This window comes from Frigoribacterium sp. CFBP9029, assembly GCF_034045305.1.
In the GTDB taxonomy this organism is placed as follows: Bacteria; Actinomycetota; Actinomycetes; order Actinomycetales; family Microbacteriaceae; genus Frigoribacterium.
Map to the genome: position 1 here is coordinate 1 of NZ_JAXCWB010000014.1, position 40,377 is coordinate 40,377.

General features: G+C 70.9%; 38 protein-coding genes. 25 read left to right on the forward strand and 13 right to left on the reverse strand.

What is annotated here, in order from left to right; all coding sequences use genetic code 11:
* Positions 1–418: endonuclease/exonuclease/phosphatase family protein (locus SOM11_RS13830; protein ID WP_320478396.1), on the forward strand; the 418-nt coding region annotated here is incomplete at its 5' end.
* Between the two features lie 409 nt (positions 419–827).
* Here the strand turns inward: SOM11_RS13830 and SOM11_RS13835 are convergent.
* Entirely contained in the window at positions 828–1,754 is a 927-nt protein-coding gene (locus SOM11_RS13835; protein WP_320478397.1) for a hypothetical protein, read from the reverse strand.
* 112 nt (positions 1,755–1,866) lie between these two features.
* On the opposite strand from SOM11_RS13835, the gene SOM11_RS13840 reads away from it, so the two are divergent.
* Entirely contained in the window at positions 1,867–2,373 is a 507-nt protein-coding gene (locus SOM11_RS13840) for a hypothetical protein (RefSeq protein ID WP_320478398.1), read from the forward strand.
* Between the two features lie 127 nt (positions 2,374–2,500).
* Here the strand turns inward: SOM11_RS13840 and SOM11_RS13845 are convergent, their stop codons facing one another.
* The 5 genes from SOM11_RS13845 to SOM11_RS13865 all read right to left on the reverse strand — a co-directional run bounded on the left by SOM11_RS13845 (position 2,501) and on the right by SOM11_RS13865 (position 6,752).
* Complete coding sequence (locus SOM11_RS13845) at positions 2,501–3,715, reverse strand: multidrug effflux MFS transporter (RefSeq protein WP_320478399.1); 1,215 nt, start codon at positions 3,713–3,715, stop codon at positions 2,501–2,503.
* 24 nt (positions 3,716–3,739) lie between these two features.
* Positions 3,740–4,537 carry a hypothetical protein gene (locus tag SOM11_RS13850; protein WP_320478400.1) on the reverse strand — a complete coding sequence of 266 codons (798 nt, stop codon included), beginning with the start codon at positions 4,535–4,537 and terminating at the stop codon, positions 3,740–3,742.
* Positions 4,534–5,271: a hypothetical protein gene (locus tag SOM11_RS13855; RefSeq protein ID WP_192060898.1), complete on the reverse strand. Its 738-nt coding sequence runs from the start codon at positions 5,269–5,271 to the stop codon at positions 4,534–4,536. The genes SOM11_RS13850 and SOM11_RS13855 overlap by 4 nt, the downstream gene beginning before the upstream one ends.
* Positions 5,268–6,242 carry an ABC transporter ATP-binding protein gene (locus SOM11_RS13860; protein ID WP_320478401.1) on the reverse strand — a complete coding sequence of 325 codons (975 nt, stop codon included), beginning with the start codon at positions 6,240–6,242 and terminating at the stop codon, positions 5,268–5,270. The genes SOM11_RS13855 and SOM11_RS13860 overlap by 4 nt, the downstream gene beginning before the upstream one ends.
* 246 nt (positions 6,243–6,488) lie before the next feature.
* Complete coding sequence (locus SOM11_RS13865; RefSeq protein WP_192060901.1) at positions 6,489–6,752, reverse strand: GlsB/YeaQ/YmgE family stress response membrane protein; 264 nt, start codon at positions 6,750–6,752, stop codon at positions 6,489–6,491.
* A gap of 210 nt (positions 6,753–6,962) precedes the next feature.
* Between SOM11_RS13865 and SOM11_RS13870 the strand changes: the two genes are divergently transcribed.
* The 7 genes from SOM11_RS13870 to opgC all read left to right on the forward strand — a co-directional run bounded on the left by SOM11_RS13870 (position 6,963) and on the right by opgC (position 14,925).
* Complete coding sequence (locus tag SOM11_RS13870) at positions 6,963–7,313, forward strand: GntR family transcriptional regulator (protein ID WP_192060902.1); 351 nt, start codon at positions 6,963–6,965, stop codon at positions 7,311–7,313.
* Positions 7,310–8,362: a hypothetical protein gene (locus tag SOM11_RS13875; protein WP_320478402.1), complete on the forward strand. Its 1,053-nt coding sequence runs from the start codon at positions 7,310–7,312 to the stop codon at positions 8,360–8,362. Before SOM11_RS13870 ends, SOM11_RS13875 begins: the two co-directional genes overlap by 4 nt.
* Before the next feature lie 127 nt (positions 8,363–8,489).
* Positions 8,490–9,677 carry a SpoIIE family protein phosphatase gene (locus tag SOM11_RS13880; RefSeq protein ID WP_320478403.1) on the forward strand — a complete coding sequence of 396 codons (1,188 nt, stop codon included), beginning with the start codon at positions 8,490–8,492 and terminating at the stop codon, positions 9,675–9,677.
* 62 nt (positions 9,678–9,739) lie between these two features.
* Entirely contained in the window at positions 9,740–11,683 is a 1,944-nt protein-coding gene (locus tag SOM11_RS13885; protein ID WP_243215784.1) for a glycosyltransferase, read from the forward strand.
* The gene (locus tag SOM11_RS13890; RefSeq protein ID WP_197981978.1) at positions 11,683–12,012 is read left to right on the forward strand and encodes an STAS domain-containing protein; all 330 of its coding nucleotides are present in this window, start codon (positions 11,683–11,685) and stop codon (positions 12,010–12,012) included. Before SOM11_RS13885 ends, SOM11_RS13890 begins: the two co-directional genes overlap by 1 nt.
* Positions 12,005–12,433 carry an ATP-binding protein gene (locus SOM11_RS13895; RefSeq protein ID WP_192060906.1) on the forward strand — a complete coding sequence of 143 codons (429 nt, stop codon included), beginning with the start codon at positions 12,005–12,007 and terminating at the stop codon, positions 12,431–12,433. The genes SOM11_RS13890 and SOM11_RS13895 overlap by 8 nt, the downstream gene beginning before the upstream one ends.
* Positions 12,430–14,925 (forward strand): OpgC domain-containing protein, encoded by a 2,496-nt coding sequence (gene opgC / locus SOM11_RS13900; protein ID WP_320478404.1) that lies wholly within the window; start codon positions 12,430–12,432, stop codon positions 14,923–14,925. Before SOM11_RS13895 ends, opgC begins: the two co-directional genes overlap by 4 nt.
* Positions 14,926–15,054: 129 nt before the next feature.
* Here the strand turns inward: opgC and SOM11_RS13905 are convergent, their stop codons facing one another.
* The 4 genes from SOM11_RS13905 to SOM11_RS13920 form a co-directional block, all read right to left on the reverse strand.
* The gene (locus SOM11_RS13905) at positions 15,055–16,542 is read right to left on the reverse strand and encodes a PTS ascorbate transporter subunit IIC (protein WP_192060908.1); all 1,488 of its coding nucleotides are present in this window, start codon (positions 16,540–16,542) and stop codon (positions 15,055–15,057) included.
* A 47-nt stretch (positions 16,543–16,589) separates the two neighbouring features.
* A complete protein-coding gene (locus SOM11_RS13910; RefSeq protein WP_192060909.1) occupies positions 16,590–16,862 on the reverse strand; it encodes a PTS sugar transporter subunit IIB in 273 nt (90 codons plus the stop codon).
* A gap of 49 nt (positions 16,863–16,911) precedes the next feature.
* Positions 16,912–17,385, reverse strand: coding sequence for a PTS sugar transporter subunit IIA (locus SOM11_RS13915; RefSeq protein ID WP_192060910.1), 474 nt, complete (start codon positions 17,383–17,385; stop codon positions 16,912–16,914).
* A 157-nt stretch (positions 17,386–17,542) separates the two neighbouring features.
* Positions 17,543–18,709 (reverse strand): ROK family transcriptional regulator, encoded by a 1,167-nt coding sequence (locus tag SOM11_RS13920; RefSeq protein WP_320478405.1) that lies wholly within the window; start codon positions 18,707–18,709, stop codon positions 17,543–17,545.
* Positions 18,710–18,821: 112 nt separating this feature from the next.
* Here SOM11_RS13920 and SOM11_RS13925 point away from each other — a divergent pair, with 112 nt between their 5' ends.
* The 7 genes from SOM11_RS13925 to SOM11_RS13955 all read left to right on the forward strand — a co-directional run bounded on the left by SOM11_RS13925 (position 18,822) and on the right by SOM11_RS13955 (position 26,976).
* Entirely contained in the window at positions 18,822–20,984 is a 2,163-nt protein-coding gene (locus SOM11_RS13925) for a transketolase (RefSeq protein ID WP_320478406.1), read from the forward strand.
* Positions 20,985–21,032: 48 nt separating this feature from the next.
* Positions 21,033–23,243, forward strand: coding sequence for an NADP-dependent isocitrate dehydrogenase (locus SOM11_RS13930; protein WP_320478407.1), 2,211 nt, complete (start codon positions 21,033–21,035; stop codon positions 23,241–23,243).
* Positions 23,244–23,341: 98 nt separating this feature from the next.
* A complete protein-coding gene (locus SOM11_RS13935; protein ID WP_320478408.1) occupies positions 23,342–24,211 on the forward strand; it encodes an SDR family NAD(P)-dependent oxidoreductase in 870 nt (289 codons plus the stop codon).
* Positions 24,212–24,290: 79 nt separating this feature from the next.
* Positions 24,291–24,758, forward strand: a complete 468-nt coding sequence (locus SOM11_RS13940) for a hypothetical protein (RefSeq protein ID WP_243216394.1) — start codon at positions 24,291–24,293, stop codon at positions 24,756–24,758.
* A 63-nt stretch (positions 24,759–24,821) separates the two neighbouring features.
* The gene (locus SOM11_RS13945) at positions 24,822–25,166 is read left to right on the forward strand and encodes a hypothetical protein (RefSeq protein WP_320478409.1); all 345 of its coding nucleotides are present in this window, start codon (positions 24,822–24,824) and stop codon (positions 25,164–25,166) included.
* A gap of 295 nt (positions 25,167–25,461) precedes the next feature.
* The gene (locus SOM11_RS13950; RefSeq protein WP_320478410.1) at positions 25,462–25,929 is read left to right on the forward strand and encodes a hypothetical protein; all 468 of its coding nucleotides are present in this window, start codon (positions 25,462–25,464) and stop codon (positions 25,927–25,929) included.
* A 90-nt stretch (positions 25,930–26,019) separates the two neighbouring features.
* The gene (locus SOM11_RS13955) at positions 26,020–26,976 is read left to right on the forward strand and encodes a helix-turn-helix transcriptional regulator (protein ID WP_320478411.1); all 957 of its coding nucleotides are present in this window, start codon (positions 26,020–26,022) and stop codon (positions 26,974–26,976) included.
* A 348-nt stretch (positions 26,977–27,324) separates the two neighbouring features.
* Here the strand turns inward: SOM11_RS13955 and SOM11_RS13960 are convergent, their stop codons facing one another.
* The 3 genes from SOM11_RS13960 to SOM11_RS13970 form a co-directional block, all read right to left on the reverse strand.
* On the reverse strand, positions 27,325–27,633 hold the full coding sequence (locus SOM11_RS13960; RefSeq protein WP_320478412.1) for a hypothetical protein: 309 nt from the start codon (positions 27,631–27,633) through the stop codon (positions 27,325–27,327).
* A gap of 67 nt (positions 27,634–27,700) precedes the next feature.
* Positions 27,701–28,012 (reverse strand): hypothetical protein, encoded by a 312-nt coding sequence (locus SOM11_RS13965; RefSeq protein WP_192060920.1) that lies wholly within the window; start codon positions 28,010–28,012, stop codon positions 27,701–27,703.
* Between the two features lie 121 nt (positions 28,013–28,133).
* Positions 28,134–30,194 carry a beta-galactosidase gene (locus tag SOM11_RS13970; RefSeq protein WP_320478413.1) on the reverse strand — a complete coding sequence of 687 codons (2,061 nt, stop codon included), beginning with the start codon at positions 30,192–30,194 and terminating at the stop codon, positions 28,134–28,136.
* A gap of 210 nt (positions 30,195–30,404) precedes the next feature.
* Between SOM11_RS13970 and SOM11_RS13975 the strand changes: the two genes are divergently transcribed.
* The 9 genes from SOM11_RS13975 to araA all read left to right on the forward strand — a co-directional run bounded on the left by SOM11_RS13975 (position 30,405) and on the right by araA (position 40,210).
* Positions 30,405–31,706: an ABC transporter substrate-binding protein gene (locus SOM11_RS13975; protein ID WP_243215648.1), complete on the forward strand. Its 1,302-nt coding sequence runs from the start codon at positions 30,405–30,407 to the stop codon at positions 31,704–31,706.
* 85 nt (positions 31,707–31,791) lie between these two features.
* Complete coding sequence (locus SOM11_RS13980; protein ID WP_192060923.1) at positions 31,792–32,784, forward strand: carbohydrate ABC transporter permease; 993 nt, start codon at positions 31,792–31,794, stop codon at positions 32,782–32,784.
* Between the two features lie 2 nt (positions 32,785–32,786).
* Positions 32,787–33,752 carry a carbohydrate ABC transporter permease gene (locus SOM11_RS13985; RefSeq protein ID WP_243215647.1) on the forward strand — a complete coding sequence of 322 codons (966 nt, stop codon included), beginning with the start codon at positions 32,787–32,789 and terminating at the stop codon, positions 33,750–33,752.
* A gap of 37 nt (positions 33,753–33,789) precedes the next feature.
* Positions 33,790–34,803, forward strand: coding sequence for a LacI family DNA-binding transcriptional regulator (locus tag SOM11_RS13990; protein ID WP_320478414.1), 1,014 nt, complete (start codon positions 33,790–33,792; stop codon positions 34,801–34,803).
* A 109-nt stretch (positions 34,804–34,912) separates the two neighbouring features.
* Entirely contained in the window at positions 34,913–35,368 is a 456-nt protein-coding gene (locus SOM11_RS13995; RefSeq protein ID WP_192060926.1) for an SRPBCC family protein, read from the forward strand.
* On the forward strand, positions 35,365–35,586 hold the full coding sequence (locus tag SOM11_RS14000) for a hypothetical protein (RefSeq protein ID WP_192060927.1): 222 nt from the start codon (positions 35,365–35,367) through the stop codon (positions 35,584–35,586). The genes SOM11_RS13995 and SOM11_RS14000 overlap by 4 nt, the downstream gene beginning before the upstream one ends.
* Positions 35,587–36,180: 594 nt before the next feature.
* Positions 36,181–37,977, forward strand: coding sequence for a ribulokinase (araB, locus tag SOM11_RS14005; protein WP_320478415.1), 1,797 nt, complete (start codon positions 36,181–36,183; stop codon positions 37,975–37,977).
* The gene (locus SOM11_RS14010; RefSeq protein WP_320478416.1) at positions 37,974–38,687 is read left to right on the forward strand and encodes an L-ribulose-5-phosphate 4-epimerase; all 714 of its coding nucleotides are present in this window, start codon (positions 37,974–37,976) and stop codon (positions 38,685–38,687) included. Before araB ends, SOM11_RS14010 begins: the two co-directional genes overlap by 4 nt.
* Positions 38,684–40,210, forward strand: a complete 1,527-nt coding sequence (gene araA, locus SOM11_RS14015) for an L-arabinose isomerase (RefSeq protein ID WP_320478417.1) — start codon at positions 38,684–38,686, stop codon at positions 40,208–40,210. The genes SOM11_RS14010 and araA overlap by 4 nt, the downstream gene beginning before the upstream one ends.
* The last annotated feature ends 167 nt before the right edge of the window (positions 40,211–40,377 follow it).

The window sequence follows — 40,377 nt, forward strand, 5'->3', positions numbered from 1 at the left end:
ACCGGCATGGGCTGGGTTCGTCGCGACCTCAGACAATCCCCGCGCCCCCGCCTTGCTCGTGGCGCATCTGCAGCGTCCTTCATTGGTCGACTCAAGCATTTGGCAGAGCCACGTCGACTGGGCGCGGCAACAGTGCGCGGACCGACGGAACATCGTCGCCGTCGGCGACTTCAACGCCACCCTGGCAAATCTCGGCGGCGACCAGCTCGGCCCGTGTCAGGATGCGGCCTCTGCTCTGGGCCTTGAGTCGACAGGCACCTGGCCCTCGGCTCTGCCAGCGTCTCTGGGCGCCGCGATCGACCACACCTTTTTCGGCCCAGGTTGGGAGCCCGTCGCCTTTGCAGTGCTCTACTCTCAGGCCACCCGAGGTTCAGACCACCGCCCCATCGTCACCGTGCTCAATCCGAACAGCTCGTAACCTGTCTCAATAGGGGATGGGCCACCGAGACGCTCTGCTACTCCCCTCGCGACTCCCGCACGCGGTGCACTCGATAGCTGGCGCCGTAGATGAGCGCAGAAGCGTCGATCAAGACGGGTACCGCGGTTGCGCCGACTTAGCCCAACCACAAAACGTCCCCGTGTGTGAGCATGAACACAGCAAGCATGAGTGTGAACGTGGCCAACACTGCCCACAGAAGCGCCGCTCTGGCACACCGGCTCGCCGACCGGAGGTGCTCGCCTGGGCCGCCGCGGACCTCCGGACCGCCGACTCCGAGGCAGGCGTCGTCGGATCGGGCACCGTCGTGGCCGTCACCGTGCGCGCGTAGCTCATCGAGCCCGCGGTCGGGCCGGCCGGAGGTGCCACGGGCTGAGCCGCGACGGGTGCCTCAGGCGCGCGGCTCGGCGAGGCTGAACAGCGCGACCACCTCGTCGAGGTCGCGACCCAGGACGAGGTCGAGAGACGCGACGTCGCGTTCGTCCCTCAGCTGCGCGATGACCGCGCCCGACGAGCCTGCGACAGCCCGGGCCCTGCCCGCGACCATAAGCTGGACCGGCTCGGCCCCGGCGCGCACGGGCGCGTCGGGCAGCGGGTCGAGACCGTCGGCGACGCGCCGGTCGAGGGCGAGCGCCGCCAGCACCCAGCGTTCCGCGAGGCCGACCGGGCGCAGCGACGCCAGGGGAGACCGGCGCCCCCGGCCGAAGACGACGATCATGCTGTCGCTGCGCTCGACCTGCCAGGCGACACCGCCGACGTCGAACCGGCAGAGCACGTCAGAGTGGAGGTCGACGACCGCCCCGAGATGCTCCAGCGCCCGCACGCACGTCGGGCCGAGCAGGCGCGCGGTCGTCGCGGCCTCGCGCTCCCGGCGCTCACGCTCGAGCACCGCACGGGCGAGCGGAGCGTGCTCGGCGGCGAGTGCTTCCCGGTCGAGCGGCGCACCCTGGGCGAGGCGCGCGTGCAGCCACGCCGGGTCGAGCCGACCGAGGTAGAGGAAGCGCACCTGGACGACCCCGGCTGGGTCTGACACGGTGAGGGGCCTGTCGGGGGCGAGCAGGGCGACGCCGTGGTCGAGCGACCACACCGCGACGACCGTTCCGTCGACGACGGCCACCCATGACCAGCCCTGTACGCGAACGTCGGGGCTGCTGCGCTCGACCACATCGCCGACGAGCGACCCTGCCCGGACCCGCAGCTCGCGATGGTGCGACTGGGCGTCGTCGCCCATCGACACGCTCTCCCGGTTGACGACGACGACGAACTCCGCGGGCACGTCGCTCGACGCCGCGCCGACGAGCCGAGACCAGATCCCCATGACGGCGACGCTATCGGCCGATCAGCCCAGCGGCTCCGGAGACGCCTACGTACTGAAGAGATCGCCTAATCTGGGCACCCCTGTCGACCCGTTTTCACCGAGAGGAGACACGATGATCGAGCAAGAGCACTCATCACCACGGCGAGCACTCGAGGTGCCGCTGGGCGCTCCCGTGTTCGTCCAGGCGCTGCGGTACACGGCCATGTACGGAGCGAAGCCGTTCCCCGAGGCTCTGCTGATCTACCTGGACAACGGCGCGTACAAGATCCTCTCGCCCGGCGAGGAGCATTACGGGAGCTACGTCTCCGCGACCGACCCGGCCGCCCCACCCCGTCACGTGGCGTTCGTGTCCTGGCCCTCCGAAGACTGGGGGCGGAACGTCGCCTCGCACACGCTCACGTTCGACCAGGACACGGGGGCGTTCGTGCAGTCTCTCGTCCTGCCCGGAGATGCGGTGCCGCGCGCGCAGCACGGCTACGCGCACAGCGTGGACATCCCGCTGACGGGCCTCATGGAGGCCACGTGGCACGAACTCCGAGCGGCCTGCGCTCCCGTCTTCGACCGTCTGCAGGCACAGACCGACCCTCGCCGCGACGAACGGTCCCTCGACCTCCCGTAGGTCGACACGACTCGCGTTCACGAGCGTGATCCAGGTCGTGTGATCGTGCGACTCCTCGATCTCGATCTCGATCTCGGAGAAGCCTTCACCGGAACCGGAACCGGAACCGGAACCGGCACCGGCACCGTCACCTGACCCGACGCGACGCCCAGACCTGCGCGCCGAGACCGACCGCGATGAACCCGAGCATGAGCGCGCCCATCACGACGGCCGTGCCGCCGAGGGCACCCGCGAGCGGTGTGGCCGCTCCGCCCAGGCCGAACTGCAGTCCGCCGACGAGGGCCGCCGCCGTGCCGGGGGAGCGATGGCCGAGCGCCTGCGTCAGCGTGATCGACCCCGGGATCACCCACCCCCACCCCGCCGTGACGATCGCCAACGCCGGCCACACGAGCGCCGGCCCGGCACCCGAGAGAGCCCCCACGAGCACCAGCAGCGACCCGGTCGCGCAGACCGCGAGCCCGACGGTGAAGAGGCGGTCCTCGTCGAATCGCCCGATGAGCCGCCGGAACACCAGCGTCGACGCGATCATGCACGACGCGTTCGAGGCGAAGACGAGCGTGTAGAGCCCCTCGCCGAATCCGTACTCCTGCTGGAACACGAACGACGACGTCGAGATGTACGAGAAGAAGCCGATCGTCGCCGCGCATCCGGTGATCAGATACCAGCGGAACCGTGGGATCCCGAGCAGGCCGCGCATCCTTCGCAGCGACGCCCCCAACGAGGCTCCGCCTTCAGGAGGCGCGGTGAGGGTCTCCGGAAGCAGTCGCGCCGCCGCGATGGCCAGCCCCGACCCCAAGACCGCCAGCACGACGAACGTGACGCGCCACGACCCGGCCGCGAGCACGGCGCCGCCGACGAGCGGCGCCACGACCGGGCCGACCGAGTTGATGGCCGCCAGGGTGGCGAAGAGGCGGCTCCGGGTGGTGCCCGTCGTCGAGTCGCCGACCATCGCGCGGGCCGCGACGGAGCCCGCCGCGCCTCCTAATCCTTGCAGCACCCGGGCCACGACGAGGGTGCTCGCGTCGGGTGCCACCGCGCAGGCGACCGAGGCGAGCGCGAACACCGACATGCCGACGAGGACGATGCGCCGGCGACCCGTGCCGTCGCTGAGCGGGCCGATGACGATCTGCCCCAGCGCGAAGCTGACGAGGAAGGCGGTGAGGCTGAGCTGCACCTGCGCCGTCGAGGCTCCGAGGTCGCGGGCGATGGCCGGCAGACCGGGGATGTACATGTCGGTCGCGAAGGGCGAGATGCCGACGATGAGCGCGATGGTGAGGACCGCGCCGCGCCCTCTGGGGGCCGGGGCGGCAGCGCGGGGCAGGGAGACGTCGTCGTCGCTCATCACGTCGAAGCCTAGCTCCGTGCCTCAGAACGCCGACGATTCCAGGGTCCCGACGCGACGGGCGCGTCGCTCGAAACGCCCCCAGACGACGACCGCCGCGATGACCCAGACGACTCCGGTGCCGAGAGCGAGGGCGTAGTCGCCCCAGAACCCCTCCGACATCCCTTCGTCGACGCCGGTCCTCCCGGCTTCGATGAGGTTCGCGAGGGGAATGACACGCGCTACGAGATCTATCGGGTGCCACAGCACGCTCAGGGGGGCGACGACCCCGGCCGCCAGGGGCAGCACGTACTCTGCGATGTTGGACAGAAGCAAGCTGTCGCGGAGGGAGAGGCTGGCGGCACCGATGAGGAAGCCGATGCCGATGGCAGCCGGTGCGACGCCGATGAGCACCAGGGCGATGATGCCCCAGCTGTCTGAGCGGCCCGACGGCTGGACCACCATGAGGGTCGCGAGGAGACCGACGGTCGCGACCAGGACGCCCAGGCCGGCGACGACGGTGAAGCGACCCAGCCACGAGGCGACGGTTCCGTGCGGGGCGATGAAGAGGAACGGGGTCGTCCCCTCGAAGCGATCCTCTGCGACCAGGGTGGCGACGGCGACGCTCGCGGCGACCGAACCGACGCCGACCGACGCGGCGAGGGCGTCGCCCGCATCAGGATCGGCGGCCCCGGCACCGCTCGCCATGGCGAGGTAGAACATCGACGTCAGCAGCGGGATCACCCCGAGGCGGACCGCTCGAACGGTCGGACTGATCGACTCGGGCAGCGCCCGCCATGCGATGACCATCGCCGCGCGGTAGGTCGAACCTGCGCCCGTCATGCCAGCGCCAGCGTTCCGTCTCGACGCGCTCGACGGAGCGCCGTGATCAGCAGAACCCACGCGGCCGTAGCCCACAGCGCGGACATCCCCACCGACTCGAGGAGCCACACGAGAGCGACGGACCCCGTCGAGTGCCCGACGGCGACCGCCCCCACGAGCGGATGGATCGCCGCTACCGGAACGATCCACCACGGGAATGACGACAAGGGGACGACGATCCCGCTGAGCAGCCAGATCGGGGTCAGGAGCAGCGGCTCCAGCACAGTCGCCGAGCGTGAGACCAGGAAGAACGCGGCCAGGACGAGGGCGGAGCTCATGCAGGCAAGGAACGACGCGGCCAACGAGACCAGGTCGCGGAGATCCACGTGCACGTGACCCGTCACGGCGAGCTGCAACCCGAGCGCGAGGGGGATGCCGAGGAGTCCGATGGTCGCCGCCGCCGCACACAGGCTCCCGAAGACCACGCCCGGGCGGAGGGTGCTCAAGGCCATGTGCTCGAGGGTGCCCTGGAAGCGCTGGTAGCTGATGATGCCGACAGCGGTCGTGGTCGTCGCCCAGATGCCGGCGATGGAGCCCTCGAGCCACAGCGAGGCCGTCAGGGGGGTGTCGGCACCGAGGGAGCCGAGGACACGGAGGGCGACGAAGATGCATGGTGCGACGAGCGCCTGCTGCAGGAAGAAGGGCGTCCGCAGGAGCTGCCGGGCGTGGAACAGCGTGATTCGAAGCCCGTTCACGGCGCTGATGTCCCGACTCGTTCTCGATGCGTCCGCAGGAAGGCCAGGTACGCCTCCTCCAGGGTCGTCGGTCTCGTGACGGAGGCCCGGACGTCGGCCAGGGAGGCGAGGAAGGCCGGTGCGGCGGGATCGCGGCCGTGCTCCCAGACGAGGTCGACGTACCAGAGTCCCCGCCGCTCCTCGCTGATGATGTCCGCTGTTCCGGCGACGGACCGGAACATGGGCCGGGGATCTGCCCGCGACTCGACGGTGAGGGTCGTCACGGTGCCGATCCCCGCGCGGGCCGCGATGTCGGAGGGGGCCCCCTCCGCGACGACGAGACCATCCGAGATGATCACGATGCGATCAGCGAGGTCGTCGGCGTCGGTGAGATCGTGCGTGGTCAGAAGGACCGCCTTGCCCGAGGCCCGCAGCTCACGGATCAGCCCGCGGAGGTCTTCGGCGCCTTCAGGGTCGAGCCCGATGGACGGCTCGTCGAGGAGGATGAGCTCGGGCTCTGCGAGGAGCGCTCTCGCGAGATGCAGGCGTTGCCTCATGCCCCTGGAGTAGGTCTCGACCCTGCTGTCTCGACGATCGGAGAGGCCGACGCGGGCGAGCACCTCGACGATCCGCTGCCGTAGGGCGCGTCCGTGTACTCCCTGGAGCTCCCCGAAGAAACGGAGGTTCTCGACGGCACTGGCCCGCATGTAGAAGCCCCGGTCGCCTCCGAGCACCAGCCCCAGGTGACGGCGAGCTGCGCGAGGGTCGGCGACAGCATCGATGCCTGCGACTCGGACGGAGCCGCGCGTGGGCTCGAGCAACGTCGCCGCCATCTTGACCGTGGTGGTCTTGCCGGCGCCGTTCGGGCCGAGGACGGCGACGACTTCGCCGGCGCCGATGGAGAGGTCGACCCCGCGGACAGCCTCGATCGATCCTGCCGACGTCCGGAAGCTGCGTCGTGCCTCTCGCACGTCGAGGATGGGCTCATGCATAGCTGCCGAAAGTAAGACATACCGTACGATATGTCAAGATGTCTCGCGATCAGGGCGGTCGCCCTGCGGGCAGCTGATCACCCGGGAGTCGCATCGGGTCAGCAGCTGCGACCGTGGATGACGCGGAGAGCGGGTGTTCGCCGATGCGTTAGCGGCGCATCCCGCCTGACGGGCCGGCTCGGCTGACCCCGAGCGCGACGAAGGGGCGGGCGCACTGCGCCCGCCCCTTCTTCTAGACCCGGAGGGTCAGCGCTTGCTGCGACCCGTGATGAGGCCGTAGACGAACAGCACGACGACCGCGCCGACGATGGCGATCAGCCACGACTCGATCGAGAAGAAGCCGTTGAAGTCGACGCCGAAGAGCGCGCCGCCGATCCAGCCGCCGAGCAGGGCGCCGATGACGCCGAGCACGAGGGTGGCGATCCAGCCGCCGCCCTGACGGCCCGGGAGGATGGCCTTGGCGATGGCGCCGGCGATGAGGCCGAGGAGGAGGAAGGCGAGGAAGCTCATGAGAGACCTTTCGAGCGGTTGACGACAAGTTGGCACCGCCTGACCCCCTCACCACCGAGATGGTGACGAGCTCAGGAGCCTCAAATCGAGGCTTAGCGGTACATCCACTGTGCGCCTCCTGAGAGTCTCGTGCTCGAGCTCGAGCGTCGGCTAGCCGATAAGCGCACGGGGGCCCTTGCGAGCAACCACTTGTACTAGTAGAACTAGAACATGTTGATCAGGCTCGACCCGGCATCCGAGATGCCGATCGCCGACCAGATCGTGACGCAGATCCGCCGGGGCATCGCCGACGGCGACATCGAGGTCGGCGAGCGACTGCCCTCGGCTCGTGACCTCGCGGCCGCCCTCGCGATCAACATGCACACCGTCCTGCGGGCCTACGACTCGCTCCGTACCGCCGGCCTGATCGAGCTCCGTCGCGGTCGCGGGGCGGTCGTCATCGCGGGCGCCGACGCCCCGACCACGGCCCTCTACGCCGCCGCCGCCGCGCTCGTGCGCGACGCCGCCCGCCTCGGCATCGCACCCGCCGACCTCGCCACGATCATCAGGGGGATGACATGACCGCCGACCGACCCGCCCCGAGCACGCCCGACGAGCCCGAGACCGGCACCACGCCCGTGCCTGCCGACCCCGTGCCCGCCGAGGTGGACGGGGTGGTCCTGCTCCGCACCTCCTCGGCCGTCGTCGCGGCCCTCGCGCCCGCGGCCCTCCTCGTGGTCGTCGCCCTCGTGCTCGGTCCGCGGCTGGGCGACACCATCGCGCGTCACTGGTCGGGCGACGGCGCCGCCGACGGGTTCTCGGGCACCTGGTCGTCGTTCGCCGTCGTCGCGGCGATCGTCGCGGCCCTGACCACGGTGTCGATCGTGGCCGCTCTGACCCGGCGCGGGCGCCCGTCACGTCTGATCGCCGGAGGCGCGGCCTCCTTCGCAGGCCTGGCCGCCTGCACCTGGGTCGCCACCGCCCTCGCGACAGCAGCCGCGCCGACCCCCGAGGAGGCGGTGGCCGGCTGGACGCCCGCGCTCACGCTCCCGGGCCTCGCCTGGGGCGTCGTCGTCGGCTGGCTGGCGACCGGCAGCGGCGTCCGGGCGCTGCCCGACGTGGAGTTCGACGACCGGGCGAGCGTCCGCCCGGCGGATCTGCGACCGGGGGAGCGACTGGCGTGGTCGGGCACCACCGGCAGCCCCGTCTTCGTCGTGATGGGGTCCGTCGTGATGGCCCTGGCGATCGTCTCCGGCGCCGTGCTCTTCGTGAGCGGCGCCTCCTCGGTCGTCGTCTACTCGGCCGTGCTGCTGCTCGCCGGCGCCGCCGTCCTCGCTCTGGGGCGAGTCCGACTGACCGTCGACCAGCGCGGGGTGCGCCTCGTCTCGGCGCTGCTCGGCGTCCGCCTGCTGCGGGTGCGCCTGACCGACGTCGCCGGCGTCGAGACCGAGACCCTCGACCCGATGTCGTGGGGCGGCTGGGGGTTGCGCGTCTCGAAGCGCGGCACCGCCTACGTCACCGGCCGCCGCCCCGGCATCGTCGTCCGACGCCGCGACGGCAGCGCGGTCGCCGTCACGATCGACGACGCCGAGTCCGCCGCGTCCGTCGCGGCTGCTCTCGCGCAGCGCTGACCCTACGGCTCGTCGATCGGCTCCTCCACACCCCGGCCAGACCAGAAATGGGGCCACCGGCGGCGGCCCGATCGCCGCCGTAGACCGCTCCATCTGTTTAGAGTGTCCACAGAGAGGGGGTGCAGCGATGCAGGAGTCGACTCGCGAGATCAGGCGTCAGCGGGCGGTCGAGAGCCTCGGCGTCATCGACTCCGACCGCAATCCCCGCCTCGACCGCATCACCCGCATGGCCAGGGCGATCTTCGGCGTGCCGATGTCGTCGGTCACGGTGCTCGACAATCAGCGCGCGCTCTTCCTCGGTCGCGACGGCTTCGACGTCCCGGTGGTGGGTCGGCACGACACCCCCTGCCACCTCGTGATCGACTCGGGCGAGATCATCTCCGCCGAAGACGCCGCCGCCGACGCCCGCTTCGACCACATCGAGCCGTTCCGCGCCAACGGCCTCGGCTTCTACCTCGGCCACCCCCTGCTCGACGGGTCGGGCAACGTCGTGGGCTCGTTCTGCGTCATGGGCTTCGAACCGCGTCATCTCGACGCCGAGCAGATGTCCGAGTTCGAAGACCTCGCAGCCTGGGCTCAGAGCGAGCTGCTGGCCGACGCCGAGGCCGCCTCGGCGTCCGCGACCCAGCAGGCGCTGCTGCCCGCCGAGCCGCTCGAGATCGACGACGTCCACGTCGAGGGCGTCTGCCTCCCCTCCCTCAGCGTCGGCGGCGACTACTTCGACTACGGCGTCGTCGGCCGACAGGTGCACGTCGCCGTGGGCGACGTCATGGGCAAGGGCGTCGGCGCGGCCATCCTCGGGTCGTCGGTGCGGGCCGCCTGCCGAGCCGCCGTCCCCACGGTCAGCGACAACCGCCTCCTCGGCACGGCCGTCGACCGCATCGAGCGCGCCGTCATCGGCGATCTGCAGCGCACCGGCTCGTTCGTCACGTACTTCCACGCCGTGCTCGACCTCGACACCGACGAGCTCTCGTACGTCGACGCCGGCTCCGGTCTCGCTCTGGTCGTCCGCGCCGACGGCTCCGTCGAGCAGCTGATGGGATCCGACCTGCCGCTCGGCCTCGAGGCGCAGACGCACGAGACCCACACCATCGTGCTGCTGCCGGGCGACCGGCTCGTCGTCATGAGCGACGGCGTGCTCGACGTGCTCGACGACGAGAACGGCTGGCTGGCCGAGGTCGGCGGCATCGTCGCCCGCTCGGGCGACGCCGAACGCTCCGACGCCCCCGATCTCGTCGACGCCATCGCCCTGCTCGCCCGCGACCGCATCGCCCGTGACGACGTGACCCTCCTCGTACTGGACCGACGTCCGTGACGGACCTCCTCACCCGACGCGACCAGCGCCTCCTCGGCCGGTCGACCCCGGCCCGTCGGATCGTGCCCATCCGCATCGTCGTGCTGCTCGCATCGCTCGCCGGCCTGAACTACATCATCTGGCGCTGGGCCGTCTCGGTGAACTGGACCTCGTGGTGGATCGCCGTGCCGCTCGTCGTCGCCGAGACGTACAGCGTGATCGACTCGCTGCTGTTCGGCCTCGGCGCCTGGCGCCTCCGCGAACGGGGCGAGCCGCCCACCCCGCCGTCGCCCGACTCGCCCGAGACCGTCGTCACCGTCGACGTCTTCGTCACCACCTACAACGAGCCCGTCGAGATGGTGATGCGCACGGCGCTCGCCGCGCAGGCCATCGAGTACCCGCACACGACGTGGATCCTCGACGACGGCGGGCGGGCGGAGATCCGCGAGGCGGCCGAGGGCGCGGGGATCGGCGTCATCACCCGGTCGTCCGACTGGGTCGACCGCCCGCGGCACGCCAAGGCGGGCAACCTGAACAACGCGCTGCTGACGACCGAGGGCGAGTTCCTGCTGATCCTCGACGCCGACCAGGTGCCCGAGCCGAGCATCCTGCACCGCACCCTCGGGTACTTCAAAGACGAGAAGACCGCGCTCGTCCAGACGCCGCAGTGGTTCGAGAACGTGCCCGAGTCCGACCCGCTCGGCAGTCAGGCCCCGCTGTTCTACGGGCCCATCCAGCAGTCGAAGGACGGCTGGAACAGCGCGTTCTTCTGCGGTTCGAACGCCGTCCTCCGTCGGGAGGCGCTGATGCAGCTGGGCGTGTCGCGGTACGTCGCCGAGGTCGAGTCGGCCGTGCGTCGCGCCGTCAAGACGTCGAGCCGTCTGATCGAGCACGCCCGTCTCGAGGCCGTCGACCAGCCGCGCGTGCTCGAGGTGCTCGAGGAGGCCGAGACGATCGTCGAGCGCGCCCGGGTCGAGCTCGCCCGCGGAGACTCGCTCGGCGACGTCACGTACCGGTTCCAGCGCGGCATCGACACCATCGCCTACCGGTTCGCCGACGCCGACGTCGCCGCCATGCAGGACGACATCGCCGAGCTCGCGGCCATGTCGGTCGGCCCCGGCACCTTCGACGCGCTCGACCAGGCCGCCCTCGATCTGCTCAGCGACCGCTCGGCGTCGCCGCTGCAGGCCATCGAGTCGATCTCGATGCTCGTCGGCGCGCTCGACGTCGACCGCGGCGACGAGGCCCAGGCGATCATGCCGCTGGCCACGATCTCGGTGACGGAGGACATGGCGACGGCCATGCGCCTCCACGGCCTCGGCTGGAAGTCGGTCTACCACGACGAGATCCTCGCGATCGGCCTCGCCCCCGAAGACCTGAACACCATGATGACGCAGCGCCTGCGGTGGGCTCAGGGCACGATGCAGGTGTTCTTCCGCGAGAACCCGCTCGTGCAGAAGGGCCTCTCGCTGGGCCAGCGCCTGATGTACTTCTCGACGATGTGGAGCTACCTCTCGGGCTTCGCCGCCCTCGTCTACATCGGCGCGCCCGTGCTCTGCCTCTCGTTCGGCGTCGTGCCCGTCACCGCGTACAGCGTCGACTTCTTCGCCCGGCTGATCCCGTTCCTGGTGCTGAACCAGGTGCTGTTCTGGGTCGTGGCCGCCGGGCGGCCGACCTGGCGCGGGCAGCAGTACTCGCTGGCGCTCTTCCCCGTCTGGATCGCGTCGGTGACGACGGCGTTCCAGAACGTCTACCGGGGCCGTGCGCTCGGCTTCTCGGTGACGCCCAAGACCAAGCAGGCCTCGAACGGGCCACGCTGGGACCTCGTGAAGCCGCAACTCGTCGCCATGGGCTGCCTCGCCGCAGCACTGGTGCTGGTCGGCATCCGCTACGCGACCGGACAGGCCGACGGCATCGCGCCGTTGGTGAACATCCTCTGGGTCGTCTTCGACCTGGTGATCTTCAGCATCGTCGTCCGCGCCGTTCTCTACACGGGGCCGGAGCCCCGAGACAAGGAATCCCCATGATGACCGTAGAAGTGAAGACCGTCGAGGGCGGATGCGTGATCTCCCCGCAGGGGCGCCTCACCGTCGTGTCGACCCCGCAGCTGCGGACGGAGGTGGCGACACGCATCGAGGCCGGCGACCGGCTGATCATCGTCGACCTGTCGCAGACGACCTTCGTCGACTCGTCGGGGCTCGGCGCGCTCGTGTCGTGCCTCAAGTCCGCGCGCCAGGCGGGTGGTGACCTGCGGCTCGTCGCGCCGACCGAGCAGGTGTCGATGGTGCTGAAGCTCACGAACCTCGACCGCATCCTCCAGCCCCGCGCTTCGGTCGAAGAAGCGCTCCATGACTGAGAGCGACGGCGTCAGCGTCATCGACGTCGCTGCCGTCCCCGAGAGCATCGATCTCGTCCAGAACACCTTCGAGGCCTGGTGGACGGCCCTCGGCATCGACTCGATGGAGGTGCGGTTCCCGTTCGAGACGGCGATCGTCGAGATCGCGGCGAACGTCATCGAGCACTCGATCGTGGCCGACGGCGCAGAGGGGATCGAGGGTCGCCGCTTCACCCTCGAGCTCCGTGCGGAGGACGAGCGCCTGACGGCCGTCTTCAACGACAACGGCCTGCCCGCCGAGATCGACCTCAGCGACGTGTCGATGGCGGATCTCGACGACGAGGGGGGCCGCGGTCTGGCACTCGCCATGCTCAGCCTCGAGTCGCTCGACTACACCCGCGAGGGCGGCCGCAACATCTGGACTCTCGTGTGCCGTCGGTGAGAAGACCGGCACTGCGCGCCCTCGCCGCACTCGCGGCGGCGGTGGCCGTGGTGCCCCTGGTCTTGGGAGGCGCGGCGCCGGCGACCGCCGACACCGCGCCTCCTGCAGACGGGGCCTGGTTCGGGCCCGACCTCGACTGGGGTTCCGACGGGCCCGACGGCTACGCGGACCGCCTGGGGGAGACCCCCTCGACGTACTCCGTCAACATCGACTACCCGATCGACGACGACTCCGCCGATCAGTGGCGGCGATCGGCCCGCGCGGCGGCGGCTCAGGGCGCCGCGCTGGTCGTCAGCCTCGAGCCGTCGCGACCGCTCGCCGACCTCGACGCCGACCAGGCCGCCCGGGCCGACGAGCTGCTGACCGAGTTCCACGACCAGTACGGCATCGCGCAGCTCGTGCGCTTCGCCCCCGAGATGAACGGCAACTGGCAGCGCTGGGGGCAGCAGCCGACCGAGTTCGTGCGGGCCTTCGGCCAGATCGCCGACGCCGTGCACGACGGCACGTCCACGGCCGACATGGTCTGGGCGCCCTCGTACGGCGCCGGCTACCCGTTCGCCCAGGCCGACGGGCGCCTGCCCGCGACCGGGGCCCGCGACGAGGCCCTGCTCGACACCGACGGCGACGGCACGGTCACCGAGGCCGACGACCCGTACGGCCCGTACTACCCGGGCGACGACGCCGTCGACTGGGTCGGTCTCACCATGTTCTTCTTCGGCAAGGGCGACGCCTCGACGGCCGCCGGCACCGACGTGCCGCTCGTCGTGAACCAGGCGCCGGCCGAGGGCGAGGTGCAGGCGCGCTTCGACGAGACCTGGGGCTACTCGCAGCCGCAGGAGGCGACCTTCTACGACCGGTTCGCGGTCGGCACCGACCACCCGCTGCTGCTCGACACCGGCGCCCTCTACGACCAGGGGCTCGACGGCGCCACCGAGCTCGCGGTCAAGCAGGGCTGGTGGCGTCAGATGCTCACCGCGCTCGACGACCAGCCCCTCGTGGCCGGCGTCACCTGGCTCGAGACCGTGCGCGAGGAGGCCGAGGCCGGCGACCGCGAGGTCGACTGGCGCGCCACCGACGACGACGCCATCGCCGCGGCGTTCCGCGCCGACCTGGTCGACAGCGGGGCCATCGTCTTCGGGCCTCTCACCGACCCCGTCACACCCGAGGAGGGCGACGCCGCCACGGTGCAGGTGCGCGACGGCGGCGGCGGCGACGAGATGGGCTGGATCGTGGGCTGCGCGGTCGCCCTCGCGCTGGCGTTCCTGCTGAGCGGCGTCGTGGGGCGCGTGCTGCCGCGCTGGCGCTACCCCGACGACGGCAAGCCCGGGCGCGACCTCCGCATCGACCTCTTCCGCGGGTTCATCATCCTGGCCGTGGTCATCACCCACATCGAGGTCGCGGGCCCGTACTCGTTCGTCACGCTGAAGGCGGTCGGCGCGATCACCGGCGCCGAGATGTTCGTGTTCCTCAGCGGGCTCGTGCTCGGCATGGTCTACCCGTTGGGCGTCAAGAAGTTCGGCGAGAAGACCGCCGCGATCGGCGCCTTCGTGCGGGCCCGCAAGCAGTACGTCGTGACGCTCGTCGTCATCCTCGTCGTCTTCGCCCTGAGCTTCGTGCCGCTGGTGAACACCGACGAGATCACGACCTTCACCGACCGCGGCACGGGCGACACCGGCGCCGGCGCGATGGGCCGGGTCTACGACCTCTACCCGAACGCCGACCGCCTGCTCGACTACCCGCCGCCCTGGTACGCCGTCCGGCAGCTGCTGCTGCTCGAGATGGGCCCCTGGCCGTTCAACATCATGGGGCTGTTCGTCGTGCTCAGCCTGACGATCCCCGGTCTCATGTGGCTCGTGAAGCGCGGTCTCTGGTGGGTCGTGCTCGTCGGCAGCTGGGCCGTCTACGCGGTCGGCGTGCTCTTCCCCGACTTCTCGCTGCTGCCCTCGCAGTTCGAGCCGGTGTTCCCGCTCTTCGCCTGGCAGGTGCTGTTCACCCACGGTCTCGTGATCGGCAACTACCGGCGGCAGATCGTCTCGGCGCTGACGACGACGGTCGGCAAGGTGCTGGTCGGGGTCGGCGTGGTCGGCTACGCGGGGTTCCTGGCCCTGATCTGGGCCGGCAGCACCTACGGCTTCGACCTGGGGCCGATCCCCTCGTCGATCTACGACTCGCTGTACCTGACGGGCTACCAGCGCGTCGACATGCAGTGGGGCCGCCTGGTCGACACCGCCCTGGTCGTCGTCTGCGTCTACGCGATCCTCACGGTGTTCTGGAAGCCCATCGCCGCCGCCCTCGGCTGGCTGTGGATCCCGCTCGGGCAGGCCAGCCTCTACGTGTTCATCTGGCAGGTCTTCTTCGCCCTGGCGGTGGCGTCGATCCCCGGCCTCGACCGGACGAACGTGATCACCGGCACGATCATCCACACCGCGGTCATCCTGCTGGTGTGGTGGATGGTGCGGAAGCGCTTCCTGTTCTCCGTCATCCCGCGGTAGCCGGGCGGCGCGGTCGTCGCGACCCGCGCCTCCTGCGCTCTGCTCCTCAGGCCGGGTACCCGGCCGAGCGACGCGAAGACCCCCGTGCACAGCGCACGGGGGTCTTCGTCGTTCTCGCGGAGCGCCTGCCTAGGAGGCGGTGGTCGCCTTCGCCGCATCGACCTCGGCCTGCTCGGCCGCCAGTCGCGCATCGCGCTTCGCGCCGGGCACCCAGCCGCCGTCGACGAGCTTGATCTGGTAGATCGACGCGCCGATGACGAGCGCGGCGCCGACGACCAGGCTGATGACGACGCCGATCAGCGGGCCGCCCAGGAAGCTGACGCCGATGAGCGTGCCGAACCAGCCGAAGTCGGCGTCGCCGAAGGTGCTGTTCGCGAAGCCCAGGTTGCCGAGCACGAGCAGCAGGATCGCGGGCAGGAACGTGATGATCAGGCCGTTGACGAACCCGCCCAGCACGGCGCCCTTGCGACCGCCGGTCGCATTGCCGAAGACGCCGGCTCCACCACCGGTGAAGAAGTGCGGCACCATGCCCGGCAGGATCAGCGCGAGGCCGAACACCGGGTTCAGCCACGACGCCAGCACCGCGAGGGCGACGAGACCGCCGGCGAACGACGACAGGAACCCGATCAGCACCGCGTTCGCCCCGTACGGGAAGATCAGCGGGATGTCGAGGGCCGGCTTGGCGCCGGGCACGACCTTCTCGGCGATGCCCTGGAACGCCGGCACGAGCTCGCCGAGCACGGTGCGGACGCCGTAGAGGATGATCGCGACGCCGACGCCGAACTGCAGCGCCTGGGCGAAGCCGGCCATGATGAACGCGCCCGCGTCGGTGACGCCGAAGATGTCGAACGCCTGGTCGCGCGGCAGCACGATGAGGGCCCAGACGGTGAAGACCAGGTAGATCAGCACCATCGAGAGGCTGGTGGCGACCATCGAGTCGCGGAGGAACTTCAGCCCCTGCGGGAACTTGATCTCTTCGGTGGACTTGCTCTTGCCGCCGACGACCGAGCCGGTGGCACCCGCCGCGAGGTAGCCGAGGGTGCCGAAGTGGCCGATGGCGATCGAGTCGTCGCCGGTGATCTTCTTCATGAAGGGCTGCGCCAGGGTGGGCATCACCACCATGATCACGCCGAGCAGCACCGCGCCGAGCACGACGGTGAGCCAGCTGAGGCCCTCGCCGAGACCGACGGACAGCACGACCGTCAGCATCACCGACATGAAGACCATGTGGTGCCCGGTGAGGAAGATGTACTTCAGCGGGGTGAAGCGCGCGAGGGCGAGCATCACCAGGAACCCGAGCACCAGCACGTAGGCGCTCTGCGCGCCGTACTGCTCTTGCGCGACGGCCGCGATGACCTCGTTCGTGGGGATGACGCCCTGGGCGCCGGTGACGGCGAGGATCAGCGTGCCGAGCGGGTCGAGCGCCCCGGTGACGACGGTCGCGCCGGCCCCGAGGATCAGGAACCCGAGAGCGGCCTTGAGCGCACCGCCCACGACCTGCCCGGCGTTGCGGCGCAGCGCGATCAGACCGATCGCGGTGATGATGCCGATCAGGTAGGCGGGCACGTTGAGGATCTGCATGCCGATGAAGTCGAGTACGACGACCAGCCACTCCATTGGGACTCCTTCTGGGTTTCGTTCGTGGGATCAGCCGACGCGGAGCGTCAGGCGATCGATTCCTGGAGCTTCGCCTGGATCTCGGCGACGCTGGTGAAGTTGTCGATGACGATGACCTTCGAGGGGACCTCGCCGAGCTCTTCGACGAGGTCGGCCGAGGTCAGGACGATCTGGGCCGTGCGGGCGGCGCCGCGGGCGGTGCCGATGTCGGCCGCCTCGACGTCGGCGTCGACGTCGAGGGCGCGGAGGGCCTTCTCGGCGTTCATCTTGAGCAGGACCGAGGTGCCGATCCCCATGCCGCAGACGGTGATGATCTTCATGGTGCGTTCCTTTCGAGCGGTGCGTGGTGGTGGTGCGTGGCGATGGTGGTCAGGAGGCGTTCTGGGCGTCGGAGAGCGCGTGCAGCGTGCGCAGCACCTCGTCGGGCGACCCGGCGGCGCGGAGGGCCGCGAGCCCGTCTTCGTCGGCGAGCACGCCGGCCAGGGCCGACATGACCTCGATGTGGCCGTCGTGGTCGAGCGCGGCGAGCCCGATGACGAGATCGACCGGGTCGTTCGTCTTGTGCCCGAACTCGACCGGCTCGGCGAGGCCGACCCATGAGAGGCCCGTGCGCGACACGGCGGGCGAGGGGCGGCTGTGCGCCAGGGCGAGCCCCGGGGCGATGACGATGTACGGCCCCAGCTCGTCGACGGCGGCGATCATCTCGTCGGTGTAGGCGGAGGTCGTGGCGCCCGAGGCGACGAGACCGTCGCCGGCCAGTCGGAGGGCCTCGCGCCAGTCGGCGGCGTGCGCGCCGGTGACGACGGATTCGACGGGGAGTTCTTCGGCCAGGTCGACGGGCATGTCGCGCTCTTCCGCTCGGCGCCTCGTTGGGCGGCAGCTGTCGTCGAAGAGGGGCCTCGTCGACTGGTGCCCGAGCCTAACCCGAAAAACGGCTTTTGACCACTCGTGTTCGAAAGTCCTCGAAGGAGGCGCGGGAGACCCGGTCAGGAGGCGCCGGTCACGACGCCGGGGACCGCCGGCTGGTCGCGGCGCTCACCCGGCCGATGTCGAAGAGGGCGTCCTGCGCCATCAGCGAGGCCCCCCGCACGCCGGCCTTGTCGCCGAGGCGGGCCCGCTCGACGACGAGACCGCGACGCGAGAAGTCGTGGGTGCCGGTCAGCAGCGCCGAGCGGATGCCCGCGACGAGGCGCTCGCCGGTCTCGGCCAGGTTGCCGCCGATGATCACCGCCTGAGGGTTCAGCAGCCCGACGACGTCGGCGAGGGCCTCGCCGATCCGGGTGCCGACCTGCTCGAGCTGGTCGAGCACCACGGGGTCGTGCGCCCGGGCGGCGGCGACGATGTCCGCGCTCGTCGCGATGTCGCGGCCCCGGGAGCGGAGTTCGCGGCGGATGGTGGCGCCGCTCGCCTCGAGCTCGAGACGGTGGAGCGGGCTGCCGTCTTGACGGGGCGCGCTCAGCTGACCCGCGCCTCCTCGGGCCCCTCGGTAGACGTGACCGTCGAGCACGAAGGCGCAGCCGACGCCCATGCCCACCTTGACCACGGTCAGGTGCGAGTACTCGGGCCAGCTCAGCCGGGACTCGCCGACGGCCAGGATGTTGACGTCGCGGTCGACCGCGAACACGGCGTCGAAGCCGGTGAAGTAGTCGTCGACGCGCACCTCCTCCCAGCGGGAGTCGAGCTGCGGGCTGCCGAGTCGACCCGTCACCGCGTCGACCGGCCCAGGCACGCCGATGCCGATCGCCCGGACGTCGCCGCGACCGCGACCGAGGTCGGCGAGCAGGAAGTCGAACACCTGGATGGCCCAGCTGAAGATCTCGTCCGGTCCGTCGTGCAGACCGATGTCGGCCTCGTCCTCGCTGAGCACCGTCGAGACGAGGTCGGTCACCCCGACCCGGGTGTGCGAGCCGCCGATGTCGATCGACAGGATCACTCCGGCCGACGCGTCGACCGCGAACTCCTCGGGCGGGCGGCCGCCGCTCGAGCTCAGCTGCCCGGCGCTGACGATGAAGCCGGCCTCGAGCAGGTCGTCGAGACGGCGGGCGAGCGTGACGCGCGACCAGCCCAGACGGTCGATCAGCTCGGAGCGCGTGGCCGCCTCGCCGCGACGGATGAGGTCGAGCACCACGCCGGACCCCGTCGAGGGGGTCTTGGGGGTTCGGGCCACGATGCGCTCTTCTCGGTCGGTGGGTCTCGGTGGGTCTCGGTGGGTCGTGTCGGTCTCGCTCGGTCCGTGCCGGTCGGTTGACTTCTGTCTATTTGTATACGAATGTGGACGGATGGCCAACGACGTCCCCGACATCCACCCGACAGACCCTAGCCGCGGGCTCGACGAGCGCCTGGTCGCCGCGGCCACCGCGATCCCCGCCGAGGTCGTCCAGGCGAAGGGCCACGGCCACGCCGGCACCGCCATGGCCCTCGCACCGCTCGCCCACGTGCTCTGGCAGCGCGTGCTGAGGCACGACCCGTCCGACCCGGGGTGGGAGGGGCGCGACCGCGTCGTCCTGTCGGCGGGCCACGCGAGTCTGCTGCTCTACACGCAGCTCGTGCTGACCGGCTACGACCTCGACCTCGACGAGCTGCCCCGCAGCCGCAGCCTCGGCTCGCGCACCCCCGGGCACCCCGAGCTGCACCACACCCCGGGCGTCGAGATGAGCACCGGGCCGCTCGGCCAGGGGCTCGCGTCGGCCGTCGGCATCGCGCTCGCCGCCCGCCGCGACGAGGCCCTGCACGGCGGCGGCACCGGCCTGTTCGACCCCACGGTGTGGGTGATCGCGGGCGACGGCTGCCTCCAGGAGGGGGTCTCGGCCGAGGCGTCGAGCCTCGCCGGCACGCTCGGGCTCGACGACCTCGTCGTCGTGTGGGACGACAACGGCATCACCATCGACGGGACGACCGAGCTGGCGTTCTCAGAGGACGTCCGGGCGCGGTACCGCGCCTACGGCTGGTCGGTGATCGACGTCGCGGCCGACGACGCCACCGATCTCGACGCGCTGCAGCGGGCCCTCGAGGCGGCGCGCGTGCGCGACGGGCGCCCGACGCTCGTCGCCCTCCGCACCGTGATCGGGGCCCCGTCGACCCTGCGCGGCGGCACCCCGGCGGCGCACTCCGGCGGCTTCGGCGCCGACGAGGTCGCGGCGGTCAAGGTGGCGCTCGGCTACGCGCCCGACGCGGGTCTGCACGACCTCGTGCCCGACGACGTGCGGGCGGCGGGTCTCACGGCGCGCGACCGCGGCGTCCGACGGCACCGCGAGTGGAGCACGGCGGTCGAGCGCTGGCGGCGGGAGCACCCCGACCTCGCGGCCCGCCGCGACGCCGCCCGGGCCGCGCCCGACCCGACCCGTCTCCAGGCCGTGCTGGCAGGTGTCCCGGTCGACGACGGCGCCGCGACCCGCACGACGTCGGGCGCCGTGCTCGCCGCCGTGCACGACCTCGCCGGGCTGTGGGGCGGCTCGGCCGACCTGTCGGCGTCGACGAACGTCGCCGTCGCAGGGGTCGCCGTCGATCGCGCGACACCCGGGGGCGACTTCGTGCACTTCGGCATCCGCGAGCACGCGATGGCGGCCGTGCTCAGCGGCATCGCCCTGCACGGCCTCTGGCGCCCGTACGGCTCGACCTATCTCGCGTTCAGCGACTACGCCCGACCGAGCATCCGGCTGGCGGCGCTGATGCGGCTGCCCGTGCTCTACGTCTTCACGCACGACTCGGTCGCCGTAGGCGAGGACGGCCCGACCCACCAGCCCGTCGAGCAGATCGCGTCGCTGCGCACCGTGCCGGGGCTCGACGTGGTGCGCCCGGCCGACGCCCGCGAGGTCGTCTCCGTCTGGAGGCGCGTGCTGGGTCGCGGAGCCGAGCGCGCCTCCTCGGCGGCGGCTGCGGCCGGTGCGACCCGCGAGGGCGACGGTTCGACCCGCGAGGACGACGGCCCGGCCCCCGAGCACGACGGGAGCGGCCCGACCGCGTTCGTGCTCTCGCGTCAGGCCCTGCCCGACCTCGGCGGCGGCGAGGCGACCGACGTCGGCGCGGCGCGCGGCGGGTACGTCGTGCACGCCGAGCGCGGCGGCGACGACCTGGCGCTGATCGCCAGCGGCAGCGAGGTGCACGTGGCCGTCGAGGTCGCCCGTCGGCTCGCGGTCGACGGCGTCGCGGCCCGCGTCGTCTCGATGCCCTGCCTCGAGTGGTTCGACGAGCAGTCCGCCGGATACCAGGAGGCGGTGCTCCCGTCCGCCCTGCGGGCTCGCGTGGCCGTCGAGGCCGGCAGCACGCAGCCCTGGCACCGGTACGTCGGCCTCGACGGCGAGGTCGTCGGCATCGACGGGTTCGGCGAGTCGGGCTCGGGCGCGGAGCTGCTGCGCCTCAAGGGCGTGGACGTCGAGTCGGTCGAGCGGGCCGCGCGCCGGGTGCTCGAAGTCTCTCGACATCGAGACATCTCCGGGCGCTAGCCTGAGGCGGAACACACGCACGAGCGACACGAGGGAGAACCCGCCGTCATGGCCAAGATCATCTACACGCTCACGGACGAGGCGCCGCTGCTGGCGACCTACTCGTTCCTTCCCATCATCCAGGCGTACGCCAAGACCGCGGGGGTCGACGTCGAGACCCGCGACATCTCGCTCGCCGGACGCATCATCAGCCAGTTCCCCGAGCGGCTCACCGACGAGCAGCGCATCGGCGACGCCCTGTCCGAGCTCGGCGCCCTGGCGCAGACGCCCGAGGCCAACATCATCAAGCTGCCGAACATCTCGGCCTCGATGCCGCAGTTGAAGGCCGCCATCGCCGAGCTGCAGTCGCAGGGCTACGACCTGCCCGCCTACCCCGACGCCCCGGCGGACGACGCCGAGCGCGACGTCAAGGCCCGCTACGACAGGGTCAAGGGCAGCGCGGTCAACCCCGTGCTGCGCGAGGGCAACAGCGACCGCCGCGCGCCGCTCTCGGTCAAGAACTACGCCCGCAAGCACCCGCACCGCATGGGCGCCTGGTCGGCCGAGTCGAAGACGAACGTCGCGACCATGGGCGTCGACGACTTCCGGTCGAACGAGAAGACCGTCGTCGTCGCCGCCGACGACACCCTGCGCATCGAGTTCGCAGCGGCCGACGGCACGACCACCGTGCTGCGCGAGTCGATCCCCGTGCTCGCGGGCGAGGTCGTCGACGCGACCGTGCTGCACGTCGCGGCCCTGCACGAGTTCCTGGCCGCGCAGATCGCCCGCGCCGAGGCCGAAGGGGTGCTGTTCTCGGTGCACCTCAAGGCCACCATGATGAAGATCAGCGACCCGCTGCTCTTCGGTCACGTCATCCGCGCGTTCTTCCCCCGCGTCTTCGAGCAGTACGGCGCCGACCTGGAGGCCGCCGGGCTCGACCCCGCGAACGGCCTGAACGGCATCCTGCAGGGTCTCGCGGCCCTGCCGAACGGCGCCGAGATCAAGGCCGTCTTCGACCAGGGCATCGCCGACGGCCCCGACCTCGCCATGGTCGACTCCGACAAGGGCGTCACGAACCTGCACGTGCCCTCCGACGTGATCGTCGACGCCTCGATGCCCGCGATGATCCGCACCTCGGGTCACATGTGGGGCCCCGACGGCGGAGAGCACGACACCCTCGCGGTCATCCCCGACTCGAGCTACGCCGGCATCTACCAGGCCGTGCTCGACGACTGCCGCGCGAACGGCGCCTTCGACCCGGCCACGATGGGCTCGGTGCCGAACGTCGGGCTGATGGCCCAGGCCGCTGAAGAGTACGGCTCGCACGACAAGACCTTCGAGCTGCCGGCCGACGGCACCGTGCGCGTGGTCGACTCCGCCGGCACGACCCTCCTCGAGCACGAGGTCGCACAGGGCGACATCTGGCGCGCCTGCCAGACGAAGGACGTCCCGATCCGCGACTGGGTCAAGCTCGCCGTCACGCGGGCCCGCGCCAGCGAGACCCCGGCGGTCTTCTGGCTCGACGAGACCCGCTCGCACGACGCGACCCTCATCGACCTGGTCCGCACCTACCTCGCCGAGCACGACACCGAGGGCCTGCAGATCGAGATCATGTCGCCGGTCGACGCGATGGCGTTCTCGCTCGAGCGCATCCGCCGCGGCGAAGACACCATCTCCGTCACCGGGAACGTGCTGCGCGACTACCTCACCGACCTGTTCCCGATCATGGAGCTCGGCACCTCGGCGAAGATGCTCTCGGTCGTGCCGCTGATCAACGGCGGCGGGCTCTTCGAGACCGGCGCCGGCGGCTCCGCCCCGAAGCACGTGCAGCAGCTCGTCGAGCAGGACTACCTGCGCTGGGACAGCCTGGGCGAGTTCCTCGCGCTGGCCGTCAGTTTCGAGCACCTGGCGACCACGACCGGCAACGCCCGGGCGCAGATCCTCGCCGACACGCTCGACCGCGCCACCGGCACGTTCCTCGACGAGAACAAGTCGCCGGGTCGCAAGCTGGGCTCGATCGACAACCGCGGCAGCCACTTCTTCCTGGCGAAGTACTGGGCCGACGAGCTCGCCGCGCAGACCGTCGACGCCGAGCTGGCCGCCTCGTTCGCCGAGCTCGCCGCGACCCTGGGCGAGGGCGAGGAGGCCATCACCGCCGAGCTCATCGCGCCGCAGGGCACCGCGGTCGACATCGGGGGCTACTACCGCCTCGACGCCGCCAAGACCGAAGCGGTCATGCGCCCGTCGGCGACGCTGAACGCCGCGCTCGCGACGCTGTAGAGCCGAGACGATCCCTTCAGGAGGCGCGGTGCCGGTCGGCACCGCGCCTCCTGCCGTTCCCCGGTCCCTTCGGAGGCGCCTGCGCCTAGCGTGCAGTCATGACCGTGACCCTGCCTGAAGCCACCGACCAGACCGACCGCACCATCGTCATCACCGGCGCGAGCTCCGGCATCGGCCGCAGCGCCGCCCGCGAGCTGTCGCGTCTCGGGGCGAAGATCGCCGTCGTCGGGCGCAACCCCGACCGCACCACGTCCGTGGCCGCCGAGGTCGGCGGTCGCGCCTACGTCTCCGACTTCGCCGATCTGGCGCAGGTGCGCGATCTGGCGGCGTCGCTCCTCGCCGACCACCCGCGCATCCACGTGCTAGCGAACAACGCCGGCGGCATCTTCGCGGAGCGGACGAGCAGCCGCGACGGCTTCGAGACGACCTTCCAGAGCAACCACCTCGCGGGGTTCCTGCTGACCTCGCTGCTGATGCCGCGCCTCCTCGAGACCGCCGAGAACTCGCCGGCCGGCGCGGTCCGCATCGTGCAGACCTCGAGCGCGGGCAACCGGCTGGGCGGGGTGCGGCTCGACGACCTCGGCACCGCCACCGGCCCCTGGGTCGGCGGCATGAGGGCCTACGGGGCGTCGAAGCTCGAGAACGTGCTGTTCACCCGGGAGCTCGCCCGGCGCCTGCGCGGCACGGGAGTCGAGGCGTTCGCGTTCCACCCCGGGTTCGTCGCGTCGGGCTTCGGAGGGACGGGCGGCCTCATGACCCTCGGCAAGCGACTCGCCGTCACGACGGAGGAGGGCGCCGAGCCGCTCGTGCGGCTGGCGGGCGCCGCACGGGTCCCGGCACCGAGTGGGAACTACTTCGACCGGTTGCAGGCCCCCGGGCGCCTGCACCGGTCGGCGGACGACGCCGAGCTGGCCCGGGGCCTGTGGGAGTGCAGCGTCCGGTTCACCGAGGCTCCCGACATCGTCTGAGGGGTCTGCTCGATGTGATTTCGCTCGGAGTCGCGATCCGGGGTCGCGTTCGACGCCGGTGTTTCGTAGGCTACATATCGTGACTCGACTTCCGCCACGCCTCGTGCCCGACGGCCCAGACGCCGATGCCGCCCCCGCCGCCCAGGGGGTGATGGTGCGTGCCTACGGCGAGACCATCTCGCTGCTCGACCACATCGCGGGTCTCGAGCTCGACGGCATCGTCGGCCTCGAGAGCCTCTTCGCCGAGGCGATCGACCGACGCGAGAGCCTGATGCTGCCGGGGTTCGGCGCCCCGGGCCTGCCGCCCACCGAGGTCGCCCGCCTCGACGACGAGATCCGGCGTCGCATCGATCTGCTCGTGGCGCGCGGCCGTCACGACGGCACGGTCGACAAGACCCTCCGCGGCGTCGACGTCGTGTTCTGCCTGTCGCTGCTCGTGCAGGGCCTGCCCGAATACGACGACTACGACGCGGCGGCGCAGGCGCTGGCGCTGCGGTTCGTCGAGAGCATCGCCATCGGCGCGAGATCCCGGCTGTCAGCCTTCTGACGGCGACGACCCAGCAGGCGGTGATGCTGACCCCCTAACGTCGCATCGACCGGAGGGGGAGTCATGCGTCGAGAACATCGCCACGTCACGCGCCGTGCACTGCACGGCACGATGATGCTCACGACCATCGGCATGGTCCTCCTCGTCGCGACCGTCGTCTGGGGCCGGGCTCCGCTCGGTCCGACTCCGCGCTCGGCCCCCATCGATCAGACCGTCGTCGACGAGCCAGCGACGGTCTCGCCGACACCTCCTGCGTCACCGACGCCGACGGCCGAGCCGCAGGGCCGGCCGACCTCGGGCGCGGCCGCGCAGGGCGCGGTCGTCGACGTCTCCGTGTCGGCTCCCGTCGACGCCGCGGCCATGCTCGGCCTGATGCGCAGCCGGTCGATGGCGCTCGTCTCGGGCTGATCCGCGCCTCCTGCGGGCCGCTCCTCCTCGGCTGTCCGATCGTCGCCGGGCGACAGGTGCGGTCGAGGGCGGGCTGCGCCTCGGGGGTCTGGAGGGATGGGTGTTCGTTTAGCGGACTGTGCACGAAAATCGGTCGGCGGCCCAGCATCCCTCCGCATCCGCGTCCCGCCGCGGATCGGGGGCTGCAGGGGCTCGCAAGACGGCCTGGGAGTCCTGCGACCTCCTCGCATCGCAGCATGATCGACTGATTGACTGACGGAACAAGAGATCAGGCCGAGGTGAGAGGTGGTGCGTCGTGGTGCAGCAGCAGCAGCAGCAGCCCGACCCGACCGCCCGGCGTGACTCGACGACCGACGCGGGCAACGCCCTCCTCGACGCGTTCAGCGGGGCCGACGGTCGACCCGCCGCCATCGCCGACCGCCGTCCGGCCGCCCCCGAACTCACCGCCGACGACGACTGGGCCGACTTCTTCGGCGAACTCGACCCCGAGCTGGTGTTCGAATGCTCGGCCACGCTCTCGGGCGACCACAACGCCGTCTACGTGTACCCCGACCGCATCGCGATCGAAGGTCCCGAGATCGTCGGGGGGTCGGCGACCCTCCGGCTCGCTGCCGTGACCGGCTGGGCGCTCGTCGTGCAGGGGTCGAACGTCGTGCTGACGCTGCAGGGCGATCGGCGGTACCGCATCAGGGTGCCCAAGGCGTTCCGCTCGGTGCTGCGGACGGCCCTGCTCAAGGTGCTGGGCGACTCCGAAGACCGCTGACCGCCGCGGTCGTCGACCCGCGCCTCCCGCCGTCTTCGCATTGCGGCCCGAGAGGAGGCACCAGCAGGCCATCTGTGGGACCATCTGGGCATGACCCGTGAGACCGAGCCGCCGATCAGGTCGGAGATCGCGGGTCGCGACATGGACCAGGCACGGGCCATGTACGAAGACGGCTACAACGGCAAGGGCTTCGACACCGAGCACAGCCAGTCGGACTTCGCGTACCGGTACACGATCACGGGCGACGACGAGATGACGCTGCGGTCGTCGATGTTCCTCGGGTCGATCAAGGGCGCCATCCAGCCCGAGAACGAGTACGTCGTGTCGTGGATCACCGGGGGCTCCGGCGTCTACGACCTGAACGGCGACGAGCTGCCCCTGCAGATCGGCCGGCCGGCGATGTTCCCCACCGGCAAGCAGTTCGAGTTCGAGTTCGAGGACTACCGCCAGAACCTCGTGCACTTCAACGCCGGGTTCCTCGAGCGGGTCGCCGCCGAAGAGGAGGGCACCCTGCCGGGCGCGCTCGAGTTCGATCACACGGCGATCCCCGAGGCGACGGCGCTGCTGCAGTGGAAGAACACGATCACCACGGTGGCGAAGACCGTGCTCGGCGGCGAGGCGACGCCGCTGCTGCGCTCCGAGGTCAACCGGCTCGCCGCGGTCACGCTGCTGAGCACCTTCAAGCACCGGGGGCCGCAGCTGCCCGAGCAGCTGCTGGCGCCGCGCAACGCGCGACTGCGCGCGGCCGTCGAGTACATGCACGCCAACGCCGAGCTGCCGATCACCCCGACCATGATCGCCGAGCACGCCGACCTGGGCCTCCGCGGGCTGCAGGTCGCCTTCAGTCGCCAGCTCGGCACGACGCCGACCGACTACCTGCGCGGCATCCGGCTCGACCGCGCCCGCTCGGATCTGCTGAACCTGGGGCCGCGCGAGACGACCGTGGCCGCGATCGCGACGCGCTGGGGCTTCGCCCACCTGGGCCGGTTCTCGGCGTCGTACGGCGAGCGCTTCGGCGAGAAGCCGTCCGCGACGCTGCACCGGTAGCGGCGCTGCTGCGCGGCGCTGCGGCGCCAGCTGCTGGGCTGCGGCGCTCCGCGGCGCTGAGCGCTGCACGGCTGGGCTGGGCTGCGCGACGCTCCGCGCGGTGCCGGGCTGAGCTGCGCGGCGCGGCTGGGCTGCGCGCGGTGCCGGGTGACGCCATGAACCCCGTTAGCGAAGATGAACCGCGATATAACGCGGTTCATCTTCGCGAACGGGGTTCGGGGGAGGGTGGCGCGAGGTACGAGGCCGGGTGGCGCGAGGCCGGGTGGCGCGAGGCCAGGTGGCGCGAGGCCGGGTCGCGCCAGGGCCGCGCCGCGTCAGAGCCCGTCGAGCGGGGCGCGCAGCCCCCGGTCAGGCGGCCGTACGGTACGTGACGATCGACCCCGTGAGGGTGCGGACCGCGGTGGTCCAGGCCGAGACGCCGCGTCGCTCGCTGCGCGTGTAGCGACCGACGGCGAGGTTGCGCTCGGCGACGGTCGTGACGTACGACCCGATCACCGTGGCGTCGTGAGCGCTCGAGCCGGTGTACGAGCCGACGCCGACGCCGACGCCGACGCCGACGCCGACGCCGACGCCGACTCCCGTGTCGATGCGCGAGACGTACTGGCCGCCCAGGGGGTGCAGCTGGGCCGTGGAGGTGGTGGTGTGCGTCGAGGTCATGTCCACGACTCTAGACCTTGTTTTGAGGAATTCAAAACAAGACTCGCAGAACGGCCTGGCCGGTGCGCTAGTCCCGGCTCCGGTGCTGCTCATCGGGCAGCAGGGCCGAGAACGCGTGCCCGATCTCGGTCCGCATGTAGGCGATCGCCTCGCCGTTCTCGGGCGGTTCGAGCGAGCTCGTCGTCGTCTCCGCCATCAGGGGCGAACCCGAGTCGAGCAGGAACGTCGCGACGACCTGGTTGCCGTCGGCGTTGATCGCGTTCAGCTCGACCGTGTCGGCGTCGCCCGACTGGGCGAGCAGGGCGGCGTACTCGAGCAGCGTGTCCGCCGCCTCGTCATCGACGAAGAGCGACTTGGCGGCGAACGTGATGTGCTTCATGGACCCTGTGTAGCCGGTGCCGGTTCCGCCGACAAGGGATCGGCCGAGAGGTCACCCGCAGCCCGCCCGCTCCAGCCCGGCGCGCCTCCTCGGCTCGATGGGCGGACCGAGGAGGCGCGGGTCAGCCCCGCGGGCTCCGCACCACGCGCACGCCACCGGCCGGCACCGTCAGCGGGCCGTCGACGGCCTCGCCGCCGAGCAGCTCGACCCCCGCCTCGGCGACCACGTCGGCGTCGGCGTCGGCGTGGTTGACGAAGAACGTGAAGGTCGCGTCGTCTCCGTGGCGGACGACGACCTCGAGGCCCTCGACGTGGCCGCCGGGCACGACGACCCCGGCCTCGTCGAGCACGTCGCCGACGAAGGCCGCGAGGTCGTCGCCGGCCAGGCGAGTCGAGACGTACCAGGCCGTCCCGTCGCCGAGAGCGTTGCGGGTGACGGCCGGTCCGCCGGCCGCGGGGCCGGTGGTGTAGCGCGCCACGGCCTCGGCGCCCTCGAGCACGATGTCGTCCGACCAGCCGGTGCCGGTGGCGCCCGAGTCGAGCGTGACGACCTGGTCGGCGTAGAGCGGCAGGAACTCGGGCACCGAGAGACCGAGCACCTCGCGCAGGCCGCCGGGGGCGCCGCCGGCCGGTACGGCGTCGTTCTCGTCGACGACCCCCGAGAAGTACGACGCGACGAAGCGGCCGCCCGATCGCACGTACGAGGTCAGGTTCTCGGACGTCTCGGCGTCGACGATGTACTGCGACGGCGCCAGCACGAGGTCGTAGGCCGACAGGTCGTCGTGCGGGTGGCGGAAGTCGACGGTGACGCCGAGGTTCCAGAGCGCGGTGTAGAAGGCGACGATGCGCTCGCGGTGGTCGAGCTCGACCGAGGGGCGCCACTCGAGGTCGTGGGCCCAGAACGACTCGACGTCCCAGAGGATGGCGACCCGCGCCTCCACCCGGGATCCCCGCACGTCGGCCAGGCGACCGAGGTCGGCGCCGTACTCGACGACCTCGCGCCAGATGCGCGACGAGGTGCCGGCGTGCGGCAGCATCGCCGAGTGGAACTTCTCGGCGCCGTACCGCGACGCCCTGAACTGGAAGAACAGGATCGCGTCGGCGCCGCGGGCCAGGTGCGTCGTGCTGTTGCGGGCCAGCTCGCCTGGGCGCTTCGCGACGTTGCGCGGCTGCCAGTTGACGGCGCCCGTCGAGTGCTCCATCAGCATCCACGGCTCGCCACCGGCCAGCGACCGGTTCAGGTCGGCGTCCATGGCGAGCAGCACGTGGTTGTCGTGGCGTTCGGCGACCAGGTAGTGGTCGTTGGCGACGACGTCGACCTCGCGGGCCCACTTCCAGTAGTCGATCGACGGGCAGTTGGTCGACATGAAGTTCGTGGTGACGGGGAGGTGCGGTGCGTGTCGCTTGATCACGTCGCGTTCGGCGACGAAGCAGGCGAGCAGGGCGTCGGAGGTGAACCGCGCGAAGTCGAGGCGCTGCGTCTGGTTCACGACCGTGGCCGAGACGCGGGGCGCGTCGATGTCGGTCCACTCGCCGTAGGTCTGACCCCAGAAGAGCGTGCCCCACGCCGCGTTCAGCGCGTCGAGCGTGTTGTACCGGGTCTTCAGCCAGGCGCGGAAGGCGCGCACCGAGTGCACTCCGTAGTCGTCGCTGATCGGGGCGCCGTACTCGTTGTGCACATGCCAGAGCACGACCGCCGGGTGGGTCGCGTAGCGCTCGGCGAGCTTCTCGGTGATGGCGGTCGCCGCGCGACGGTAGTCGGGCGAGCTCGGGCTGACCATGCCCCGCGAGCCGCGACCGAGGGTGAGGCCCTCGCGGGTCACGGGGTGCGAGTCGGGGTAGGCGGTCCAGAACCAGGCCGGCGGCACCGTCGTCGGCGTGGCCAGGTCGACGTCGATGCCGGCGTCGTGCAGCAGCCCGAGGATGTCGTCGAGGAACGTGAAGTCGTACTCGCCCTCGCGGGGCTCGAGCAGCGCCCACGAGAAGATGCCGACGCTGACCAGGTTGATGCCGGCCTGCTTCATCAACGCGATGTCCTCGAGCCAGACCTCTCGGGGCCACTGCTCGGGGTTGTAGTCGCCGCCGTAGCGGATGTCGGCACGACCGGGCAGCCAGCTCGTCGTGCGACGCGGGTCGGACTCGGGGGTCGGCGTGACGGCCGGGGCGTCGAGGTCGAGTGACATGCGGTGATCTCCTTTGACTGTGTGCGCTCCCAGTTCTAGCACACGTGCTGAGTCTGCAGAAGGCGCAACGACTATGTCGAACCGTGACCCGCAGCGTGTTGACAAGCGAAAAGTCGTGTGCGTAACTGTTACCGCTCACAGGCACAGCGTGGTGGTTCTCCCGGCTCGCGCTGTCCGCTCACCAGCTCTTGCTTTCCTCAAGGAGGACGAATGCACAGCTCACTCCGCCGCATCGGCGTCGTCACGGTCGCCACAGCGGCCCTCATCCTCACCGGCTGCTCCGGCGGCGGTGGCAGCTCGTCCGACGGACCCGTCGAGCTCACCTACTGGGCCTGGGCGCCCAACCTCGACAAGGTGGTCGACATCTGGAACGAGGAGAACCCCGACATCCAGGTCACCGTCAACAAGCAGGACGGCGGCGACCCCGCGATCACCAAGCTGCTCACCGCCATCAAGGCCGGCAGCGGCGCCCCCGACCTGATCCAGGCCGAGTACCAGAAGATCCCGACGCTCGTCTCGTCCGACGCGCTCGCCGACCTCACCGATCAGGGCGCCGGCGACCTCGAGGGCGACTTCAGCGAGGGCGTCTGGTCGTCGGTCACCCTCGACGGGCAGGGCGTCTACGCCATCCCGCAGGACAGCGGCCCGATGATGGCCTACTACCGCACCGACATCCTCGACCAGTACGGCCTCAGCGTCCCCACCACGTGGGACGAGTACGCCCAGGTCGCCGAAGACCTGCACGCCGCCGATCCGAGCAAGTACCTCGGCACCTTCTCGGCCAACGACGCGGGCTGGTTCGCCGGTCTCTCGCAGCAGGCCGGCGCCTCCTGGTGGTCCATCGACGACCAGAGCTGGGGCGTCGACATCGCCGAGGGCCCGACCGAGCAGGTCGCCTCGTACTGGGGCGGACTCGTCGAGAGCGGCGCCATCGACAACAAGCCGATGTACACCCCCGAGTGGAACGCCGGTCTGAACGACGGCTCGCAGGTCGGCTGGATCAGCTCGGTCTGGGCCCCCGGCGTGCTGAGCGGCAACGCACCCGACACCGCCGGCAAGTGGACCGCCGCGCCGTTGCCGCAGTGGGACGCCGCGAACCCCTCCGACGGCAACTGGGGAGGGTCGACCACGGCCGTCACCACGCAGTCCGAGAAGAAGGAGGCGGCGGTCGAGTTCGCCACCTGGCTGAACACCGACCCCGAGGCCGTCGCCGCGCTCGCCGACATCGCCGGCGTCTACCCCGCCGCGACCGAGGCCGCGGCCGACGCGCTGACCACCTCGCCCGAGTTCTTCAGCCAGCAGAGCGACTTCTACGACATCGCCGCCGAGGCGTCGTCGACCGTCGCGCCGTTCACCTACGGCCCCAACGTCAACGTCGCGTTCAGCGCGTACAACGACGAGTTCGCCAAGGCCGCCGACGCCCGCACCCAGGCGGCGTTCGAAGACGCGGTCGACGCCATGCAGGAGATCACGACGGACGACCTCGTGAAGAGCGGCTTCTCGGTCGAGTAGCCGAGCGCCCCGGGAGGGGCGGCGCCCTGAGCCGCCCCTCCCGCCCTCCACCCCCTTCACCGTCCGCGACCAGCGAGGAACCGTCATGGCCGACACGCTCACCCCTCTCACCCCGGCGGAGGTCGCCGCACCCGACCGTCGCGCGACCGCGCCCGTCGGCCGGCACGGCACGGGCAGCTTCCGCAGCCGCGTGCTCACGCCCTACGCGATGCTCGCCCCGGGCATCATCCTGTTCGTGCTGTTCATGGCGGCGCCGATCGTCTACACGCTGTTCCTCAGCTTCCAGAAGAAGCAGGTCTCGGGCCTCGGTCTCGGCTCGGCCTCGCGCGGCACGGGCTTCGCCGGTCTCGAGAACTACATCGGCACGCTCACCGACCCCGAGTTCGGCGCCAGCGTCGGTCGCGTGCTGCTCTACGGCCTCGTGCTCGTGCCCTGCATGCTCGGTCTCGCGCTGCTCTTCGCCCTGCTGCTCGACTCGAAGCGCACCCGCGCGACGTCGTTCTCGCGCATCGCGATCTTCCTGCCGTACGCCGTGCCGGCCGTCATCAGCTCGCTGCTCTGGGGGTTCCTGTACCTGCCCGCCGTCAGCCCCTTCTACTACGTCTTCGAGCGGCTCGGCTGGGACGTCCCCGGCGTGCTCGGCTCGGGCACCGTGCTCTTCGCCATCGCGAACATCGCGCTCTGGGGCGGCGTCGGCTTCAACATGATCGTCATCTACACGTCGCTGAAGGCCGTGTCGAGCGACATCTACGAGGCCGCCCGACTCGACGGGGCCTCCGAGGTGCAGATCGCCCTGCGGATCAAGATCCCGATGGTCGCCCCCGCGCTCGTCATGACCGCGCTGTTCTCGATGGTCGCGACGCTGCAGGTCTTCGCCGAGCCCACCACGCTCCGCCCGCTGACGAACAGCCTGTCGACCAGCTGGTCGCCGCTGATGCTCGTCTACCGCGACGCGTTCACCCGCGACGACATCTACTCGGCTGCGGCGACCTCGGTCGTCATCGCCCTCGCCACCTTCATCGTCTCCTTCTTCTTCCTCCGGGTCGTGCAGAAGCGAGCCTTCGGCCAGGAGGACTGACCATGACCACCACGGACCTCGACGGCGCCACCCGCCGCGGCGACCTCTCGGCGCCCGACTCGACCCGCGCCTCCTCGGCGACCGCTTCAGGAGGCGCGGGTCGGCCCCGCAGCACCCGTCGCCCCGGCGGCAGCTCGCTGACCGAGCGCCGCAGCCTCGTCTCGACCGCGATCGTGCTGATCGGCGCCGTCTACTGCCTGTTCCCCGTGCTCTGGGTCGTCATGGCGTCCACGAAAGACGGCGGCGAGCTCTTCTCGACCTTCACCCTCGCGCCCAGCACCCACCTGCTCGACAACCTCGTCGCACTCAGTCAGTACCGCGACGGCCTGTTCTGGCGCTGGATGCTCAACACCGCGCTCTACGCCGGCATCGGCGCCCTCGCCTCGACCTACGTGTCGGCGCTGTCGGGCTACGTGCTCGCGAAGTTCGAGTTCCCCGGCAAGAAGGTCGTCTTCAACGTGCTGCTGATGGGGGTGCTGGTGCCCGGGGTGATCCTCGCGATCCCGCAGTACTTCCTGCTCGCCAACGTGGGCCTGACCAACACGTTCTGGGGCGTGCTGCTGCCGCAGATCATCAGCCCGTACGGCATCTACCTGGCCCGCATCTACGGGGCCGCGGCCGTGCCGACCGACGTGATCGAGGCGGCCCGCACCGAGGGCGCCGGCGAGCTGCACATCTTCCACCGCATCGCCGTGCCGATGCTCGGCCCGGGGCTCGTGACGATCTTCCTGTTCCAGTTCGTCGCCATCTGGAACAACTTCATGCTGCCGTACATCATGCTCGGCGACGACTCGCTGTTCCCGCTGACGGTCGGCCTGAACGGGCTGCTCAACCAGGGCGCGTCGGCGCCGGCGCTGTACACGCTCGTCATCACCGGGGCGCTGCTGTCGGTCATCCCGCTGATCCTGATCTTCCTGGTGCTGCAGCGGTACTGGCGGGTCGACCTGGCCGCCGGCGCCGTCAAGTAGTGGGAGGCGCGGGTCGGCAGCCCCTTAGGCTGGCCGCGTGACGAGCACTCCCGGTCGCCAGCGGCCCACGATCAACGACGTCGCCGACCAGGCGGGCGTCTCTCGGGGCACCGTGTCGCGGGTGCTGAACGGCGGTCGCTGGGTCAGCCCCGACGCCAAGGCCGCCGTCGACGCCGCGATCAAGAAGACCGGCTACCGGGTCAACCCGCACGCCCGCAGCCTCGCGACCAACCGCACCGGCTCGGTCGCGTTCCTCCTCACCGAAGACCACCAGCAGCTCTTCGAGGATCCGAACTTCTCGGCCCTGCTCAAGGGCACCGCGGCGGCGCTCGCCGAGAGCGACATGTCGCTCGTGCTGATCATGGCGGGGTCGTCGGCCGAGCAGAAGCGCGCCGTGGCCTACATCGAGGCGGGCCACGTCGACGGCGTGCTGCTCGTCTCGGCGCACAGCGGGCAGCGTCTGCTCGCCGACATCGTCGGGTCGGGCGTGCCCGCCATCGCGTGCGGCATCCCGCTCGGCTACCAGCGGCGCATGGGGTACGTCGCCGCCGACGACGAGGAGGGCGCCCGCGAGATGGTGGCGCACCTCCGCTCGCTCGGCCGCCGCCGCATCGCGACCATCGCCGGCCCGCTGGACACCCCCGGCGGCATCACCCGGCTCGACGGCTACCGCACCGAGCTCGGCGACGACCTCGACGAATCGCTGATCCGTCACGGCGACTACTCGCGGGCCAGCGGCGAGGCCGCCATGACCGACCTGCTCGCGGCGTCGCCCGACGTCGACGCCGTCTTCGCGGCCAACGACCGCATGGCCGCGGGCGCCCTCGACGCGCTCGCCGCGGCGGGCCGCCGGGTGCCCGACCACGTCGCCGTCGGCGGCTTCGACGACTCGAGCATCGCGGCGTCGACCGAACCCGCGCTGACCACCATGCGCCAGCCGTTCGACCGGATCAGCTCCGAGATGGTGCGGCTGCTGCTGCAGCTGATCGACGGTCAGAAGCCCGCGGCGATGACGCTGCCGACCGAGCTGGTGCGGCGCGCGACCACCTGACCCGCGCCTCCTCGGCCCTGCCAATCCGCTGGAAGCGCGGACGCGGCGCCGGTCGCGGACCTACCGTCCACTGCAGACCGAGCACCACCAGCAGAACGAAGGACGAAACATGTCGCAAGCAATCGAGACCGTCGACGTCAGCGTGCCCGTCAGCGTCGCCTACAACCAGTGGACCCAGTTCGAGGACTTCCCGAAGTTCCTCGACGAGGTCGAGTCGATCACCCAGACCACGCCCACCCTCACGGTGTGGAAGGTCAAGGTCGGACCGGTCGAGAAGACGTTCGAGGCCGAGATCACCGAGCAGCACCCCGACGAGCGCGTCGCCTGGAACAGCACCGGCGGCGAGGTCGACCACGCCGGCGTCGTCACGTTCCACAAGCTGAGCGACTCCGAGACGCGCATCACCGTGCAGATCGACTGGACCCCCGAGGGGTTCCTCGAGAAGATCGGCAACACGCTCGGCGCCGACAACCACGCCATCAAGAAGGACCTCAAGAACTTCAAGGAGTTCATCGAGTCGAAGGGCTCCGAGACGGGCGCATGGCGCGGAGACGTCCAGGCATGAGCGACGAGTCGACGTACACCGCGTCGTTCGTCGGCGAAGACGGCGCCGAGGTGTCGACCGAGCAGCTCCAGCCGATCGACGGCGCGCCGGTCAAGTCGCTGACCCGGCCCGGGGCGGCCGACGGCGAGGACATCACGTACGAGCTGGACCCCGAGACCGCCGACGCCGACCCGGTCGTCTACCGCGCGACGGGCGTCGCCGGGCACGACTACAGCTGAGGCGCTGCGCGCCGCTGCGCTGACGCTGCGCCGCGCTGCGCTGCGCCGTGCCATCGATGTGACTCGTTCTGCGTAGTCCGCCCCGTCGAATCCACGGAATGAGTCGCATCGATGCGCGGCGACAGCCCCGGGTGGCGTGCGAATCGTCAAAGTGACTCATTCTGCGTCGTCGGCCCCGTCCGATCCGCCGAGTGAGTCGCCTCGATGCGCGGCAACAGCCCCGGCTACGGTGCGTGCCGTCGAGGTGACTCGTTCTGCGCAGTCGGCCCCGTCTGATCCGCCGAATGAGTCGCCTCGATGCGCGGCGCGAGACGCGAGGTGGCGCGCGAGTCGTCGAGGTGACTCGTTCTGCGGAGTCGGCCTCGTCCGATCGGCCGAATGAGTCGCATCGACGCACGGAGACAGGCCTGGCTTGCGCGCGAGTCGTCGAGGTGACTCGTTCTGCGCAGTCGGCCTCGTCGGCTCCGCCGAATGAGTCGCATCGATGCGCGGAGCCGGGCACGGGGTGGCGAGAGTGAGCGCTCACATGGCATGATGTGAGCGCTCACTTTCGGTGCGGATCACTCCGCCCACCCCGACGACGAAGAGGTCATCATGGTCGATCACGCTCCCCCGACCGCCCCCGGCTCAGCCGTACCCGCCGAGACCTACGTGGTGGGCGTCGACTACGGCACGCTGAGCGGCCGAGCCGTCGTGGTGCGGGTCTCCGACGGGGCCGAGCTCGGCACCGGCGTGCACGAGTACTCGCACGCCGTCGTCGACACGACCCTCCCCGGCACGGGTGAGCGCCTCCCCGCCGACTGGGCGCTGCAGGTGCCGTCCGACTACGTCGATGTGCTGAAGCAGGCCGTGCCCGAGGCACTCGCCGCCGCGGGCGTCGACCCCGCGTCGGTCATCGGCATCGGCACCGACTTCACGGCCTGCACCATGGTGCCGACCACCGCCGACGGCACGCCGCTCAACGAGCTCGAGCAGTTCGCCGGCCACCCGCACGCCTACGTCAAGCTCTGGCGTCACCACGCCGCGCAGGGTCAGGCCGACCGCATCAACGAGCTCGCGGCCGAGCGCGGCGAGTCGTGGCTTCCCCGCTACGGCGGGCTCATCTCGAGCGAGTGGGAGTTCGCGAAGGGCCTCCAGCTGCTCGAAGAGGACCCCGAGGTCTACGCCGCGACCGAGCACTGGGTCGAGGCCGCCGACTGGATCGTCTGGCAGCTGAGCGGGCGGTACGTCCGCAACGCCTGCACCGCCGGCTACAAGGGCATCTACCAGGACGGCGAGTACCCGAGCCGCGAGTTCCTCGGTGCGCTGAACCCCGGCTTCGCCGACTTCGCCGAGACGAAGGTCGTGCACGAGATCGGCGCGCTGGGCGACGCCGCCGGCACGCTGACCGCCGAGGCCGCCGGCTGGACCGGCCTCCCCGAGGGCATCGCCGTCGCGGTCGGCAACGTCGACGCGCACGTCACCGCCCCCGCCGCGAAGGCCACGCAGCCCGGTCAGATGGTCGCCATCATGGGCACGAGCACCTGTCACGTGATGAACGGCGACAAGCTCGCCGAGGTGCCCGGCATGTGCGGCGTCGTCGACGGCGGCATCGTCGACGGGCTCTACGGCTACGAGGCCGGGCAGTCGGGCGTCGGCGACATCTTCGCCTGGTACGTCAAGAACCAGGTGCCGCAGTCGGCCGTCGACGCGGCCGCGGCCGCCGGCAAGAGCGTGCACCAGCACCTCACCGACGTCGCCTACGAGCAGCCCGTCGGGGCCCACGGTCTCGTCGCCCTCGACTGGCACAGCGGCAACCGCTCGGTGCTCGTCGACCACGAGCTGAGCGGCGTCATCGTCGGTCAGACCCTGGCCACCTCGCCCGCCGACGGCTACCGCGCGCTGCTCGAGGCCACCGCCTTCGGCACGCGACGCATCGTGCAGGCCTTCGACGAGTCGGGCGTGCCCGTCACCGAGTTCATCGCCGCCGGCGGTCTGCTGAAGAACAAGCACCTGATGCAGACCTACAGCGACGTGCTGCGTCTGCCGATCTCGACGATCACGAGCGAGCAGGGCCCGGCCCTCGGCTCGGCCATCCACGCCGCGGTCGCCGCCGGCGCGTACGCCGACATCCGCGCCGCGGCCGAGGCGATGGGCAGCGTCGAGCGGGCCACCTACACGCCCGACCCCGCGAACGCCGACGCCTACGACGCGCTCTACGCCGAGTACCTGCTGCTGCACGACTGGTTCGGTCGCGGGGGCAACGACGTGATGCACCGCCTGCGGGCGATGCGTCGGGAGGCGACCCGCGCCTCCTCGGCTCCTGCTCCCGGGTCGGACGGCGACGGCCGAGGAGGCGCGGACTCGGTCGAGCAGACCGCCGCCGACGCGAGCATCGAGGCCTCCGCATGAGCGGCTGGATCGATCGCGCGACGCAGGCCGCCATCGACGCCACTCGCGAGGACGTCGCGGCGCTGCACGCCGAGCTGGTGCGCTACGACCTCGTCGTCTGGACGGGCGGCAACGTCTCGGGTCGCGTGCCCGGCACCGACCTCTTCGTCATCAAGCCGAGCGGCGTCGGCTACGACGACCTCACCCCCGAGAACCAGATCGTCTGCCGCCTCGACGGCACGGTGCTCGAAGGCACCCCGGGCAGCGAGCGCAGCCCCTCGAGCGACACCGCCGCGCACGCCTACGTCTACCGCAACATGCCGCACGTCGGGGGAGTGGTGCACACGCACTCGACCTACGCGACGGCCTGGGCTGCGCGCGGCGAGGCGATCCCCTGCGTGATCACGGCGATGGCCGACGAGTTCGGCGGCGAGATCCCCGTCGGGCCGTTCGCGATCATCGGCGACGAGTCGATCGGCGAGGGCATCGTCGAGACGCTGACCGGTCACCGCAGCCGCGCCGTGCTGATGCAGAACCATGGCGTCTTCACGATCGGCAGAGACGCCCGCGACGCGGTCAAGGCCGCCGTCATGACCGAAGACGTCGCCCGCACCGTGCACATCACCCGCCAGCTCGGCGAGCCCATCCCCATCCCTCAGCAGAGCATCGACGCTCTGTTCGACCGGTACCAGAACGTCTACGGCCAAGCGCCAGCAGGAGAACTGTCATGAACGACACCCTCGACCCCGTCGCCTTCCTCGCCTCGAAAGAGGTCTGGTTCCTCACCGGCAGCCAGGGACTCTACGGCGAAGAGACCCTGAAGCAGGTCGCCGACCAGTCGAAGGCGATCGCCGACGAGCTGGCCGCCGCCTCCGACGTGCCCGTGCGTCTCGTCTGGAAGCCCGTGCTGACCGACGCCGACTCGATCCGCCGCACGATGCTCGAGGCCAACCTCGACGACTCCGTCATCGGCGTCACGGCGTGGATGCACACCTTCAGCCCCGCCAAGATGTGGATCGGCGGGCTCGACGCCCTCCGCAAGCCGCTGCTGCACCTGCACACGCAGGCCAACGTGGCGCTGCCCTGGGCCGACATCGACTTCGACTTCATGAACCTCAACCAGGCCGCGCACGGCGACCGCGAGTTCGGCTACATGCAGACCCGCCTTGGCGTGCCGCGCAAGACGGTCGTCGGTCATGTCAGCGACCCCCGCGTGCAGAAGCAGGTCGGCACGTGGATGCGCGCGGCGGCCGGCGCCTCGGCCATGCGCTCGCTCAAGCTGGCGCGCTTCGGCGACAACATGCGCTTCGTCGGCGTCACCGAGGGTGACAAGACCGAGGCCGAGCTGGCCTTCGGCGTGCAGGTCAACACCTGGGGCGTCAACGAGCTGGCCGAGGCCGTCGCCGCCGCCACCGAGTCCGAGATCGACGCGCTGGTCGCCGTCTACGAGACCGAGTACGACGTCGTCCCGGCGCTGCGCGTCGGTGGCGAGCGTCACCAGTCGCTGCGCGACGGGGCGGCGATCGAGATCGGTCTGCGGTCGTTCCTCGAGGCGGGCGGGTTCAGCGCCTTCACGACGAACTTCGAAGACCTCGGTGCGCTCAAGCAGCTGCCCGGTCTCGCCGTGCAGCGTCTGATGGCCGAGGGCTACGGCTTCGGCGCCGAGGGCGACTGGAAGACCTCGGTGCTGGTGCGTGCGGCCAACGTGATGGGTGCCGGTCTGCCGGGTGGCGCCTCCTTGATGGAGGACTACACGTACCACCTCGTGCCCGGCGAGGAGAAGATCCTCGGGGCGCACATGCTCGAGGTCAGCCCCGCCCTGACGTCGCAGCGCGCGTCGCTCGAGGTGCACGCGCTCGGCATCGGCGGCAAGGACGACCCGGTGCGACTCGTCTTCTCGGCCGACCCCGGCCCCGCCGTCGTCGTCGCGATGAGCGACGTGCGCGACCGGTTCCGTCTGACGGTCAACGTGGTCGACGTCGTCGAGCCCGACGAGGACCTCCCCAACCTGCCGGTCGGCCGCGCGGTGTGGAAGCCCCGCCCGTCGTTCCCCGTGTCGGCCGAGGCCTGGCTGACCGCCGGCGCCGCGCACCACACGGTGATGTCGACGGCCGTCGGACTCGAGGCGTTCGAGGATCTCGCGCGCATCGTCGAGACCGAGCTGCTCGTGATCGACGAGGACACCCGCATCCGCGACTTCCGCCACGAGGTCGCCTGGAACGCCGCGTACCACCGCCTCGCGCGGGGCCTGTAGGGGTCCGCACGCGGGCTCGCGGGCTCGCGGGCTCGCGAGTTCGCACTCGAGTGGTCAGAAGATGTCTTTCCGCTCAGCCTGAAGGACATCTTCTGACCACTCGGCAGCCCTGTCCGGGAGCCCGGACCTGTGCTCCACCCAGACGCCCTTCCCCTCGCGGGGGGGGG

Bases quoted from the DNA above. Each gene is read 5' to 3' on its own strand.
- SOM11_RS13835 (WP_320478397.1), bottom strand. From the start codon at position 1,754: ATGGGGATCTGGTCTCGGCTCGTCGGCGCGGCGTCGAGCGACGTGCCC.
- SOM11_RS13840 (WP_320478398.1), top strand. From the start codon at position 1,867: ATGATCGAGCAAGAGCACTCATCACCACGGCGAGCACTCGAGGTGCCG.
- SOM11_RS13845 (WP_320478399.1), bottom strand. From the start codon at position 3,715: ATGAGCGACGACGACGTCTCCCTGCCCCGCGCTGCCGCCCCGGCCCCC.
- SOM11_RS13850 (WP_320478400.1), bottom strand. From the start codon at position 4,537: ATGACGGGCGCAGGTTCGACCTACCGCGCGGCGATGGTCATCGCATGG.
- SOM11_RS13860 (WP_320478401.1), bottom strand. From the start codon at position 6,242: ATGCATGAGCCCATCCTCGACGTGCGAGAGGCACGACGCAGCTTCCGG.
- SOM11_RS13865 (WP_192060901.1), bottom strand. From the start codon at position 6,752: ATGAGCTTCCTCGCCTTCCTCCTCCTCGGCCTCATCGCCGGCGCCATC.
- SOM11_RS13870 (WP_192060902.1), top strand. From the start codon at position 6,963: ATGTTGATCAGGCTCGACCCGGCATCCGAGATGCCGATCGCCGACCAG.
- SOM11_RS13875 (WP_320478402.1), top strand. From the start codon at position 7,310: ATGACCGCCGACCGACCCGCCCCGAGCACGCCCGACGAGCCCGAGACC.
- SOM11_RS13880 (WP_320478403.1), top strand. From the start codon at position 8,490: ATGCAGGAGTCGACTCGCGAGATCAGGCGTCAGCGGGCGGTCGAGAGC.
- SOM11_RS13890 (WP_197981978.1), top strand. From the start codon at position 11,683: ATGACCGTAGAAGTGAAGACCGTCGAGGGCGGATGCGTGATCTCCCCG.
- SOM11_RS13895 (WP_192060906.1), top strand. From the start codon at position 12,005: ATGACTGAGAGCGACGGCGTCAGCGTCATCGACGTCGCTGCCGTCCCC.
- SOM11_RS13905 (WP_192060908.1), bottom strand. From the start codon at position 16,542: ATGGAGTGGCTGGTCGTCGTACTCGACTTCATCGGCATGCAGATCCTC.
- SOM11_RS13910 (WP_192060909.1), bottom strand. From the start codon at position 16,862: ATGAAGATCATCACCGTCTGCGGCATGGGGATCGGCACCTCGGTCCTG.
- SOM11_RS13915 (WP_192060910.1), bottom strand. From the start codon at position 17,385: ATGCCCGTCGACCTGGCCGAAGAACTCCCCGTCGAATCCGTCGTCACC.
- SOM11_RS13925 (WP_320478406.1), top strand. From the start codon at position 18,822: ATGGCCAACGACGTCCCCGACATCCACCCGACAGACCCTAGCCGCGGG.
- SOM11_RS13930 (WP_320478407.1), top strand. From the start codon at position 21,033: ATGGCCAAGATCATCTACACGCTCACGGACGAGGCGCCGCTGCTGGCG.
- SOM11_RS13935 (WP_320478408.1), top strand. From the start codon at position 23,342: ATGACCGTGACCCTGCCTGAAGCCACCGACCAGACCGACCGCACCATC.
- SOM11_RS13945 (WP_320478409.1), top strand. From the start codon at position 24,822: ATGCGTCGAGAACATCGCCACGTCACGCGCCGTGCACTGCACGGCACG.
- SOM11_RS13955 (WP_320478411.1), top strand. From the start codon at position 26,020: ATGACCCGTGAGACCGAGCCGCCGATCAGGTCGGAGATCGCGGGTCGC.
- SOM11_RS13960 (WP_320478412.1), bottom strand. From the start codon at position 27,633: ATGACCTCGACGCACACCACCACCTCCACGGCCCAGCTGCACCCCCTG.
- SOM11_RS13965 (WP_192060920.1), bottom strand. From the start codon at position 28,012: ATGAAGCACATCACGTTCGCCGCCAAGTCGCTCTTCGTCGATGACGAG.
- SOM11_RS13970 (WP_320478413.1), bottom strand. From the start codon at position 30,194: ATGTCACTCGACCTCGACGCCCCGGCCGTCACGCCGACCCCCGAGTCC.
- SOM11_RS13975 (WP_243215648.1), top strand. From the start codon at position 30,405: ATGCACAGCTCACTCCGCCGCATCGGCGTCGTCACGGTCGCCACAGCG.
- SOM11_RS13980 (WP_192060923.1), top strand. From the start codon at position 31,792: ATGGCCGACACGCTCACCCCTCTCACCCCGGCGGAGGTCGCCGCACCC.
- SOM11_RS13985 (WP_243215647.1), top strand. From the start codon at position 32,787: ATGACCACCACGGACCTCGACGGCGCCACCCGCCGCGGCGACCTCTCG.
- SOM11_RS13995 (WP_192060926.1), top strand. From the start codon at position 34,913: ATGTCGCAAGCAATCGAGACCGTCGACGTCAGCGTGCCCGTCAGCGTC.
- SOM11_RS14000 (WP_192060927.1), top strand. From the start codon at position 35,365: ATGAGCGACGAGTCGACGTACACCGCGTCGTTCGTCGGCGAAGACGGC.
- araB (WP_320478415.1), top strand. From the start codon at position 36,181: ATGGTCGATCACGCTCCCCCGACCGCCCCCGGCTCAGCCGTACCCGCC.
- SOM11_RS14010 (WP_320478416.1), top strand. From the start codon at position 37,974: ATGAGCGGCTGGATCGATCGCGCGACGCAGGCCGCCATCGACGCCACT.
- araA (WP_320478417.1), top strand. From the start codon at position 38,684: ATGAACGACACCCTCGACCCCGTCGCCTTCCTCGCCTCGAAAGAGGTC.